This window comes from Paeniglutamicibacter quisquiliarum (genome assembly GCF_019084045.1).
GTDB classification, from domain to species: domain Bacteria; phylum Actinomycetota; class Actinomycetes; order Actinomycetales; family Micrococcaceae; genus Paeniglutamicibacter; species Paeniglutamicibacter quisquiliarum.
Genome location: NZ_JAHRED010000001.1, coordinates 342576 through 398456, shown reverse-complemented (window position 1 = coordinate 398456; position 55881 = coordinate 342576). Strand labels below are relative to the sequence as shown.

55 protein-coding genes (2 of these 55 running past the window's edge) are annotated in these 55881 nt (G+C 67.0%); 35 read left to right on the top strand and 20 right to left on the bottom strand.

What is annotated here, in order from left to right; all coding sequences use genetic code 11:
- The 9 genes from KRR55_RS01765 to rlmN all read right to left on the bottom strand — a co-directional run.
- Positions 1 to 745, bottom strand: partial view of a pyridoxal phosphate-dependent aminotransferase gene (locus KRR55_RS01765; RefSeq protein WP_336245011.1) — the 5' portion only. It extends 461 nt beyond the left edge of the window; 745 of the gene's 1206 nt are visible here — the first part of the coding sequence; it begins with the start codon at positions 743 to 745; its stop codon lies off the left edge, out of view.
- A 113-nt stretch (positions 746 to 858) separates the two neighbouring features.
- On the bottom strand, positions 859 to 1224 hold the full coding sequence (gene trxA, locus KRR55_RS01760; RefSeq protein ID WP_217387318.1) for a thioredoxin: 366 nt from the start codon (positions 1222 to 1224) through the stop codon (positions 859 to 861).
- Between the two features lie 350 nt (positions 1225 to 1574).
- Entirely contained in the window at positions 1575 to 2129 is a 555-nt protein-coding gene (locus KRR55_RS01755; RefSeq protein WP_217387317.1) for a hypothetical protein, read from the bottom strand.
- Entirely contained in the window at positions 2126 to 3313 is a 1188-nt protein-coding gene (locus KRR55_RS01750) for a signal peptidase I (RefSeq protein WP_217387316.1), read from the bottom strand. The genes KRR55_RS01755 and KRR55_RS01750 overlap by 4 nt, the downstream gene beginning before the upstream one ends.
- A 23-nt stretch (positions 3314 to 3336) precedes the next feature.
- Positions 3337 to 3945: a SipW-dependent-type signal peptide-containing protein gene (locus KRR55_RS01745; RefSeq protein WP_217387315.1), complete on the bottom strand. Its 609-nt coding sequence runs from the start codon at positions 3943 to 3945 to the stop codon at positions 3337 to 3339.
- A gap of 9 nt (positions 3946 to 3954) precedes the next feature.
- Positions 3955 to 4560 carry a SipW-dependent-type signal peptide-containing protein gene (locus KRR55_RS01740; RefSeq protein ID WP_217387314.1) on the bottom strand — a complete coding sequence of 202 codons (606 nt, stop codon included), beginning with the start codon at positions 4558 to 4560 and terminating at the stop codon, positions 3955 to 3957.
- A 252-nt stretch (positions 4561 to 4812) separates the two neighbouring features.
- Positions 4813 to 5631, bottom strand: a complete 819-nt coding sequence (locus tag KRR55_RS01735) for an oxygenase MpaB family protein (protein ID WP_217387313.1) — start codon at positions 5629 to 5631, stop codon at positions 4813 to 4815.
- 7 nt (positions 5632 to 5638) lie between these two features.
- Positions 5639 to 6106, bottom strand: a complete 468-nt coding sequence (locus tag KRR55_RS01730; RefSeq protein ID WP_217387312.1) for a carboxymuconolactone decarboxylase family protein — start codon at positions 6104 to 6106, stop codon at positions 5639 to 5641.
- A 53-nt stretch (positions 6107 to 6159) separates the two neighbouring features.
- The gene (gene rlmN, locus KRR55_RS01725; RefSeq protein ID WP_254455797.1) at positions 6160 to 7365 is read right to left on the bottom strand and encodes a dual-specificity RNA methyltransferase RlmN; all 1206 of its coding nucleotides are present in this window, start codon (positions 7363 to 7365) and stop codon (positions 6160 to 6162) included.
- 330 nt (positions 7366 to 7695) lie between these two features.
- On the opposite strand from rlmN, the gene KRR55_RS01720 reads away from it, so the two are divergent.
- Complete coding sequence (locus KRR55_RS01720) at positions 7696 to 8262, top strand: MarR family winged helix-turn-helix transcriptional regulator (protein ID WP_336245010.1); 567 nt, start codon at positions 7696 to 7698, stop codon at positions 8260 to 8262.
- Here KRR55_RS01720 and KRR55_RS01715 read toward each other — a convergent pair.
- Together KRR55_RS01715 and KRR55_RS01710 are read right to left on the bottom strand one after the other, a co-directional pair.
- Entirely contained in the window at positions 8259 to 9731 is a 1473-nt protein-coding gene (locus tag KRR55_RS01715; RefSeq protein WP_217387309.1) for an SDR family oxidoreductase, read from the bottom strand. The genes KRR55_RS01720 and KRR55_RS01715 overlap by 4 nt on opposite strands.
- Positions 9728 to 10546: a tryptophan-rich sensory protein gene (locus KRR55_RS01710; RefSeq protein ID WP_254455738.1), complete on the bottom strand. Its 819-nt coding sequence runs from the start codon at positions 10544 to 10546 to the stop codon at positions 9728 to 9730. Before KRR55_RS01710 ends, KRR55_RS01715 begins: the two co-directional genes overlap by 4 nt.
- Positions 10547 to 10669: 123 nt before the next feature.
- Between KRR55_RS01710 and KRR55_RS01705 the strand changes: the two genes are divergently transcribed.
- Genes KRR55_RS01705 through KRR55_RS01665 form a run of 9 tightly spaced genes read left to right on the top strand, consistent with a single transcriptional unit; the run spans position 10670 to position 19475 of the window.
- Positions 10670 to 11170, top strand: a complete 501-nt coding sequence (locus KRR55_RS01705) for a MarR family winged helix-turn-helix transcriptional regulator (protein ID WP_217387308.1) — start codon at positions 10670 to 10672, stop codon at positions 11168 to 11170.
- 47 nt (positions 11171 to 11217) lie between these two features.
- A complete protein-coding gene (locus tag KRR55_RS01700) occupies positions 11218 to 12285 on the top strand; it encodes a polyprenyl synthetase family protein (RefSeq protein WP_254455737.1) in 1068 nt (355 codons plus the stop codon).
- 3 nt (positions 12286 to 12288) lie between these two features.
- Positions 12289 to 13221, top strand: a complete 933-nt coding sequence (locus KRR55_RS01695; RefSeq protein WP_217387306.1) for a phytoene/squalene synthase family protein — start codon at positions 12289 to 12291, stop codon at positions 13219 to 13221.
- Positions 13218 to 14846, top strand: a complete 1629-nt coding sequence (crtI, locus tag KRR55_RS01690) for a phytoene desaturase family protein (protein WP_217387305.1) — start codon at positions 13218 to 13220, stop codon at positions 14844 to 14846. The genes KRR55_RS01695 and crtI overlap by 4 nt, the downstream gene beginning before the upstream one ends.
- Positions 14843 to 15202, top strand: a complete 360-nt coding sequence (locus KRR55_RS01685) for a lycopene cyclase domain-containing protein (RefSeq protein WP_336245009.1) — start codon at positions 14843 to 14845, stop codon at positions 15200 to 15202. Before crtI ends, KRR55_RS01685 begins: the two co-directional genes overlap by 4 nt.
- On the top strand, positions 15199 to 15555 hold the full coding sequence (locus KRR55_RS01680) for a lycopene cyclase domain-containing protein (protein WP_217387304.1): 357 nt from the start codon (positions 15199 to 15201) through the stop codon (positions 15553 to 15555). Before KRR55_RS01685 ends, KRR55_RS01680 begins: the two co-directional genes overlap by 4 nt.
- Positions 15556 to 15557: 2 nt before the next feature.
- Complete coding sequence (locus KRR55_RS01675) at positions 15558 to 16415, top strand: prenyltransferase (protein ID WP_217387303.1); 858 nt, start codon at positions 15558 to 15560, stop codon at positions 16413 to 16415.
- 42 nt (positions 16416 to 16457) lie between these two features.
- A complete protein-coding gene (locus KRR55_RS01670) occupies positions 16458 to 17870 on the top strand; it encodes a cryptochrome/photolyase family protein (RefSeq protein ID WP_217387302.1) in 1413 nt (470 codons plus the stop codon).
- A 60-nt stretch (positions 17871 to 17930) separates the two neighbouring features.
- Complete coding sequence (locus KRR55_RS01665; protein WP_254455736.1) at positions 17931 to 19475, top strand: FAD-dependent monooxygenase; 1545 nt, start codon at positions 17931 to 17933, stop codon at positions 19473 to 19475.
- Here the strand turns inward: KRR55_RS01665 and KRR55_RS01660 are convergent.
- Positions 19472 to 20620: a hypothetical protein gene (locus KRR55_RS01660; protein WP_217387300.1), complete on the bottom strand. Its 1149-nt coding sequence runs from the start codon at positions 20618 to 20620 to the stop codon at positions 19472 to 19474. The genes KRR55_RS01665 and KRR55_RS01660 overlap by 4 nt on opposite strands.
- A gap of 126 nt (positions 20621 to 20746) precedes the next feature.
- On the opposite strand from KRR55_RS01660, the gene KRR55_RS01655 reads away from it, so the two are divergent.
- From KRR55_RS01655 to KRR55_RS01645, 3 genes are read left to right on the top strand one after another with little or no spacing between them, the layout of a single operon-like run.
- Positions 20747 to 21109 (top strand): hypothetical protein, encoded by a 363-nt coding sequence (locus tag KRR55_RS01655; protein WP_217387299.1) that lies wholly within the window; start codon positions 20747 to 20749, stop codon positions 21107 to 21109.
- A 31-nt stretch (positions 21110 to 21140) separates the two neighbouring features.
- Complete coding sequence (locus KRR55_RS01650) at positions 21141 to 21794, top strand: VWA domain-containing protein (RefSeq protein WP_217387298.1); 654 nt, start codon at positions 21141 to 21143, stop codon at positions 21792 to 21794.
- A gap of 1 nt (position 21795) precedes the next feature.
- Positions 21796 to 22398, top strand: a complete 603-nt coding sequence (locus KRR55_RS01645) for a protein-tyrosine phosphatase family protein (protein ID WP_217387297.1) — start codon at positions 21796 to 21798, stop codon at positions 22396 to 22398.
- A 44-nt stretch (positions 22399 to 22442) separates the two neighbouring features.
- On the opposite strand, the gene KRR55_RS01640 is transcribed toward KRR55_RS01645, so the two are convergent.
- Positions 22443 to 24980, bottom strand: coding sequence for an excinuclease ABC subunit UvrA (locus KRR55_RS01640; protein ID WP_217387296.1), 2538 nt, complete (start codon positions 24978 to 24980; stop codon positions 22443 to 22445).
- Positions 24981 to 25119: 139 nt separating this feature from the next.
- On the opposite strand from KRR55_RS01640, the gene KRR55_RS01635 reads away from it, so the two are divergent.
- From KRR55_RS01635 to KRR55_RS01625, 3 genes are all read left to right on the top strand, one after another.
- Positions 25120 to 25611 (top strand): DUF6328 family protein, encoded by a 492-nt coding sequence (locus KRR55_RS01635; RefSeq protein ID WP_217387295.1) that lies wholly within the window; start codon positions 25120 to 25122, stop codon positions 25609 to 25611.
- A 153-nt stretch (positions 25612 to 25764) separates the two neighbouring features.
- Positions 25765 to 26325, top strand: coding sequence for a Dps family protein (locus KRR55_RS01630; RefSeq protein ID WP_217387294.1), 561 nt, complete (start codon positions 25765 to 25767; stop codon positions 26323 to 26325).
- 168 nt (positions 26326 to 26493) lie between these two features.
- Positions 26494 to 27129, top strand: a complete 636-nt coding sequence (locus KRR55_RS01625; protein WP_217387293.1) for a GNAT family N-acetyltransferase — start codon at positions 26494 to 26496, stop codon at positions 27127 to 27129.
- A gap of 10 nt (positions 27130 to 27139) precedes the next feature.
- On the opposite strand, the gene KRR55_RS01620 is transcribed toward KRR55_RS01625, so the two are convergent.
- From KRR55_RS01620 to KRR55_RS01610, 3 genes are read right to left on the bottom strand one after another with little or no spacing between them, the layout of a single operon-like run.
- Positions 27140 to 27919, bottom strand: a complete 780-nt coding sequence (locus tag KRR55_RS01620) for an IclR family transcriptional regulator domain-containing protein (protein ID WP_217387292.1) — start codon at positions 27917 to 27919, stop codon at positions 27140 to 27142.
- A gap of 26 nt (positions 27920 to 27945) precedes the next feature.
- Positions 27946 to 29787 (bottom strand): bifunctional sugar phosphate isomerase/epimerase/4-hydroxyphenylpyruvate dioxygenase family protein, encoded by a 1842-nt coding sequence (locus tag KRR55_RS01615; protein ID WP_217387291.1) that lies wholly within the window; start codon positions 29785 to 29787, stop codon positions 27946 to 27948.
- On the bottom strand, positions 29787 to 30659 hold the full coding sequence (locus KRR55_RS01610) for a shikimate dehydrogenase (RefSeq protein ID WP_217387290.1): 873 nt from the start codon (positions 30657 to 30659) through the stop codon (positions 29787 to 29789). Before KRR55_RS01610 ends, KRR55_RS01615 begins: the two co-directional genes overlap by 1 nt.
- 166 nt (positions 30660 to 30825) lie before the next feature.
- Between KRR55_RS01610 and KRR55_RS01605 the strand changes: the two genes are divergently transcribed.
- Complete coding sequence (locus tag KRR55_RS01605; RefSeq protein WP_217387289.1) at positions 30826 to 32187, top strand: MFS transporter; 1362 nt, start codon at positions 30826 to 30828, stop codon at positions 32185 to 32187.
- A gap of 212 nt (positions 32188 to 32399) precedes the next feature.
- Here KRR55_RS01605 and KRR55_RS01600 read toward each other — a convergent pair whose 3' ends face one another.
- Positions 32400 to 32933 carry a VOC family protein gene (locus KRR55_RS01600; protein ID WP_217387288.1) on the bottom strand — a complete coding sequence of 178 codons (534 nt, stop codon included), beginning with the start codon at positions 32931 to 32933 and terminating at the stop codon, positions 32400 to 32402.
- Between the two features lie 195 nt (positions 32934 to 33128).
- On the opposite strand from KRR55_RS01600, the gene KRR55_RS01595 reads away from it, so the two are divergent.
- The 13 genes from KRR55_RS01595 (at position 33129) to KRR55_RS01535 (ending at position 47437) form a co-directional block, all read left to right on the top strand.
- The gene (locus KRR55_RS01595; protein ID WP_254455735.1) at positions 33129 to 34361 is read left to right on the top strand and encodes an MFS transporter; all 1233 of its coding nucleotides are present in this window, start codon (positions 33129 to 33131) and stop codon (positions 34359 to 34361) included.
- Positions 34362 to 34640: 279 nt separating this feature from the next.
- The gene (locus tag KRR55_RS01590; RefSeq protein ID WP_217387286.1) at positions 34641 to 35327 is read left to right on the top strand and encodes an HD domain-containing protein; all 687 of its coding nucleotides are present in this window, start codon (positions 34641 to 34643) and stop codon (positions 35325 to 35327) included.
- 100 nt (positions 35328 to 35427) lie between these two features.
- Positions 35428 to 36246, top strand: a complete 819-nt coding sequence (locus tag KRR55_RS01585) for an IclR family transcriptional regulator (RefSeq protein WP_217387285.1) — start codon at positions 35428 to 35430, stop codon at positions 36244 to 36246.
- Between the two features lie 133 nt (positions 36247 to 36379).
- The gene (locus tag KRR55_RS01580) at positions 36380 to 37666 is read left to right on the top strand and encodes a cytochrome P450 (RefSeq protein WP_217387284.1); all 1287 of its coding nucleotides are present in this window, start codon (positions 36380 to 36382) and stop codon (positions 37664 to 37666) included.
- Entirely contained in the window at positions 37663 to 38757 is a 1095-nt protein-coding gene (locus tag KRR55_RS01575; RefSeq protein WP_217387283.1) for a PEP/pyruvate-binding domain-containing protein, read from the top strand. Before KRR55_RS01580 ends, KRR55_RS01575 begins: the two co-directional genes overlap by 4 nt.
- A gap of 75 nt (positions 38758 to 38832) precedes the next feature.
- Positions 38833 to 40698, top strand: coding sequence for a PEP-utilizing enzyme (locus KRR55_RS01570; RefSeq protein WP_217387282.1), 1866 nt, complete (start codon positions 38833 to 38835; stop codon positions 40696 to 40698).
- Between the two features lie 129 nt (positions 40699 to 40827).
- Entirely contained in the window at positions 40828 to 41589 is a 762-nt protein-coding gene (locus KRR55_RS01565) for an SDR family NAD(P)-dependent oxidoreductase (protein WP_217387281.1), read from the top strand.
- An 18-nt stretch (positions 41590 to 41607) separates the two neighbouring features.
- Positions 41608 to 41928, top strand: a complete 321-nt coding sequence (locus KRR55_RS01560) for a 2Fe-2S iron-sulfur cluster-binding protein (RefSeq protein ID WP_217387280.1) — start codon at positions 41608 to 41610, stop codon at positions 41926 to 41928.
- Positions 41929 to 41931: 3 nt separating this feature from the next.
- Entirely contained in the window at positions 41932 to 43230 is a 1299-nt protein-coding gene (locus tag KRR55_RS01555) for an NAD(P)/FAD-dependent oxidoreductase (protein WP_217387279.1), read from the top strand.
- Between the two features lie 48 nt (positions 43231 to 43278).
- Complete coding sequence (locus KRR55_RS01550) at positions 43279 to 43983, top strand: HD domain-containing protein (RefSeq protein ID WP_217387278.1); 705 nt, start codon at positions 43279 to 43281, stop codon at positions 43981 to 43983.
- Positions 43980 to 45497, top strand: coding sequence for an aldehyde dehydrogenase family protein (locus KRR55_RS01545; protein WP_217387277.1), 1518 nt, complete (start codon positions 43980 to 43982; stop codon positions 45495 to 45497). Before KRR55_RS01550 ends, KRR55_RS01545 begins: the two co-directional genes overlap by 4 nt.
- A 311-nt stretch (positions 45498 to 45808) precedes the next feature.
- Positions 45809 to 46225 (top strand): hypothetical protein, encoded by a 417-nt coding sequence (locus KRR55_RS01540; protein WP_217387276.1) that lies wholly within the window; start codon positions 45809 to 45811, stop codon positions 46223 to 46225.
- A 222-nt stretch (positions 46226 to 46447) separates the two neighbouring features.
- Positions 46448 to 47437 carry a VOC family protein gene (locus tag KRR55_RS01535; protein WP_217387275.1) on the top strand — a complete coding sequence of 330 codons (990 nt, stop codon included), beginning with the start codon at positions 46448 to 46450 and terminating at the stop codon, positions 47435 to 47437.
- A 220-nt stretch (positions 47438 to 47657) separates the two neighbouring features.
- Here KRR55_RS01535 and KRR55_RS01530 read toward each other — a convergent pair whose 3' ends face one another.
- Positions 47658 to 47831: a hypothetical protein gene (locus tag KRR55_RS01530; RefSeq protein WP_217387274.1), complete on the bottom strand. Its 174-nt coding sequence runs from the start codon at positions 47829 to 47831 to the stop codon at positions 47658 to 47660.
- Between the two features lie 65 nt (positions 47832 to 47896).
- Positions 47897 to 48844 carry a trypsin-like serine peptidase gene (locus tag KRR55_RS01525; RefSeq protein WP_254455734.1) on the bottom strand — a complete coding sequence of 316 codons (948 nt, stop codon included), beginning with the start codon at positions 48842 to 48844 and terminating at the stop codon, positions 47897 to 47899.
- Between the two features lie 471 nt (positions 48845 to 49315).
- Between KRR55_RS01525 and KRR55_RS01520 the strand changes: the two genes are divergently transcribed.
- The 5 genes from KRR55_RS01520 (at position 49316) to KRR55_RS01500 (ending at position 54295) form a co-directional block, all read left to right on the top strand.
- Positions 49316 to 49825: a very short patch repair endonuclease gene (locus KRR55_RS01520; RefSeq protein WP_217387272.1), complete on the top strand. Its 510-nt coding sequence runs from the start codon at positions 49316 to 49318 to the stop codon at positions 49823 to 49825.
- Positions 49826 to 50170: 345 nt separating this feature from the next.
- Complete coding sequence (locus KRR55_RS01515; protein ID WP_217387271.1) at positions 50171 to 50947, top strand: DeoR/GlpR family DNA-binding transcription regulator; 777 nt, start codon at positions 50171 to 50173, stop codon at positions 50945 to 50947.
- Positions 50944 to 51924, top strand: coding sequence for a 1-phosphofructokinase family hexose kinase (locus tag KRR55_RS01510; protein ID WP_217387270.1), 981 nt, complete (start codon positions 50944 to 50946; stop codon positions 51922 to 51924). Before KRR55_RS01515 ends, KRR55_RS01510 begins: the two co-directional genes overlap by 4 nt.
- Entirely contained in the window at positions 51921 to 53963 is a 2043-nt protein-coding gene (locus tag KRR55_RS01505; protein WP_217387269.1) for a PTS fructose transporter subunit IIABC, read from the top strand. Before KRR55_RS01510 ends, KRR55_RS01505 begins: the two co-directional genes overlap by 4 nt.
- A gap of 56 nt (positions 53964 to 54019) precedes the next feature.
- The gene (locus KRR55_RS01500) at positions 54020 to 54295 is read left to right on the top strand and encodes an HPr family phosphocarrier protein (protein ID WP_217387268.1); all 276 of its coding nucleotides are present in this window, start codon (positions 54020 to 54022) and stop codon (positions 54293 to 54295) included.
- A 191-nt stretch (positions 54296 to 54486) separates the two neighbouring features.
- On the opposite strand, the gene KRR55_RS01495 is transcribed toward KRR55_RS01500, so the two are convergent.
- Positions 54487 to 55881: the 3' portion of a tripartite tricarboxylate transporter permease gene (locus tag KRR55_RS01495; protein ID WP_217387267.1), read on the bottom strand. The gene runs 135 nt beyond the window's last position; the window shows 1395 of its 1530 coding nt (coding positions 136-1530); the start codon falls outside the window, past its right edge; the stop codon is at positions 54487 to 54489.

The following is a 55881-nucleotide window of genomic DNA, read 5'->3' as shown; positions in this document are numbered from 1 at the left end:
TCATGCCCCAGTACTTGGAGAAGCTGGAGATCACCACGGTGTCGGTGTCCAATTCCCAGGCACTGACCGAGCGTCGGGCCTCCGATCCCTGCTCCGGATAGTCGATGCCGTGGTAGATTTCGTCGCTGATCAACCTGACGCCGCGTTCCTTGCACCACCCGGCGAGCTCCGCGAGCTCGCTTCCGGAGACCATCGTGCCGGTGGGGTTCGCCGGCGAGGCCAGCATTAGGCCATCGAGCCGTCCATGTTCCCGCCATGCCGCTTCCAGCAATTGCACGGTGGGTTGGTAGCGCGATTCCTGCCCGGCATCCAGCTCAATCACATCGATGCCCAACGTGCGCAGGATATTGGCATAGGCGGGGTAGCCGGGGCGTGCCAACGCCACCTTGTCTCCGGTGTTGAACGCGGAAAGGAAGGTCAGCATGAAGGCACCGGAGCTGCCGGTGGTGATGGCGACGTTGTCCGCAGAGACACTGATGTTGTACCAACGCTTGTAGTGTCCCGCGATGGCTTCCCGCAGGTCCCGGATGCCCAGTGCCGGCGTGTAGGTCAGCGGCGTTCCCGCCGCATGGATCTCGGCGGCCCGCTTGGACACCGCGGACGGGGCCCCGTCGCCGGGTTCGCCGGCGCACAGCGAAATGACATTGCGTCCCGCTGCCCGTAACTGGGCGACCCGGTCGAGGATGTTCATGACCTCAAACGCCGGAACCTTCGCCCGCTCCGCGACCTTCAATCTGGGCTGCACTTTTCCTCCGGTAACTGGTGCCGATCTGATTCACCCAGCCTGTCACATACCGGAGCGTGGAAGCGCGAAGGCCCCACGCGGTGGGGCCTTCGAATCGCTAGCGTGCAGGGGAATTACGCCTTGACGCCTGCCGCGATATCCTTCTTGATTGCTTCCATGTCCAGTCCCTGGACCTGGCCGATCAAGTCTTCAAGCGCTTCGGCGGGCAGTGCGCCGGGCTGGGAGAAGACCAGGATTCCGTTGCGGAAAGCCATCAACGTCGGGATGGAGGTGATGTTGGCGGCGGCGGCCAGCTGCTGCTCGGCCTCGGTGTCGATCTTGCCGAAGGTGATGTCCGGGTACTTCTCGCTGGCGGCCTCGAACACCGGTGCGAAGTTGCGGCACGGGCCGCACCACGCGGCCCAGAAGTCCACGAACACGGTGCCCGGTTCGGTAATGGTGGATTCAAAATTTGCGGAGTTGAGTACAACGGAAGCCATGCGTGCTTCATCCCTTCGGGAGGTTTGATTTCCGCGGATCACGAGCGGATCCGCAAATAGGTCAACCGCACGGGCAACGGTAATATTCCTAGGTAGTTCGTTCAAAATTCTCCAAGGGAGCCACCACATGTGCAAGAAGATCACCTGCGACAGCTGTGCCAAGCCGACCTGGGCAGGCTGCGGTGAACACATCGAGGATGCCCTCGGCGACGTGGCCGTGGCAGATCGCTGCCACTGCGCCTAAGCCGGACGTCCTGGACACAGGTCGTTTCATTTTCCCCCGGCTGCGTCCTTGATGCCGTGACGCGCCGGCCCGCGGATTACATCGAGATCGCATCAGTCGGCCTCCCTCAGGAGGCGTTGGTGATCACACAGGAGCCCGAACCCACGAGCAGGGGGAAGGTCGCACGGGCGGTCGAAATCTTCGAAGACCAGCCGGAGGCGTGCCCGGCAGATATTCCGACGTGTGCCGTTCCCCCGAGAAGCCCGGCCAGCAAGCCACCCTGGAACGTGCTGGTGTAGGGGCCGGGATCCGCGCCTGTCGTCGAAAGCCCGTTTCCTTCTGACACCTGGGCCAGGTTGGCCACACTGGTTCCCGACCAGTATTGCGCCCCGGCACGGGTGTATCCGACCGATGGATAGTGCCAGGTGAGAATGACCCTGGGTCTGAGACTCAAATTGACCAAAACACTCTCCGCCGTGCAACTGTCGATGACCGGGGCCGGAACCACCAGCGCCGCGAAGCCTGCCGAGGAGTGTTCGGCATCCGTCCAGGCGGCCGTCGTCGCAGCGGGCGGGACCAACGCAACCAGAAGCCCGGCACACATCGCCGCGGCAGCGCCAAGGCGCCTTCGGCTGCGGCGCTGCCTTCGCGTGTTCAAGTCCTGCGGCGCGGCATTTTTCATCGCTTCCACTTCCTTGACACTTTTGCCGCCCCGGCCAGTGCGAGCCCGAGACCAACGGAGGCCACGGCGGCGAACAAGGCCAACAGCGGGTTGGTTCCGGTGGGGGCGAGCGGGCCGGCCGGTCCGGGTGAAACCATGAGGCCATCGCCGGATCCGGCGGCGTGCACCTCTAAGTTGACGGGCCCGCCCGCGGCATCGGGGCGGCCGCCCGCCGGCAGCCAGAGATCGAACAGCAGCCAACGCTGCTCCGCCGAGGAGATGGTCGTCAGCTGCCGCGTGATCCCGTCAACGGCAACCGGAGTCGCGCCCTGCAGCTTGTCGGTGTCCCCGGGGCAGGTCCCCGCGACCCATCGCCGGTCACAGGAGCGGATGGCCGCGTGCAGTCCCAGTCCCGCGTTCCCGCTGCCCAGCCGTTCGATGCTCACTTCGCCCGGCGGCGAGTCCTCGACGGCAACGCCGACCTGCCAATGCACGGGTTCCCCGGGGACCAGATGGGCCATTGCAGCTTTGTCCCCGATCGTGGTCAACCTCAGATGCCCACTGGATACGATCTCCTCCGTGGCGGCCTGGGAGGGGGCTGCCACGGCAAACCCAAGGGCCAGGGGTGCGACGAGGAAGACCAGCGCAGGATGCGTGCCGGTCCCGGGTTGCCCGGGAATGCGAATCTGATCTTCCTCGGCGGCATCATCTTCTTCCCGGGATTCGCGCGGCCAGAACGCCCACGTGACCAACGCCGACGCGCCGAGGGTCAGGAGGGCAAGCACCCATGGACTGGACAGCCACACCACGCCGTAGGCCAGGTTCGGCACGGATCCCATGACGATCCGGACGTCGCTGACGGTGTATGGGGCCGGGTCCGCCGCCTCGTTGGCGTCCCCCTTCATCGTGATGACTCGTTCTGCATCCGACGGACCGTCGCCCACGGAGGTCACGCGGTGCGTGATCGGGAGGGCCGCCAGGCGCTCAACGGTCACGACATCCCCGACCCGGATCTTAGTCGCGGGTATCTCGCGCACCACCGCCAGCGACCCGGCAGGGATCGTCGGGCCCATGGAACCGGTCTTGAACATGATCAGGGAAACGTTGAATACAAAAGCGAGAATGACCAGCAAGACACAGACAAATCCCCCGAACGCCGCCAGGCTCAACATGGCATCGCCCAGGAACCTCCCCGCGCCCCGCATCCGCCTATCCATGTCAGGCCCGGCTACTCGGCCGTCGCGGCGAAGGCCCAGCGTCCGGTGAGGACCGTTCCCTGGGCGGCGTTGGGTGCTGTCGTGGGCAGGGTGACGGCGAAGCAGTAGTTTACGGTGGAGGACCCCTTGGCCCCCAGCGCGATCTTGGCGGCGGACCCCGAGGTCAGCCCGGTACCCGCGGAGACGACGGAGGTGCCCGCCGCGAACGTGGCGGCGTTGCAGGTCGTTCCCGGGACCCCGCTGACGCCATAGCGCAGGTATTCCCCGAGCCCGGTGCCGTTTCCCGGGTCCGCCGCCAATTGCACGGAGCCGGCGACGCTGGAATTCGCGGTTTTCACGGAGTACAGGGCGAACACCGTCGTGCCCGGCACCATGGCGTCCGGTGTCACGCTGAAAACAAGCGGGGCGCCCGGAGCGGTCGGGTGATCGCTGAACTCGGTGCCGTTGGTGCTGCCGACGATCGAGAAGGTGCCGGCCTGAAAGGATCCGGAGGCGTGTTCCTCATCGGTCCACGCGGCAAGCGTGGCCGTGGTGCCGATTCCGAGCACCAGGCCACCGGCCAGGACGGCTCTGAGACGGGTGAAACGCCGCCTGGAAACCGTCGTCTTGGTGTGTCGCATCCGGCGGTTTTAGGAAGTCGAGCTGCCGAGGAATGCCCAGTTTCCGTTGGCCGCGGTGTCTTGGGCGATGGTTGGGCCGGCGGTTACCTGCACGCACAGGAACACGTCGGCGCCGGGGGCGCCGTCCACCGTGCTCTGTGCCAGGGTGAACGTGCTGGCACCGGCGACGGAGTCCATGGCCGTGCCGGACGGGACGATGGTTTGCGAGCCGGTTGCTGTGGGGGTGCATGCCGCGAGCGAGTCGACCTGGACGATCCCGTAGGTGAGTTCGGCCGCTGCGGTGCCCGTGGCGCTGGCCGCATCAACGGAGACCGTGGCGTCGTTGGTGGTGGCCGCGTCCAGGTGCAGCACGAAGGGTGCTGCGGCCGTGTCGGCGGGGCTGAGGTTGTCGAAGCCGGCCGAGAATCCAAGCGGAGCGGCCGCGCCGACGGAGGCATGGTCGCTGAAGGTCGTGCCGTCGGTGCTTCCCTGGATGTTGAAATGTCCGGCGCCGAAGACGCCCTGCGCGAACTCGGAGTCGTTCCATGCGGCAAGCGTTACCGCTGCACCGACGCCCAGCACCAATCCGCCGGCCAGTATCGCCCGGATCTTGCGGTTCTTGTCCTTCTGAGCCATTAGCTCCCCCTTGCTACAAATACCTTGTCGCTGCCGGAACGCTGATGGATCAAGCGCGTGAGACAGTCATACGCGGAGTCTCTTCCTCTTCCACAAGCTAACAGCGCCCGGGAGCCAATACAGTACGGTTGCGGGGGTTTGGCGAAAGGATGGCCAATTGCCGGGCAAGATTGGAAGGATGCCCCTAACGACTAGCCGCAAGCCCCAAGACAAGGCAATACCGGCAGCCAGGTGGCTAACGAATCAGGCCGTTCAGCTACCCAAACGGCGCAAGTAGAAACGCATGGGAAAGTGCCGGATGGCCCGCGGCAGGATGCGCATCGAAATGCGAGCGCAGCGAAACACCAGATCCACTCCCCGTTGTTGACGCGCGCCGAATTCGAAGCCAAACATGGCGCGCACCGGCTCGGGCAGCAGCCCGATGGACATGAGCCGGACCAGAGGCATCGCCGCGCGCATCCACCAGGGAGCATGCTTGGCGGCCAGCAGCTCATGGGCCACCGCGCGAACCGGGCCATCGACCCGCATCTGTCCCAGGGTCCGGGCCCAGTATTCGGCGAAGTCCGCCCGGGTGGCCGGCCAGAGGTGCGCCGGCATGCCCAGCTCGGTACCCAGCTGCGCGTAGTCCCTGTACAGCGCCTCGGCGGTGTCCTCGTCCAGTGGTGGGAACACCGCGCGCTGGATCTGCACGGCGGAGTCGTAGAGTGTGGCCGCGACCCACAATTGCAGCTTCGGGTCGCGCGCGGAGTACGCGGGGTGCGAGCCGTCCTTGGCGGCGGCCGCCTTGACCGGTGCGTGGGCTGCATGGACGATGCCTCGAACCTTGGCCCGCTGTTCGTCGGTTCCGTTGCTCAGGGCGTAGATATAGGTCAAGGTGCCGTTGAGCCGGCCCAACGGGTTGGATGCAAAATTAGAATGCCTGGCCACGCCGTGGCCAACGCCGGGCAACGCGAGCTGCAACAGGATCGCCCGGCCGCCGCCCAGCAGATACACGGCTTCGGGGGCAAAGCGGGAGAGCACGGATTCGGGGTGCGCCTTCGCGCCCCGGATGGTGTTCGTGCCCCTCGCCATGGCGCCGCTACTTCTTGCTCGGGCGCACCGGGTGCTGGGACAGGATGGAAACGCGGTTGAAGGCGTTCATGGCGATGGCAGCCCACTGGACCGCGGAGAACTGCGCGTCATCAAGCACCAGCCGGGAGGCCGCGAGCTCGGCAATCCGGGATTCCGAGTCAGGCAGGGAGGTGGCTGCCTCGGCTACCGACAGGGCGGCCGACTCCAGGTCGTCGAACAGCGAGGTTTCCCGCCAGGTGGAGAGCACCGCCAGGCGCTGGGAGGTCTCGCCGGCCTCGAGCGCCATCCGCGAGTGCATGTCCAGGCAGAACGAGCAGCCGTTGATCTGGGAAATGCGCACGTTGAGCAGTTCGATAAGCCGGGTGCCCAGTCCGGCGGCATCCGCTGCTTCCTTGACCTTGAGCGAAAGGCCGTTCAGGGCCTTCCAGCTGGCGGTGTCGGACTTGTCAAGGAAAAACGGTGCTGCCAACGACATCAAAGAACTCTTCTCATCAATGGCGCATCGCGCCCCAACGTGGTGCTTACAGCCTACTCAGCCGCGGCGAGCTGGCCGCATGCGCCGTCGATTTCCTTGCCGCGGGTGTCGCGCAGCGTGGTGGGCACGCCGGCGGACTCCAGGCGGTCGATGAACTCCGCGGTCACGTCGGGTTCGGAAGCGGTCCAGACCGAGCCCGGGGTCGGGTTCAGCGGGATCGGGTTCACGTGCACCCAGCCGCGGCCACGGGCGTTGAGCTTGCGGGCCAACAGGTCCGCGCGCCAGCCGTGGTCGTTCATGTCCTTGATCAGCGCGTACTCAATGGAAACGCGGCGACCGGTCTTCACGTAGTAGTTGAACGCGGCATCCAGTGCCTCGTCGACCTTCCAGCGCGAGTTCACCGGGATCATCTCGTCGCGCAGCTCGTCGTCCGGCGCGTGCAGCGAGAGCGCGAAGGTGACGGGCACGCCCTCCTCGGAGAGCTTGTTGATGGCAGGGACCAGGCCCACGGTGGAGACCGTGATGCCGCGGGCGCTCATGCCGAGGCCCTCGGGGGCCTCGGCGACCATGCGGTGCACGGCGTTCATGACGCGCTTGTAGTTGGCCAGCGGTTCGCCCATGCCCATGAAGACGATGTTGCCCACGCGCTCTTCCGGGTGCTTCTGGCCGCCCAGTCCGCCCTCGGCAATCACGCGGTTGGCCTGGACGATCTGGTCCAGGATCTCGGCGGTGGACATGTTGCGGGTCAGGCCGGCCTGGCCGGTGGCGCAGAACGGGCAGTTCATGCCGCAGCCGCACTGCGAGGAGATGCACAGGGTGATGCGGTTGCTGTAGCGCATCAGCACCGACTCGACCAGCGAGCCGTCGAAGAGACGCCAGAGGAACTTGATGGTTTTGCCGTCATCGGTGGCCAGTCGCTTCACCTCGGTGAGCAGCTTCGGGAACATGACCTCGGCGATCTCGGCGCGGCGGTCCTTGGGCAGGTCGCTCATCAGCTCGGGATCGGTGGTGTAGTGCTGGAAGTAGTGCACCGAGAGCTGCTTGGCGCGGAAGCCGGGCAGGCCCATCTCCTTGAGCTTGGCGGCGCGCTCGGCCAGCGTGAGGTCGGCCAGGTGCACCGGGGGCTGGCTGACGCGGGCCTTGGCGGTGAACTGGAGCTGCGGGCGGCCGTCCTCGCCCATGGCCTGCTTCCACCCCTCGGCGGTGGGGCGCACCTGTGGACGGCCCTCGGCCTTGGCACGGGATTCGGAGATGCGCATTTGCTGGGCACCCTGGGCCGCGGCCTGGGCGGCGCGGCGGGCCGCGGCGTCCTCTGCGGCGGGCGCAGTAGTGGCAGGCACGGTCACTGGGGTTTTTTCGGGGGAAGTCATCCATTCCATTCTCCCATGCATGTCCAGAGTGTGGGCGGTGAGATTGGGCACCCCCCCGGGGCCGCCGCGCGGGTCTCCGGGCTAACAGGGGGCGACTAAGACGGCCAGGCAAAGCATCCCGGTCGCAGAACCCGGCCGATACCGGCCGTGGCCTGACCGGGTCGTATCATGGGGACGTCGAACTTATCAGCCTGCGCAAGGGAAAGGGAGTGGATTCCAGTGGACCGCGAGGAACTTCCCACGATCTTCAACCTTGCCTCGAGCGATCCCCGCAGCGAATTGATCGACAGGTCGCAGCTCAGCGAGGAAACGCTGCTGCAGATCGATCGGATCATGTCCGAAATGGGTCGGCTGCGGGCCGTTGAGCGCAAGATCTCCCGCGCCTCGCAAAGCTACATGCACCTGAACGAGACCGACATGCGGGCTATCAGATTCCTGATCTCCGCCAAGAACACCGACACCGCGGTGACCCCGGGAATGCTGGCCAAGCACCTGGGCATCACCACCGCTTCGGTGACCAAGATGGTGGACAGGCTGGAGAAGGCGGGCCACGTGGTGCGCGCGGCACACCCCACCGACCGCCGATCCCTGTGCATCACCGTGACCCCCGAGACGCATCTTGCCGCCCGCCAGCAGGTCGGTCGGCACCACGCCGCGCGCTTCGGCGCGGCCGCGCGGCTGAGCTCCGCCGAACGCGAGGTGGTCATCCGGTTCCTCGCCGAAACGGCCATGGACCTCGAGGACAGCATCGGATCGGTCGGCGAGCGCAAGCCCTCCGAAGACTAGGCCTCGTCCTTGGCCTCGAGCCCCTCGGCGGCAGTGGTGATGCGACGGGCCATGGAGGAGAAAATCACCCCGTGGAAGGGCAGGATCGCCAGCCAGTACAGCCGGCCCGCCAAGCCCTCGGGGAAGAACACCGCACGCTGCCTGTAATGACTCCCCGATTCGGTCGGTTCCACCGAGAGCTCCAGCCATGCCCGCCCGGGGACCCGCATTTCCGCGCGCAGGCGCAGCAGGCGATCCGGCACCAGCTCTTCCACGCGCCACCAGTCCACCGCGTCCCCCAACGCGAGGGAGGTGCGGTTGCGCCGACCGCGGCGCAGGCCCACTCCCCCGGCGAGCTTGTCCAGGATCCCGCGCAGCGCCCACGCGCCGGGCAGCGAGTAGTAGCCGGTTTCCCCGCCGAGTGACGCGATGACCCGGAACAACGCAGCGGGACTCGCGCTGGTTTCCCGCTCCCGGACATCGGTGAAGACGGTGTGCCCGGCCCATTGCGGATCCGAGGGCAGCGGCTCGGCGGGAGCTTCCAGGGCGTGGGCGGTCGTCCACGTGGTTTCCACGGTGTCGTCGCGCATCTTGGCCAGCGCCAGCTCGACGGAGCGCCGGTATCCGGTCAGCCCCTCGGCGGGGCGGTCGATGACCGCATCGATGTCGCGGTTTCGCATCACGCAGTCGTGCTGCAGGGACTCGACCAGCGGAATGGCCAGCGAGCGCGGGATCGGGGTGACAAGGTTGACCCATTGGGCCGCCAGCCACGGGGTCAGCACCGGCAGCGCCAGGATGACCGGGCGGCGGATGCCCGCGGCATCGGCGTACAGGCGCATCATATCCCCGTAGCTGTGCGCCTCCGGCCCGCCGATGTCGTAGGTGCCGGACACCTCCGGCGGCAGGCCCGCGCATGCACCCAGGTAGTGCAGGGCATCGCGCACGGCGATGGGCTGGACCCGGTTCAGCACCCATCGCGGGGCGGGCATCACCGGAAGCACGTCGGTGAGGTGGCGGACCATCTCGAAGCTTGCGGACCCGGAGCCGATGATCAGCCCGGCCTGCAACGTAATGGTGGGAATGCCGCTGGATTCCAGAATCCGCCCGACCTTGACCCGAGAGGCCAGGTGGCGACTCAGCTCGCCCTCGGGATGCAGTCCCGAGAGATAGACCAGACGCCCGAGGCCTGCGGCCCTGGCCGCTTCCACGATGGTGTTGGCACAGCGTTCCTCGACGGGGGCAAAATTGCTGGTGCCGCCCATCGAGTGGACCAGGTAGTAGAGGACCGCGGCTCCCTCGCACAATTGGGCAGCGGCCTGCGGATCGGTCAGGTCCCCCTCCACGATCTGTACCCGCGACCCCCAGGGAACATCGCGCAGGGCGTTGCTGCGGCGGGTGAGCACCCGCACGCTGTGGCCCTGTTCCAGCAGCAGCGGAACCAGTCTCCCGCCGATGTAGCCGGTGGCCCCGGTGACGGCAATGACGCTCATCTCGCCACCCCCGTCGCGGCCGGTGCGTCCCCGCGAACCCGTCGCCTTGCGGCGGACACGAGGGCGAAGAGCAGCAGGGCCCCGGCCGCGCAATAGGCGGCGGCCGCGACGGTGCCGGATTCCAGTCCGCCGTCGCTGCGTCCCACGCCGATCCAGGCAATGCCCCACACCATGGCCAGGGCGGCCGCGATGCGGCCCCCGGAATACGCCACCGTCAGGGCTCCGATGAGGGCAGCGACCCCCACCAGGACACAGGCCAGCGCAACGGTCCAGGTCGCCCCGGCACCCACGCCGAGCTCGGAGAGCCAGGCGGCGATGTTGGCTACTGTTGCCACACTGACCCAGCCCAGATACGGGCCGAAGGTCAACGCCATGATCCAGCGCTCGGTGCGCTTCTCGATCCGCGGCTTCATCAGCACAAAGATCCTGGCCAACACCGCCAGCAGAAGCAGCATCACCACGACGCTGGCGCCGAGCCAGCCGAGCTGCACCACGCCGATCCACAGCGCGTTGAGGATCGCGGAGCCGGCTGCCCACGGTCGGATGCGTCGCTGCGTGGCACTGCGGGCCGCCCCGGGTGTCAGCTGCCAGAGAGCGTAGATAACCAACCCGATGTAGACCACGCTCCAGATCGAGAACGCTCCGGTGCCCGGGGCCAGCAGCGTCGAATCGGCCCCGAGGCGTCCGTCGGCGGCCTCGGCAATCGGGGTGCCTCCCAGCGCGCCGCTTCCGATGAAGGCGCCGGCGATGGCAGCAAATACCGCCGCTGCGCACATGATCCGGCTCGTTGCGGACGCCGGTGGTGTCGATTGCATGGGATGGGTCTCCTTTGCTGTGGGGGAAATATGCACGGAATTCATCAGCCCTACTCGACAAACCCTATCTTGTTAACACATGATGTATCTAGCTAAGCTAGTAATCAACCATTCGAGGGATTTATGATCCAAGTTCACGCGGGCGAGACGTCGGGCCCACACGCGGCCTCCGCACTGCTGCACTCGGTGCTCAGGAGAAACGATGCCCTGGAACATGCCCTGTGCCGCCACTTGGGAATCAACGAGACCGATTTCCAAGCCCTCCAGCACCTGATGCTTGATCATCCGATGACTCCCGGTGACCTGGCCGCGAATTTGAACATCTCCAGCGCCGCCACCACCACCCTGATCGACCGGATGAGCGGGCGCGGGTTCGTGATCCGCTCGGCCCACCCCACCGACCGGCGCAGCCTGCTGCTGCATCCCAGCCCCGAGGCCGTGACCCGAACGATGACGGCCCTGCGGCCACTGTTCGCCGATGCGGAACTGGGCATCCTAGGGCTCGATCCCGAAGGACAACTCGCGGTGGTGCGCTATCTGGAACACATCCTCGCCGCCATGCAATCCCGGATCGACGCCCTCACTCCTCCCATCGCCACCAAGAAACGGAACGAACGATCATGAGCCTGCCCAGCCAAATTCCCGCGCAGACTTGCAGACCACGAGCTGCCATGGGATCCGACGCGCTCCAGCAGCGGGTCAGATGCCACCTGGCCGCAGTCATCCAGGAGCACCGGGATGCTGCAGGCGAGTATTCGAAGGCCACCCAAACGCTCTGGTCCCGCATCGAGCTGGCGCTGGAGGGCGGCAAGCTCACCCGACCACGGCTGGTCTTGCTGGGCTACCAGGCTTTCGCGTCTCCCGCCGCGGACGGAACCGAGTCCGGGGATGGCCTAGAACGCGTCATCCAGTTGGGCTCCGCCTTCGAATTGCTCCACTGCTCGTTGCTGATGCACGACGATGTCATTGACCGCGATTTCACCCGCCGCGGGCGCCCCACCCTCTCGGCCCTGTACCGCGACGATGCGCTGGACCGGGGCAAGTCCGCGCAGGACGCCGAGCATGCCGGACACGCGGCGGCGATCATCGCCGGCGACCTGCTGCTGGCGGCCGCGATCAGGCTCGCCCGGCGCGCCGCGGATTCACTGCCGGCGGCCGAGGCCATCGAAAATTCCTTCCACCAGGCCATCCACCATGCCGGTGCCGGGGAGCTCGAGGACCTGCTTTTCTCCCTGGACCCTGTTCCGGCCCAGGTGCACGAGGTGCTGCGGATGGAAAAGCTCAAGACCGCCGCCTACTCCTTCTCGGTGCCGCTGCACACCGGGGCGCTTCTGGCCGGTGCCGATGCCGCCGGGGCCTCGGCCCTGGCCAACATCGGCAGCCAGCTGGGCGTCGCCTACCAGCTCATCGACGACATCCTGGGGACCTTCGGGGACCCTGAGCAGACCGGGAAGTCCATCGAATCGGACCTGCGTGAAGGCAAAAGCACCATCCTCACGGCAATGGCCGCGGCAACTCCCGGATTCACTGACGACCTGCAGCTTTTCCGGGACCGGGACGCGGACGTTCCGGCCATGCGCTTGGCCCTGGAATCCACCGGTGCCGAGCGCTTCGCCCGGCAACTGGCGCAGGACCTGTGCACCGGCGCCACCTCGGCCTCGCGCACGCTCAACCTGCCCGCCCGCGTCAGCTCCGAGCTCGAGGGCTTCGCCGACCTGATCCTGAACCGGGGTGCCTAGGACATGAACGCGCACACCATAACCGGAACCGGCGGGCCCACCGCCCTGCAACGCTATTCGGCCACGGCCAGCAGCAGCGCCCGGGTGGTCATCACCCGGTATTCCACCTCGTTCTCGCTGGCCTGCCGCCTGCTGGGCAGCCCGGCCCGCGAACACATCTCCAACATCTACGCCCTGGTACGCCTGGCCGACGAGGTCGTCGACGGGGTCGCCCGCGAGGCGGGCCTCGAGGTCCGGGAGGTCGCCGCGGCCCTGGAACAACTCGAGGCCGAAACCGAGGCGGCGCTGGCCAGCGGCTACAGCACGAACATGATCGTGCACGCCTTCGCCTGCACCGCCCGTTCCCAGGGCATCGACACCGAGCTGACCCGCCCGTTCTTCGCCTCAATGCGCAGCGACCTGCAGGTCGCCAGCCACGACGCGGCCACCCTGAAGGGCTACATCTACGGATCGGCGGAAGTCGTGGGACTCATGTGCCTGCGGGTGTTCCGCTCCATGCCCGACGCCCCGGCCGGGCACGAGGCGGAAACCGAGGCCGCCGCCCGGCACCTGGGAGCGGCATTCCAGAAGGTCAATTTCCTGCGCGACCTGGCCGCCGACACCTCGGAGCTGGGCCGCAGCTACTTCCCGGGGCTGGATCCACTGGCTTTCTCCGACGAACACAAAAACGCCCTCGTGCGGGAGATCCGTGCGGACCTTCACGCAGCCGCGCTGGGCGTCCCGCACCTTGCCCCACGCGCCGCCCGCGCCGTGGCAATGGCCCACGGGCTGTTCAGCGAGCTGAACCACCGGCTCGAACGCACCCCCGCCGCCGAGCTGATGACCCGGCGGATCTCGGTGCCGCCCGGACGCAAGACCCTGATCGCGCTGCGCACCGTCCTGGGCGGGCGCCCCGCGATTGCCACCACCGCCCCGGCGACCAAAGGACAACCATGAAAAATGCATCCCTGCCGGGCCAACGCCGGGTCGCTGTCATCGGCGGAGGATTCTCCGGATTGGCCACCGCCGGCCTGCTTGCCGCCTCCGGGCACCGGGTCACCCTGCTGGAAAAGCAGCACGAGCTCGGCGGCCGCGCCGGGCGGTTTCGGCGCGGAGGATTCAGCTTCGACACCGGCCCTTCCTGGTACCTGATGCCCGAGGTCATTGAACATTGGTTCGAGCTCATGGGAACCTCCACGGACCGCGAGCTGGACTTGGTGGACCTGCCGACCGGCTACCGCACCTGGTTCCAGGGCGACTACACCCCACTGGACATGCCATCCGGGTCCGGGGCCCGGGAAGCCTTTGAATCCCTGCAGCCCGGTGCCGGCGCCGCCTTGGACAGCTACCTGGAAAAGGCCGCCGAGAGCCACGACCTGGCCCTGGAGCATTTCCTCTACGCCGATCTCTCCTCCGCCTCTTCCTTGCTTGATCCCCGGCTGCTGCCGCTGCTGCCCAAGCTCGCGCCGCTGCTGGCCGGATCCTTGGACTCCTTCGTGGCCAAGCGCTTCAGTGATCCGCGGCTGCGCCAGATCCTGGGTTATCCCGCGGTGTTCCTGGGCTCGAGCCCCAAGCGCACCCCGGCGCTCTACCACCTGATGAGCCACCTGGACCTGACCCAGGGGGTGAAGTACCCGATGGGCGGCTTCGCGCAGCTGGTCGATGCCATGGCCTCGCTCTGCATCGATGCCGGGGTGCAGATCATCACCGGGGCCGAGGTCACCGGAATCGAGGTCTCCGGCACCGGCGCGAACGCCCGTGCCCGGGGCGTGCGCTGGATCCAGAAGGGCACGGAACGGCATCTGGAGGCGGAGACCGTGGTGGGAGCCGCGGACCTGCACCACCTGGAGACCGAGCTGCTCCCGGCGAAACTTCGTTCCTCCTCCGAGGCCAGTTGGAGGCGGCGCGATCCGGGGCCCAGCGCCGTGCTGCTTTGCCTGGGAATCGCCGGCAAGCTACCGGAGCTCAGCCACCATAATCTGCTGTTCACTTCCGATTGGGACGACAACTTCGGGCGCATCCACCGCGGGGAGGACCTCGCGGAGGAAACCAGCCTGTATGTCTGCATGCCCAGCGCGACCGATCCCTCCGTGGCGCCGGCGGACCACGAGAACCTGTTCATCTTGGTTCCCGCCCCCGCTCTGCCCGCGTGGGGCACCGGCGGCCCGGACGGCACCGGATCGCATCAGGTGGAGGCCGTGGCGGATGCCGCGCTCGACCAGTTGGCCGCCTGGGTCGGGATCGAGGACCTGCGCGAGCGCGTCGTGGTGCGCCAGAGCTTTGGCCCCGGCGACTTCGCGCAGAACGTCAATGCCTGGCAGGGAGGAGCCCTGGGGCTGGCCCACACGCTGGGGCAGTCGGCCTTTTTCCGCCCCTCGAACCACAGCTCGAAGGTCAGCGGGCTGCACTATGCGGGCAGCTCGGTGCGTCCGGGCATCGGCATCCCCATGTGTCTGATCAGTGCCGAAATCATTGCCAAGAAAATCAACGGGATCACCGACAAGGGACCCATCGGCCCCGGCCACCCGGCGTGGGCTGGGCCGGCCCCGCGCACCGCATCGGCCCGGGAGGCACACCAGTGACCTACCTGCTGATCCTGCTGACGCTGATCGCCTGCATGGCCGCCCTGGATGCCAGGTACCGGCTGTTCGTTTTCGCCCGGCCCCTGCCCGCCGCACTGGCACTGGCCGGCGGCACCGCGATGTTCCTGCTGTGGGACGTGATCGCCATCGACCTGGGAATCTTCCTGCACCGCGAGTCCGCCCTGATGACAGGGGTGATGCTCGGTCCCCAACTGCCGCTGGAAGAGGCCTTCTTCCTGTTCTTCCTCTGCTACAACGCGATGGTCCTGTTCACCGGTGCCCTGGCCCTGCGGGCACGGCGCGCCGTGGCGGCCCGCCCCACCACGCCCGCGGCGACCCTGGAGGAACGACCATGAGCTTCGCCCACCTGTCCCTGTATTTCATGCTTGGCTCCCTGGCGCTCTTCGCCGTGGCACTGCGCGTGCGCCGTGTGAGGCTGCGCGACATCGCCCCGGCGGCCGGGCTCACCCTGGCGGTGCTGCTGGTGCTGACCGCGGTGTTCGACAACGTGATGATCGGCTCCGGCCTCTTCGACTACAACAACCAGGCCCTGCTGGGCATCCGCGTGGGCCTGGCCCCGCTGGAGGACTTCAGCTACCCGTTCTGCGCGGCGCTTGTCGTCCCGGCCCTGTGGTGGCTGGCCGGGGGCGCTCCCGCCGGCGGCACGCCGGAGCCCGGTACGCTGCCCGGCACCGGAAGGGAATGCTAGCGATGCTGCGCGAACTGACGGTGACCTCCAGGCCCGTCTCCTGGGTCAACACCGCCTACCCCTTTGCCGCCGCCTACCTGCTGGCCGCCGGGCAGATCGACTGGATCGCGGTGGTGGGAACGCTCTTCTTCCTCATCCCGTACAACCTGGCCATGTACGGCATCAACGACGTCTTCGACCACGAATCTGACCTGCTGAACCCGCGCAAGGGCGGGGCGGAGGGTGCGGTGGTGGACCGCAGCCGGCACCGCGGAATCCTGGTGGCCTGCGCGGTGGCCTGCGTGCCGTTCCTGGCGGTGCTGGGAATCGTTGGTTCCTGGCGGTCGAACTTGGTGCTGCTGCTCTCGATGGCGGCGCTCCTCGCCTACAGTGCCCCGGGACTGCGCTTCAAGGAGCGTCCCTTCCTTGATTCCTTGACCTCCAGCACGCACTTCGTCTCCCCCGCGCTCTACGGCCTGGTGCTGGCCGGGGCGCACTTCGACTACGCCTTGGTGGCGATCCTGGTGGCCTTCTTCCTCTGGGGCATGGCCTCGCATGCCTTTGGCGCCGTGCAGGACATAGTGCCCGACCGCGCCGCATCCCTGGGCTCCATCGGCACTGTGCTGGGGGCCAGGTGGACGGTCCGCTTCGCCGCGGCCGCCTATCTCGGAGCCGGCGCTCTGCTGCTGACCACCGACTGGCCCGGTCCGCTGGCCGCGTTGCTGGCGCTGCCCTACCTGGCCAACGTGCTGCCGTACGCGCGGCTGCGGGACGAGGACTCCGCCGCGGCCAACGCCGGGTGGCGGCGCTTCCTCTGGCTGAACTACGCCACCGGTTTCATCGTCACCATGCTGCTGATCTGGCATGTCCTGGGCCGCTAGACCGGCCCTTGCTCCTACCCCGAAAGCGTGAAAGGCCGGACCATGAAAGAACCATCCTCCCTGATGTGGTTTCGCGACGACTTGCGCGTCGCCGACAACCCGGCACTCTCCGCGGCCATGGCCGCGGGGCCGGCCGTTGCCCTGTTCATCCTCGACGAGCAGTCCCCCGGGATCCGGCCGCTGGGCGGCGCGGCCAAGTGGTGGCTACACCACGGGCTGAACGAACTGCGCGATTCCCTGGCGGGTCTCGGAGTGCCGCTGCTGCTCTACCGTGGGGCCGCGACGAACATCCTCCCGGGGCTGCTGGCCACCGGTTCCTTCAACGCGCTGCACTTCAACCGCCGCTACGGCGGGCCCGAACGCGCGGTGGACACCGCAGCCAAGGCGTTGGCGGCCGCCGCGGGAATCGATGTCCACAGCCATGCCGGCACCCTGCTGCACGAGCCATGGACCGTGGCAACGCAAGGCGGCACGAACTTCAAGGTGTTCACGCCGTTCCACAACGCGCTGCAGGCCCTGCCGCTGCGCCGGGCGCTGCCCCGGCCCCACGCACAACACGCCCCGGCGATCTCCCTGCCCGCGGAGGAGCTTGCCGCGTGGGACCTGCTGCCGGTACATCCGGACTGGTCGCACGGGCTGGCGGCCACCTGGGTCCCCGGCGAGGCAGCTGCCCGCGAACGCCTCGGCACGGTGCTGGAGGACATCGCCGGGGACTACGCAGAGACCCGCGACAGGCCCGACACCGACGGCACCTCGCGGCTGTCGGCCGCCCTGCGCTGGGGACACCTGAGTCCGGTCGAGGTCTGGGAGGCACTGGCTTCCACCCTGGCCGAACACCCCGAACGGGCGGCGGGGGCGCGGGCCATGATGCGGCAACTGGCGTGGCGCGACTTCTGCTGGAACCTGCTCTACCACCACCCGGAGCTGCCCACGGCGAACCTGCGTGCGGAATTCGACGCGTTCGAGTGGGCCTGGCCGCCCACCGGTGAGGCAAGCGGAGGGCAGGACGCGGAGATCGTGCGCCATCTCGAGGCCTGGCGCACCGGGATGACGGGCTTCGGCCTGGTGGACGCCGGCATGCGGCAGCTGTGGGAGACCGGGTGGATGCACAACCGGGTCCGCATGGTCACAGCGAGCTTCCTGGTCAAGAACCTGGGCATCCACTGGCGGGTGGGCGAGGAATGGTTCTGGGACACGCTGGTGGACGCGGACGCCGCCTCCAACCCGGCCAATTGGCAGTGGGTCGCCGGGTGCGGCGCCGACGCCTCCCCGTTCTTCAGGGTCTTCAACCCGCTGCTGCAGGCGCGGAAGTTCGATCCGCGCGGCTCCTACATTGCAGGCTTCGCCCCGCTGTCCCCCGGCGGGCCGATTGTGGACCTCATGGCCTCGCGCGCCGACGCGCTGGCCGCCCACGCGCGCATGAAGGAAGGCATGCGCCCGGACCCGATGTGGTGATTGCCCGCCACGGCGCCGGCACCAGTGCTTTGCCCGGCCTTGGGGCGTAGCGTGGGTTTCATGGACGCGACGCTATTGCACACAGACGTTTTGGTCATCGGCGCCGGGCCCACGGGCCTGATGGCCGGGGCATGGCTGGAGAAGTTCGGAATCGACTCGAAGGTCGTGGACCTGAAATCCGGGCCGACCCGCGAATCGCGCGCCTTGGCGCTGCAGGCGCGCAGCATGGAGATCTACCGCCAGCTGGGGCTTGCCGACGAGGTCAAGGCACGCGCGGTGCCCACCGGGGAGATGCGCCCGGGGATCGGCGCCCGTAGCTTCAAGAGCATCAAGCTCAACCGGCTCGGCTACGCCCAGACGCACTATGCGGGGCTGACCATGCTCGAGCAAAGCGCCAACGAGGAGCTTTTGGCCGAATACCTCCGCAAGGCGGGCAACCCGGTGCTGTGGGAACACGGCTACGAATCCTTCGCCGACACCGGGGACCGGACGCTCGTGAAGTGCACCGGGCCGCAGGGGCCCGTGCACATCTCGGCGCGCTACGTGATCGCCGCGGACGGCGCCTCCTCCCCCATCCGCGAGGCCCTGGGCATTGCCTTCGAGGGGAAAACGGACGACGAGGTCTTCTACGTGCTCGACGCCCGGGGCGTCACCGGCATGGGCTCGGGAATCAACCTGCGCTTTTCGGATGAGAACTTCATGCTCGGCTTCCCGATGGGCAAGGACGAAAACGGGGGCGAGCGCCGCCGGCTGCTGGGCATCCTGCACGAGCCGCAGCACCCCGCCTCGAACAAACCCGACATCGACGAGGGCCGCGCGCGGGCCAGCCTGCGCAGCGAATTCGGCGTCAGGTACCAGGAGGCCAGCTGGTTCACCACCTACCGGGTGCACCACCGGGTTGCGCAGCACTTCGCCCGCGGCCGGGTCTTCCTGGCCGGGGACGCCGCCCACATCCACTCCCCGGTCGGCGCCCAGGGCATGAACACCGGGCTGCAGGATGCGCACAACCTGGTATGCAAGCTGGCCGACGTCTTTTCCGGGCGCATGCCCGAGACCTACCTCCAGCGCTACGAACTCGAGCGCCGCCCGGTGGCGCTGCGCCTGGTGGCCACCACGGACCGGCTCTTCGGACTAGCCACCTCCCGGTCCCCGCTGGCCCGCACGGTGCGCACGCGCGTGCTGCCGGTCCTCTGGCCCGCCGCGGTGCGCCTGGTGGGCAGGATCCCTGCCGGCCGCCGCTTCTTCGGTTACCTCTCGCAGATCCGCGTCCACTACTGGATGGATGACAGCGCGATGGACCGCGCGACCCTGGCCACCGGCTTTGCCCGGACCCGGCGCCGCGGGAAGGTGCTGGGACGCCGGCTGCCGTGGGTTCCCAACCGCACCGGCGAGCACGCGGACAACTTCGAGGTGCTCAACGACGCCTGCTGGCAGGTGCACATCTATGGCCCGGCGGGCCGGGACCGCGGGGAGCAGCTGGCCGCCGAGTACGAGGTGCCGCTGCATGAATTTGCCGCGGCTCCCAAGCGCCGTCTACCCGACGGGTCGGTGGTGCTGGTGCGCCCGGACATGTTCGTGGCCCACTTCGAGCAGGTACACGCCTAGGCCCGGCCGTTGACGGCGAGCACCTCGGCCAGCTCCTTGCGCTTGACGGCGAGCGCCGCGTCGGTGGTGCGGATGAACACGCTCAACCAGCCAAAGACGATGCCCACCACCGCCAGCTCGAAGGCCGTGAGGTTGTAGTAGGCCAGCGGCTGCCAGAGCAGCGCGGCGCCCACCAGCCCCAGGAAGCAGGCGAAGGAGAGCAGGTGGAAGACCCAGGGGAATCCCGGCAGCCAGAGCGCGGCGCCCAGCAGCAGCACCACGATGAACAGGGCGGCGATGCGCACGATGGCCGAGTGCACGGGCGCCGAGACGTTGAACGGGATCAGCCCGATGCCGATCACGCACGCCCCCAGGCCCAGTAGGCAGGTGCGCACCACGGCCGGGCGCGGGCGGATGAATCGGGGCAGCGGCCTGCCCTGGGCGATCGCCAGCTTGTCGTGGATGCGCGCCATCCGGATCACGTCGCGCACGATGAAGGCCGTCAGCGTGCTGAGCACCAGCCCGGAGACGACCAGGGTCACGTTGAACGTCCAAAAGGACATCAGCCCGGAGTCGCGGGTGCCCAGGGCGGAGAACATGGAACGCCACCAGAAGGGATTTTCCGCGGCCAGCATGCTGATGAACACGCCGGTGGTCATGAACGCGGCCAGCAGCGTTGAGAGGCTTTGCGCCGTGACCCGTGCCGAGGACAGCAGGGCCACGTAGCCGGCGATCCCGGCGGTGATGCCGATCATGAGGCTGCCAGCAAACCTGTCCACCGTCAGCCCCAGAAATGCATCCTGGACGATCCGGAAGGTGACAAGCGCGGCCATGGCGGAGATTGCCGCGTGGATGATCACCAGGGCCCCGGCGTTGATGACCTGCCGGTAGAGCGGAAAGTCGAGCAGCCAGCCCTGGGTCTTGCTCAGCACCCTCAGGTAGCCGATGATGCTTCCGGCCGAGGCGGTCAGCGCCGCCAGGATTGAGGAGAGGACGCCCACCGAACGGTAGCCGGCCAGATCCGGGCGGTAGTCGGCGAAGGCGACAAGCCCGACGAGGACGCCCAGGACCGTTCCGCCAAAGCCGAGCCAGAGCGCCCAGCTCTCGCCGCGGAACTGCAGGTCGGCCGTCTCCCTGCGCCTTTGGGGGCCACGTTCAATATCCACACCGACGATTCTTTCATTTTTCGGCTGCCCACCTGTAGGCCCTTGGTCCCCGCCATTTCCGGGAATGGGCAAAAATGTTTGATTCGCACTATTGACACATGCTCATAAACTGCGCATGATGAGTTTATGAACAAGAAGAAGCGTACCCCGATCGACGAAGCCCGCCAGCTCCTGGGGGATGTCCCCTCCGACCCGCTGGCGGCCGTCGAACGATTGGGAGAGGTCCGCGAATTGATCGATGCCGCGTTGAACGAGGAGATGGCCAAGGCCGCCCTCGAGGGCGCATCGATCCGTTCGGTGGCCGTCCGCGCCGGGCTCTCGCCCAACGCGGTCCCCCCGCGGCTGGCCCGCACCTCGCAGCTCTCCAGCTACACGGACGCGGGCGGCAAGGTGTCAAGCTCCTCCATCGAGCGGGCCCGCTACGACTCGGAAACCGGGCGCCCCGCGCCCACCGAGCCCATGACCTTCAAACCCCGGCGCTCCACCTAGAACTCGCGCCACTTCCCGAAAGGACTTGATCATGTCCAACAAAGACACCGCCCTGCTCGTCTTCCTGCTTGACCGCTCCGGCTCCATGTTCGACATCAAGCACGACATCGAGGGCGGCCTGAACGCCTACATTGCCAAGCAGAAGGCCGAGCCCGGCAGCGCCACGGCCTCGCTTTACCTGTTCGACGACCGCTTCGAGGCCGCCTACCGGAACACGCCGCTGGCCGAGGTTCCCCACTTCAATCTCGAGCCCCGCGGCACGACCGCACTATATGACGCCATCGGCCGGACCATCACCGATGTCCGCTTGCAGATCGCGAAACTGCCCGCTGACAAGCGCCCCGGAACGGTCCACTTCAACATCGCCTCCGACGGGCTCGAGAATGCATCGACGAAGTACACCCGCAGGGCCATCCGCGAGTTGATCCAGACCCAGGAAAAGGTCGACAAGTGGGTGATCTCCTACATGGGATGTGACCAGGACGCCGTCGAGGTCGGAGCGAGCCTGGGGATTTCCCCCGACCGCGCGCTGACCTATACCCGGGAAACCGCCGCGGAAGCCATGGACACCTACAGCCTGATGACCACTTCGGTCCGCGGAGCCACCCGCCGCGGCGCGGACTGGGACGAGGTCCTGGCCGAGTCCGTCTTCACCGAGCGCCAGCGCAGGGACACGGGCAAGTGACATGCGCGCCAACCTGAACTGGGTCACCAACGACCTGGCCGTGGGCGGGGACCTGGATGGCAACGACAGCGTCATGGTCGCCCAGGTGCTCGAGATCATCGACCTCGGCATCACCCACGTGGTGGACCTGCGCATCGAGGATGACGACACCCAGATCTGGGAAGCCGCCCAAATCTCGTACCTCTCGGTCGGCACCACCGACGCCGCCGGCCACGTCGTGGCACCGGAGGTCTTCGACAAGGGGGTCCGCTTCGCCCGCCTCGCGGTGCGCAACGGAGGAAAGGTGCTGGCCCACTGCCACATGGGCATCAACCGCGGCCCGTCCATGGGGTTCGCGATCCTGCTGGACCGCGGCCACTCCCCCATCGAGGCATTCGACATGATCCGCGCCGCCCGCCCGCAGGCCTTCATCGCCTACGCGCAAGACGCGCTCGCGGCGCACGTGGCCCGGCAGCTGCGCAAGGGTGGCCGCCCGGCCGACCCCCGGCGGCAGGCGCGGGCACTGCAGAAGCACATCGATGAGGTCCTCACGCCCAGCACCGTGGGGCGCATCCGCCACGTGATGCGCCAGAACCACCGGCGAGACCTGGGCTTCTCCGCCTGAGCCCCCGCGGCCAACCGGCGAGCGCGCGGTGCGGCGCTCGCCGCTCACGGCGCGTTCGACGCCGCCATGCCCAGGCGCTTGGCCAGGTAGGGCGCGGTCCGGGAGCCCGGATGCACCGCCAGCTGTGCCGGGGTCCCCGTCGCGACGATCTTCCCTCCGGCGTTTCCGCCCTCCGGGCCCAGGTCAATGACCCAGTCGGCGGCTGCCACAACGTCCATGTGGTGTTCGACCACGACCACGGTGTTCTCCTCCTCGACCAGCCGGTGCAGCTGGCCCAGCAGCAATTGCACGTCCGCCGGGTGCAGTCCGGTCGTGGGCTCGTCCAGCAGGTAGAGCGTGTGCCCGCGCCGGGCGCGCTGCAGCTCGGTGGCCAGCTTGATGCGCTGGGCCTCGCCCCCGGAGAGTTCGGGGGCCGGCTGGCCCAGGGACAGGTAGCCCAGTCCCACGTCGCGCAGCGTCTGCAGCGACCGGGCGGCGGCGGGGATCCCGGCCAGGAATTCCGCGGCGGCATCCACGTCCAGGGCAAGGACCTCGGCGATGTTCCTGCCCTCGTAGGTGACCTCAAGGGTCTCGGTGTTGTAGCGCGAGCCGTGGCACACCGGGCAGGGCCCATAGCTGCCGGGCAGGAAAAGCAGTTCGACTTCCAGGTAGCCCTCGCCCAGGCAGTTCTCGCAGCGCCCGCCGGCAACGTTGAAGGAAAAGCGTCCGGCCCCGTAGCCGCGCTGCCTGGCCAGCGGCGTGTCGGCAAAGGCCTTGCGCACGGCGTCGAAGAGGCCCGTATAGGTGGCAAGGTTCGAGCGCGGGGTGCGGCCGATGGGTTTCTGGTCCATCGCCACGATCCTGTCGATCCGCCCGGCTCCGCGCACTTCGCGCACCGTTGCCCTGAAGTCGGAGGTTTCCGGCTCGAGGTCCCCGGGCTCCGGGGCACCGACCGCTCCGTGGGGGCCGCTGCCGCGCAGCACATCCGACAACCCGTGCGCCAATGCCTGGCTGACCAGCGAGGACTTGCCGGATCCGGAAACCCCGGTGACGGCGCTGAGCACGCCCAGCGGGAAGCGCGCGTCAAGATCTGCCAGGTTGTGCAGTGAAATCCCGTCCAGTTCCAGCCAGTGCCCGGCCGTGCGCGGCGTCCGCGCCGGTTCGGCACCGGTGTCCGGCCCCAGGAAACGCCGGGTCACCGATGCCTCCACCTGCGACAGTCCGGCCACCGGGCCGCTGTAGAGCACGCGGCCGCCCCCTGCACCCGCGCCGGGACCCACGTCAACGATCCAGTCGGCCCGGGAAACCACTTCCATGTTGTGTTCCACCACGAAGACGGAGTTCCCGCCGGCCTTCAATGCCTCGAGCACCTCCAGCAGCGGCCGGGTGTCGGCCGGGTGCAGGCCCGCGGACGGCTCGTCAAGCACGTAGATGACCCCGAAGAGGCCCGAGCGCAGCTGCGTGGCGATGCGCAGGCGCTGCATTTCCCCGGGCGACAGCGTCGGGGTCCCGCGGTCCAGGCTCAGGTAGCCCAGGCCCAGGCTGGTCAGCACCTCGATGCGCCCCAACAGGTCGGCGGCGATCGAGGCAGCGACCTCGAGGGCGGGCTCCCCGCCGGGACCCGGCCGGTTCCCGGCGACCGGACGCAGCACGGCGGCCAGCGCATCGAGCGGGGTCGCGTTGAAGGCCGCGATATCCAGCCCGGCGAATCCCACGGCCAGGGCCTCGGGGCGGAAGCCGGTGCCCGAGCAGGCCGGGCAGGGACCGGTTTCCATGAACTGCAGGGCCTTGGCGCGCATCGATTCGGACTTGGAATCCGCCACGGTGTGCAGCACATAGCGCCGGGCGCTCCAGAAACGGCCCTTGTAGGGCTTTGCCACCCTGTCGCGCTGCGGCACCACCTCCACCACGGGCTGTTCATCGGTGAACAACAGCCAGTCGCGCACCGTGCGGGGCAGGTCCTTGAAGGGCACGTCCACGTCATAACCCAGGTGGGTGGTGATGTCGCGCAGGTTCTTGCCCTGCCAGGCGCCGGGCCAGGCGGCGATGGCGCCCTCGCGGATGCTCAGGGACGGGTCCGGAACCAGGGAGCCCTCGGTGACGGTGTGGGCAACGCCCAGCCCGTGGCATTCGGGGCACGCTCCCACCGCGGTGTTCGGCGAGAAGGAATCCGAGTCCAGGCGCGGGGCATGCTCCGGGTAGTCCCCGGCCCGGGAGTACAGCATCCGCACCGAGTTCGACAGTGTGGTCAGCGTGCCCACGGTGGATCGGGAACTGGCGGTTCCGCGGCGCTGCTGCAGGGCCACGGCCGGGGGCAGGCCGGAGATGAATTCGACCCTCGGCGTGTGGCCCTGGGCGATGAGCCGGCGCGCATAGGGTGCCACGGATTCAAGAAACCGTCGCTGTGCCTCGGCGAAGATCGTGCCAAAGGCCAGCGAGGATTTCCCGGAGCCGGACACCCCGGTGAAGGCCACGATGGCGTCGCGCGGGATGCGCACCTCGACGTCCTGCAGGTTGTTCTCGTTGGCGCCGCGCACGTGGACGAAACCGTCGTGCGTGCTTGGTGCCGGGGTGTACTCGGTGTCCTGCCCATTGCTGTTCACCTTCCCCACCCTAGGGCCGGCACCCGCCCGATCTCCAGCCGTGCCACGGTTTCGGGGCTGAACCTGTCGTGTTGCCCTCTCCTGCCGCGATGCGTCGCATAATGTTTTTCACAAACCGTCCCCCGCAGAGGAGTTCGCCATGGCCAAGCACACCGACACCGCCAATCAGTCCGAGGACAGCGACGAGGAGCTGCACCGCAAATGGAATGAGTTGCTTCAGGAGATGCGCGTGATGCAGACCGGTGCGCAGATCCTCGCGGCCTTCCTGGTGGTCCTGCCCTTCCAATCCCGCTTCGACACCCTGGAGGTGCCCGATGAGAGGTTCTATTTGGTGTTGCTGGTCGCCTCGGCCCTGGTGATCCTCCTGCTGGTCACCCCCGTGGCCGTGCACCGCCATTTCTTCGGCCAGCAGCTGAAGGCCACCACCGTCCACCTGGGCCACATCATTTCCCGGCTTGTGGTCGTGGGCGTGGGGGTGCTGGTGGCCGGGTGCGTCTGGTTTGTCGTCCAGGTCCTGCATGGCTGGCAAGCGGGCCTGCTCGTGGGCGGAATCCTGATGGCTGCCGCGCTCTTCCTGTTGCTCGTCCTGCCGCGGGTCGTTACCCCGCGCTCGAAGCTCCCGGCGGAATGAACGACAGCGACGCAGGAATTAACCCACCATTGTTTTCTATTCGCGAAATCCCCGGGCGTTTCGCTCCGGGTGCGTGATACGTTCCTAAGTACCGCTACATCACATGGATATCCACGGAAGACTGCCCAGCAGTCAGTTATCGAGGAGGCATCAATGGCAGCAAAGACATCGAGCAACGCAGGATTCACGGTTCCGGGAATGAGCCTGGCCAATGGCCACAAGGTCGCGGGCGCCCTGCAGATGCGGATCCACGCATTCAACGACCTGCAGCTAACCCTCAAGCACGCGCACTGGAATGTGGTGGGACGCGACTTCATCGGCGTCCACGAAATGCTTGACCCGCAGATCGAGTTGGTCCGGGCCATGATCGACGCCCTGGCCGAACGCATGGCCACCATGGGCGTGGCCCCCAACGGCTTGCCCGGTGCCCTGGTTGCGGCACGCAGCTGGGACGACTACGAGATCGGCCGGGCCAGCACCACCGAGCACCTTGCCGCCCTTGACCTGGTCTACACCGGGGTCATCACCTCGATGCGCAAGACCATCGAGGAGGTCGGCAAGCTGGACCCGATCACCGAGGACATCCTCATCGGCCAGACCGGCGAACTGGAGCAGTTCCAGTGGTTCATGCGCTCGCACCTGGAAAACAGCGAGGGCGAGTTGTCCAACGCTGAGGCCCGCACCGAGAAGGGCGCGGCCAAGAAGGCCAAGTAGCCCGGAGGGCACGACCTGGGCAAGGGGATGGAAGGGCACGACCTTCCATCCCCTTTTCCGTGTCCGGCCCCTGACCTTGACCCGGGATTGCGACGCTGGCAGTCTCGAAAGCAGGGAGCCGGCCGAACCGCGGCAGGCCCATGCCACCAATCGCGGGAGAGCGCGCAGATGGAAACTCACCAGGACTCCACGAAGACCGCGGACCTGCGCGTGGTGCCCGCAAACCAGGCCAGCAGCGAGGACCTGGAGAAGATCTTTGGCACCCGCGGCGATCCCGGGCATTGCCGCTGCCAGTGGTTCCAGAATCCCGGCAAGGCCTTCGGCGCGCTCACCGACGAAGAACGGGCCGAGCGGCTGCGCGCCCAGACGGCATGCGGAAAACCGCGGGCCGCCCAAACGAGCGGGCTGGTCGGCTACCTCGACGAGGAGCCGGTCGGCTGGTGCGCCATCGAGCCGCGCACCGCCTACCCGCGGCTGCTCGCCTCGAAGGTCCCCTGGGCAGGGCGCGAGGAGGACAAGGAGGACCCCGACATCTGGGCCGCGGTCTGCTTCGTCACGCGCACCGGGTACCGGCGCCTGGGCGTCGGCCGGGCCATGGCCGCCGCGGCGGTGGACTTCGCCCGCGGGCGCGGGGCCCGCGCCGTGGAGGGCTATCCGATGCTCCTGCCCGAGGGCAGGAAGCCCATGTGGGGCGAGATGTTCGTGGGCAGCCGGTCGATCTTCGAGGAGGCCGGATTCGGCGAGGTCAGCCACCCGACCCCGCGCCGGCTGGTGATGCGCATCGACTTCACGGAATCGCCCTAGGGCCGGGGAATCAGTTTCCCGCCGCGGTGCGCCCGCCGAAGTCGTCGGCGATGTCCTGGGCGACCCGGCGCATCAGCGGCACCATCTCATCGGTGATAGAGGTCGAGCCGATGCGTCCTGGCTGCACCGAGACGTTCAGCGCACCGAGCAGCTGCGCGCCCCGATAGACGGGAACCGCCAGCCCGCGCAGCCCCTCGTCCAGTTCCTGGGCGACCAGCGACCAGCCCTGGGCGCGCACGGTGTCGAGCTCCGCGCGCAGCTCGTCGATGCTCGCCACGGTCTTGGCGGTGTAGTGGGTGAGCCTGGCGTTGGAGAGGAACTCCTCGCGCGCCGCCGCCGGCAGCTCGGCGACCAGCACCCTGCCCATGGAGGTGGCCCAGGCCGGGAGCCGGTTGCCGATTGACACGTTCATCGAATGCATGCGCGGCGCGGAGACGCGTTCCACGTACAGGATGTCCTGGTCATCGAGCACGCACAGCGCCGTGGTCTCCGAGAGCTCGGCGGCCAGGGCCTGCAGGTGAGGGCGGGCCACCTGGGGCAGGGTCAGCCCGGAAAGGTAGGAGGCGCCGATGTCCAGCACCCGCGGGGTCTGCCGGAAGGCGTTCCCGTCGGCCTCCAGGTACCCCAGGTCCACCAGGGTGAGCAGGAAGCGGCGGGCCGCGGCACGCGAGACGGAAATGGCCTCGGCCACCTGGGTCACCGTCAGCAGCGGGTGCGCGGCGTCGAAGGCCAGCAACACCGCCAGCGTCTTCTCCGCAGACTTCACATAGTAGTCAGGCTGCTCGGCCATGGCTCACCACTTCCCCTTGTTCTTCCCTAGTACGCCATCAGGCGGTTGCGCTCGAATTGCGCGGCCAGCCGCACCGGTGCGTTCGGTGCCCCGTAGCCGTCGTAGCCGCCGCGGCGCTCAACGACCTCCAGGAACATCGAGCCCACGGTTTCGGTGTAGAAATGCAGGAACTCGCCGTGCTCGTCCCGGTCGTAGAGCAGGTTCAGTTCCTGCAATTGCGCCAGGGTTTCCCCGTCGAGGCCGAAGCGTGCCGCCAGGTCCTCATAATAGTTGTTCGGCACGGCCAAAAACTCCATGCCGGCGGCCACCGCGCGGCGGGCCAGGGAGATGATGTCATCGGTGTGCACCGCAATGTGCTCGGGATAGCGCGGGGCGCTCTCGCGGGTGTCCTCCAACCCGTGCGGCACGATGTTCAGCGCCAGGCGCACGGCGCCGTCCTCGGTGCGCAGCACCTGGGAACGGACCAGGCCCATGGGGCTGGGCACCTCGGTGCCCGGGCGGGCGGTGAGGTCGAGGGTGGAGGTGTAGAAGAGGACCGATTCGTCGAAGGCCTGCCAGGGCTGGGCCAGGTTGATGTGGTCGATCCCGGTGATGCCCCCGGGATCTGCGGGCTTGGTCCCGTCGCCGAACTCGGCGGCCCAGGCGGGCTCGTCGGCGGTGGTCCCGAAGAACACCTCGGTGGCGTCGGGCGCGGTGAAGCCGTGCAGCGGCTGCTCGCCCACGGTGTGGTGGCGCGGGACGGCCGGGGCCTTCAGCGCGGTGGCGCGCTTGGTGCCCAGGGCCGCGTCGGGCACCTGGATGCCGAAGCCGGAGACCTCCGCGGTGATGCCGCGGCTGCGCTGGGTGTTGATGATGAACCGTGCGTCCCCGGCGCTCCAGAGCGTGACCGGCTTGCGGCGGTGCTGGCCGCGGAAGGTGAAGCCCAGCTGGGCCAGCATCCCGGCGACGACCTCCGGGTCCTCGGTGCGGATCTCCGCGTAGTCGAAGCCGGTGGGCTCCTGCGCCCCGGGCAGCGCGGCCAGGCCCAGCGGGTAGCCGGCGGCACCGGATCCCAGGTGGGCCGCGGTCCGGTCCTGCAGCCAGATCAGCGAGCGCATCCCGTCCACCGCGGTGCGCTCCACGTTGGACTGGCGGAAGACGTCGTTGAAGATCTCCAGCGAGACGATCCCGTCGTAGCCCGAGCGCACCAGGTGGCCCATGAAGGCATCGAGCTCGAAGCCGCCCTCGCCGGGGAACACCCGGTAGTGGCGGGACCAGGACAGCACGTCCATGGACAGCACCGGGGCGTCGGCCAGCTGCACGAAGAAGATCTTCTGGGCCGGGATGTCCGCGATGCCCGCCGGGTCGTCCCCGCGCGAGAGGATGTGGAAGGAGTCAAGGCAGAGACCCACGTTGGGGTGGTCCACCATTTCCACGATGCGCCAGGAGTGCGCGTAGGTGTTCACGTACTTGCCCCAGGCCAGCGCCTCGTAGGCGATCTTCACCCCGTGTTCGGCGGCGAGTTCGGCCAGGGCGCGGATCTGCGTGGCGAAGAGTTCGTCGTCGTCAATGGTTGCGGTGCCCACGTTGGAGCACAGCAGCATGGTGTCGATGCCCAGGCGGTTCATCAGCCGGAACTTGGCCGCGGCCCGGGCGAGGTTCGCGGCCAGCGTCTGCGCGTCCACGCCCTCGAAGTCGCGGAAGGGCTGGAAGAGATCCAGGGTCAGGCCCAGGCGGTCGGCCAGGGCACGGACCTCCTCGGGGGACATCGGCGAGACGGTGAGGTCCTGTTCGAAGATCTCGATGCCGTCGAAGCCGGCCTTGGCGCAGGCGAGCATCTTCTGCTCGAGCGTGCCGGAGATGCAGACGGTGGCGATGGAGGTGCGCATTAGAGTCCCGCCTCCAGCATCGCAAGCAGGTGGTTGCGCATCCGGGCGGTGTCGGGGGTGGTGCCGGTGATGATGGAAAAGGCATCGACTGCCTGACCCACGGCCATGTGCCCGCCGTCCAGGGTACGGCAGCCCAGGGCGCGGGCCGCGCGGATCAGTTCGGTGTCCACCGGGCGGTAGACCACGTCGGCCACCCAGTGTTCGGGCGTGAGCCCGCCGACGTCGAGGGGCACCCCCGGGTGGTGGTGCATGCCCACGGGGCTGGCATTGAGCACACCGTCCACGCGCCCCAGCAGCGCCGGGACCTGGTCGGGGGTGCAGGCCAGGATGGTGCGGTCCGGGAATTGCATGGCCAGCGTCGCCGCGCGCTCGGCGGCGCGGGCCGCCTCGGGATCCACCAGCAGCAGTTCCCTGGTCCCGGAGTCCAGCAGCGCGTAGGCGACCGCGGAGCCGGCTCCTCCAACACCCAGCTGCAGCACGGTGTCCAGCCTCGCCCCGGGCAGGCCGTTGGCCAGGGCCCAGGAGAAGCCCGAGGCGTCGGTGTTGTAGCCGTGGAACCTGCCGTCGCGGATGGCGACGGTGTTGACCGCGCCGATGGCGCGGGCCTCGTCGCTGATCTCATCCAGGTGTTCGAGCACCAGTTGCTTGCAGGGGTGGGTGATGTTGAAGGCGTTGAATCCCAGCATGGCGCCTGCCCGCAACAGGTCGCCCACCTCGTTGGCGTCCTTGCCGATCCCGGCCAGGTCGATCGGGCGGTAGAGGTAGCGCAATCCGTGGGCGTCCGCCTCGGTCTCGTGCATCGGCGGGGTCAGCGATGGCATGACCCCGTCCCCGATCAGGCCTACAAGGTACGACTGCGTGGTGGTGCTCATGAGTGTTCCAGTCCTTGAGATTTTTCGCGGGAGGATTGTCTTGGGTGTGATTTAGCTCTACTCTAATGGTTGTACGCAATTCGTACAACTGTACGCTATGCGCACAACGATCTCGCAGACACGTTGAGCTCCCCCTCAATTTTCCCGTCACACCTAGGAGTGCCCGATGCCAAACACGACCCAACCACCGGCGCAGGACGCGCCCGGCACCGGGGGCAGGACGCCGGTCAAGGCCGCCTTGGCCAGCTTCATGGGCAGCGCCGTGGAATACTACGACTTCTTCATCTTCGGCTCCGCGGCCGCGCTGATCTTCCCGCACGTGTTCTTCCCCGACGCCGGCGCCAATGCCGCTGTCATGTCCCTGGCGACTTTCGGCTTCGCCTATGTCGCCCGCCCCATCGGCGCGGTCATCCTGGGCCACTTCGGGGACCGGATCGGGCGGCAAAAGGTCCTGATGTTCACCCTGGTGCTGATGGGCGCGGCGACCTTCATGATCGGCTGCCTGCCCACCTTCGACCAGGTCGGCTGGCTGGCCCCGGCACTGCTGGTGCTCGCTCGCCTGCTGCAGGGACTCTCCGCCGCCGGAGAGCAGGCCGGCGCCTCCTCGCTGACTCTGGAACACGCGCCCGATGACCGCCGCTCCTTCTTCACCTCCTGGACGCTCACCGGCACCCAGGGCGGGCAGATCCTCGCCGCGCTGATCTTCATTCCCGTGGTGGCCATGCCCGACGAATTCAAGTTCGGCATCGGCTGGCGCATTCCATTCTGGCTCTCGGCCGTGGTCGTCATCGTCACCTTCTTCATCCGCCGCTCGCTGCACGAGACCCCGGAATTCGAGGAAGCCAAGAAGAACAACGAGATCGCCAAGCTGCCCCTGGGCGTGCTGATCCGCTTCCACTGGCGCGACGTGCTGCGCGTGGTCTTCTGCGCCTTCATCGCCGCGGTGTCAACCGTCTACGGCACGCTGGCCATCTCCTACGGCAAGTCGATCGGCAACATGGACGAGTCAGTCACGCTGTGGCTGGTGGTTGCCGGCAACATCGGCGCGCTGTTCACCCAGCCGTTCTTCGGCAAGCTGGCGGACAAGATCGGCCGCAAGCCGGTGTTCATCTACGGCGCCCTGGCCTCGGCGGCGTTCATGCCGTTCTACCTGCGCTCGATGGAAACCGGCAACACCCTGTTGCAGTTCGCGCTCTCGCTGCTGGTCTTCTCCTGCGCGTACGCGGCGGCCAACGCCGTCTGGCCTTCCTTCTACGCGGAGATGTTCTCCTCCCAGGTCCGCTTCTCCGGCCTGGCCATCGGCACCCAGCTCGGCTTCCTGATGGCTGGCTTCGCCCCGTCCATCGTCGCGGCCCTGGGCGGCCTGGAGCCCGGCGGCTGGGTGGTCATCAGCCTCTTCACCGTTGCCATCGCGCTGATCGCCTCGGTCTCCGCGCTGACGGCCAAGGAAACGTACAAGGTGCCCACGCACCTCTTGGGTCGCACCGCGCACAAGGTGGAGAACGCCTCCGGCGCCCACGTGCAGTAGCGCCCCGCACGCCCCGCACGCCCCGCACCCGTACCCCGGCCACTCCCCGCAACGGGAGGCACCGGGGCACGAGTGCGTCCGGCCCATGCGCCGGGCCATGAAAGTCAGGCGCATTTCACCCGGGATTTCGCCACCGTCACCGGGATGAACCTTGGCGCTTACGTGCGGCAGGTCCATGCCGGCCGCTCCATCGGCTGACGCGGAAATTACCTCTATTCCGTGCCCGTGGCGTTGAACGATTCAAGCCAGGTGGCGACCCGGCGTTCGGATTCCTCCCGGGACAGGTCCTCCACCCGCGTCATGACGTTCCAGCGCCGTCCGAATGGATCGGCCAGGGTGGCAAAGCGGTCCCCGGAGACGAAGTTCGCGGGCTGTTCCACCGCGGTGGCGCCGCGCTCCACTGCCCGGGCAAAGACCGCATCGACATCCTCGACGTACAGGCCGATGGAATTGTTGGTGTGCTGTGCATCGGCCGCGACCAGCCCGTAGCCCGGCTGCGGGTCCGAGAGCTGCAGGAAGCCATTGCCGAAATCGAGTTCCGCATGGGCGATGGTGCCGCTGCCATCCTCCCGCGGGGCGCCGGGCATCACCGAGAGCACCGTGGCACCGAAGACGTCGCGGTAGAACTCGATGGCCTCGTGTGCCGGGTCAACCACGATGAACGGAGTCAGTGCCGTGTAACCGTGCGGCACCCCGTTGGTCGTGTGTTTGCCGGTTGCTGCCGTGGTGCCTGGTTCCGGGGACATGATCGAATACCCTTCGCTGGTCTGGATTCCTGCTTGCCATTCCATCGGACGCCGGACGGGTGGTCAAGGTCTTGGAGGAAACCGGGGGCCGCGGGCAGTCCCGCATCCGGTCGCGGACGACACATCTTCGTGTTCCGGATCACCGACATGGAAGAATCCGATCAACTGCCCAACGAAGGACCTCTTCCATTGACCATGACCCAACCCAGCCTCCGACGCACCGCCAGCGGCAATGCCGCCTGGATTGTGGTGGTGGTTGCGGGCATCACCGCTGCGCTTCATATCTGGAAGCTTCCCGCGGCCCTTCCCCTGATCCAGGAGGACCTGGGTCTGTCCCTGCTGGCCGCCGGGGTGTTGCTGGGTGTGGTGCAGGTGGCCGGCATGGTCGGCGGCCTGGCGGTGTCGCTGCTGGCCGAGGTCATCGGCGAGCGCCGGACCCTGATCCTGGGGTTGCTCTTCCTCAGCGCCGGTTCGGTCTTTGGCGCCTTGTCGATCGGCGCGAACACCTTGTTGGCTTCCCGGGCGATTGAGGGCGTCGGGTTCATTGTGGCCACCGTGGTGGGGCCCGGGTTGATCCGCCGCCATGCACCGTTTCGCCGTGTCAACCTGGCCGTCGGCTGCTGGAGCGCCTACCAGGGCACCGCGACCTTCGTGGGTTTGATCGCCAGTGCCTTCTTCCTGCAGGTTGGCACCTGGCAGCTGTGGTGGTGGGTCATGGCGGCCGTCAGCCTGGCGCCGATCCCGCTGGTGCTGCGCCTGGTGCCGAGGGACCAACCCGCCGGCGCCGGAGGGGCCAAGGCCGCGGCCGGGCGCATCGGCATCACCGCCCGATCGCCCAAGGTGTGGCTCGCAGGGGTTGTCTTCGGTTGCTACACGGTCCAGTGGATGGCGGTGGTGGGTTTCCTGCCCACGCTATACGGGGAAAGCGGCCTGAGCGGCACCCATGCAGGGGTCTTGTCGGCCATCGTCGGCGGGCTCAACGGGGTCGGCGCCATCATCACCGGCATACTGCTCCAGCGTGGCGCCCCGGCCCGCGCCCTGTTGTTTGTTTCCTTCGTGTTGATGGCGGCAGCGAGCCTGCTGACCTTCGCCATTGACTGGTCGCCGGTTCCCGGCGGCCTGGCCTGGCAGGTCGCCTGCGTCGGGTTCTTCTCCTTCTCCGGAGCCATGATCCCGGCAACCATGACGCGCATGGCGGTGGACCTGGCCCCCGAGGGAGGTTCGGCCCCGGCTGCCATGGGATTGATGCAGCAGATCTACAACGTCGGCAATTTCACCGGCCCGATGATCGTGGCCTGGCTGGCCATGGGCACCGGCGGATGGTCCTCCACCTGGTGGATGACCGGTGCCTTCGCGGTCCTGGGCATCATCCTGTCCGCGGTCTTGGTCGGCCGGCGCGGCAGCATGCATTTCTCCCATACCCAGTAGGCACGCGCGCAGATAATCACATGAAACGCGATGCCGTTGTCCATGAAATGTCCAGAATCATTCCCTAGAGTCGTATCTACCTCTTGGAGGTGCGAGTGATGAGAGCACCGGTCGGAAGAATCCCCCATAATCTTCCGGCCGGTGCTCAACCATTTAATCCAGCAATGCCGGCGGGCAAAGCACATCATGGCCCGATCCCGGCCGGTTGTTGCCGGAGAGGTTTCCACTGCCCGGAAACCACCCCTTGGGTTTGCTGTGCGTTGGTGCAAGCATGTGCCCATGGTTAAAATTCACCCCCAGGCCAACCACTTTGGGCTCGACAGCTCGGAGCACATTCCGCCGCCGCTGCCCGATCTCTTTGAGACCCATCCGTTGCTGGGCGAAATCTGGGGCCGGGCACGGGATCTGCTGGCGGTGCGCGACAACGACGCACATACCCTCTATTCCCTTTCCCTGGCCGCCGCCCTCCTCCATCAGCGCCCTCAGGCCGATCCCGGAGTGGTGTTGCCCGCGATGATGCTGCACGACATCGGCTGGTCGCAGGTGGAGCCCGGGCTCGTCCTCGCCGCCATCGCCCCCGGCGGCGGACGACCGGAGCTGGTGTTGCAGCACGAAAAGGAGGGCGCGCGACTGGCAACCGAGATCCTGGATTCCCTCCGCGTGGATACGGTGGTGATCAAACAGGTCGCCGCTATCATCGATGGGCATGACTCCCGCTCCCATGCGCTAAACCCCGACGACGAAATCGTCAAGGACGCCGACAAGTTGTGGCGGCTGACCCCGCACGGACTGGACACCGTCATGGACTGGTTCGGGTTGCACCGCGGCCAGGCCCTACGCCTGTGTGCCTCGCGGGTGCTGGGCAGGCTTTTCACTCCCGAGGCAATCACCATGGCAAACGGACTCATCGCCCTGGAGCAGGCCAACCTCTGGCCGCGGAGCCGGGAACTTCACGCGGTGCACTAAGGGCTCTATGTCTCCGTCTCCGCCGGCCGCTTCCGCGGGTCCTCGCCTACACTCAAAGGTGCGAGCAAAATAGACGCGGCAGATGGAAAGGACACCGTAGATGGCAGGTGGAAACCGAGTGCCCGGAAGCACCGTGACTTCCAAGGTCCTTGCCATCATGGAAGTGTTTGAAACATCGCGCCGGGCACTGAGCCTGACCGAAATCGCCGAGGCCTCGGGCGTGCCGCTGAGCACCACCCATCGGCTGGTGGGCGAGCTGGTCGAGTGGGGCATGCTCAGCCGCGGACCCAACGGAGGGGTCCAGCTTGGCTTGCGGTTGTGGGCCATCGCCCAGAATGCGGGGCGCCAATTGCGCGACACCGCCCGCCCCTTCGTCCAGGACATGTTCTCCCTGACCGGGGAAACCAGCCAGCTTGCCGTACGGGACGGCAACATGGCCCTGTACATCGACCGGGTCTACGGTTCCAAGCGGGTTCCGCGCGCGTCACGTGTCGGCGGCCGATTGCCCTTGCATGCCACCGCGGTGGGCAAGGTGATCCTCGCGTATTCCGAGGACTGGGTCGCCGACGCCTACCTCAACCGCCCGCTAGCCACCGTCACCGGCCACACCCACGTCAACCCGACCAGACTGCGGGCCGAGCTCGCCCAGGTTCGGGAACAGGGCTACGCCACGACCCAGGAGGAGGTCATCATCGGCTCGTGCTCCATTGCCGTGCCGGTCTTCCACACCGGCCGCCTGGGCTGCTCGATCGGACTCGTGGTCCCCTCCGCCAACGCCGGCACCATGACCCGGCACCTGCCCGTGCTCAGGGGCATTTCCCAGCGCATCGAGGCGGCCACGGCACATATTCCGCTGGAAACCCTGCTGGGCAGCGTCACCGGAAGCGCCCCGCGACCTCCCGCCGAACCCCAGCCCTGAACTAGTTTCCACTGAGTGGGAAACGTTCAGCACCCCTGGCGTGTGTCATGGGTAACACTTGAGGCAATGAATGTTGCGCAGCCCACAATCGGTCAGCGCAACCCCGATCTTCTTTCCTCAAGGAGTCCGTTCCATGTCCAGCAGCAATGTTGCAGCCGGGGTTTGCCCCATGGGGCACGGCGCCACGGCACCGGCCGACCACCACGGTTTTGAACCGTTCACCATGGAAGACCCGTTTCCCTCCTACACGAACCTCCGCAACGAACAACCCGTGATGTTCGATGACCGTGTCGGGCTCTACGTGGTCACCCGCTACGACGACGTCAAGGCCGTCTTTGAGGACTGGGAAACCTTCTCCTCGGAAAACGCCCAGGCCCCGGTGCGCAAGCGCGGCCCGCAGGCCACCAAAATCATGAACGACGGCGGCTTCACCACCTACTCCGGGCTCTCGGCCCGCCGCCCGCCGGAGCACACGCGTATCCGGGCCATCGCCCAGAAAGCCTTCACCCCGCGCCGCTTCAAGGCCCTGGAACCCTCCATCCGCGCCAACGTCATCGAATCGATCGAGGTCATGCTTGCCCGCGATGCGGGCACCGGCGACATCGTCAAGGACCTGGCCTACGCCATCCCGACCATCACCATCCTCACCCTCATCGGCGCCGATGTCTCCCAGGTCGACACCTACAAGCGCTGGAGCGATTCGCGGGCCGCCATGACCTGGGGCGACCTGAGCGACGAGGAGCAAATCCCGCACGCCCACAACCTCGTGGAGTACTGGGCCGAGTGCATGCGCCTCGTGGCCCACGCCCACGAGCACGGCGGGGACAACCTCACCGCCGACCTGGTCAAGGCCCAGTCCGAGGGCGCGGAAATCACCGACCACGAGATCGCCTCACTGCTCTACTCCCTGCTTTTCGCCGGCCACGAAACCACCACCACGCTGATCTCCAATTGCGTGCGCGTGCTTCTGGCCCACCGCGAGGCCTGGGAGCAAGTGGTCCAAAATCCCAAGGCCATCCCCGCTGCCATCGACGAGGTCCTGCGCTACGCCGGCTCCATCGTCGGCTGGCGCCGCAAGGCCCTGAAGGACACCGAGGTCGCCGGCGTCAAGATCCCCGAAGGCGCCGAGCTGTTGTTGTTAATGGGTGCGGCCAACCGCGACGAAGGCCGCTTCGAGGACCCCGAAGCCTTCGACATCACCCGGACCAACGCCCGCGAACACCTCTCCTTCGGCTTCGGCATCCACTATTGCCTGGGCAACATGCTCGCCAAGCTGCAGGCCAAGATCGCCCTGGAGGAACTGACCGCCAGGATCCCGGGCCTTGAGCTGATCGACGGCGAGGGCATCGAGTTCCGCAAGAACCTGTCCTTCCGCGTCCCCGAATACGTCAACGTGAGCTGGAAGGAATCCCAGGCATGAGCAACAACGACTTCATCGAATTCTTCGACGGCGGTGCCGAACCGAAGCTGGAAAACCTCGGCGGCAAGGGCGCCTCGCTCATCACCATGACGGCAGCAGGCATGCCGGTGCCTCCCGGATTCGTCGTCACCACCGCGGCGTTCGACGCCTTCATGGAAGGCGGCATCACCGCCGAAATCAACGCCCTGCTGGCCGGCGTCGACCCGGAGGACGTGAGCGCGGTGGACGCCGCCAGCGCCACGATCCGCTCCATGATCACCCAGCGCCCGGTGCCCACCGCCCTGCGCCAAGTCACCCAGGACGCCTACGCCACCTTGCAGGCGAACTTCGCCGCGGAGGTGCCGCTGGCGGTGCGTTCCTCGGCCACCGCCGAGGACCTGCCCGATGCCTCCTTCGCCGGGCAGCAGGACACCTACCTCTGGCTCAACGGCTACGCTGCGGTCACCGAGCACATCCGTGCCTGCTGGGCCTCGCTCTACACCTCTAGGGCCATCCTGTATCGGCTGAAAAACAACATCCCCGACGAGGGACTGTCCATGGCGGTCGTCGTGCAGAAGATGGTCAACTCCGCCGCAGCCGGCGTGGCAATGACCCTGGACCCCACCAACGGGGACCGCTCCAAGATCACCATCGACGCCTCCTACGGGGTCGGCGAAATGGTCGTCTCGGGCACGGTCACACCCGACAACATCCAGCTGGACAAAGTCACCCTGGCCATCATCACCGAGCACATCGGGGCCAAGCACGCCGAACTCATTCCCGACCCGGCCACCAACTCCCTGGTGGAGGTCGAGGTCAGCGAAGAGCGCCGCGCGGTGCGCTGCCTCTCGGATGCGGACCTGGCCCTGGTGGCGCAGCTGGCCAAGCGCGCCGAGAAGCACTACGGCTGCCCGCAGGACATCGAGTGGGCGCTGGATGCGGATCTGCCCGAAGGCGAGAACCTGCTCCTGCTCCAGTCCCGCCCGGAGACCGTGCACTCGTCCAAGTCCACGGTGAAGCCGACCGGCGGCGGCTATGCCGCCTCCCTCGGGGTGGGTTCGGGCTTCAATTTCTCCTCGATCACGTCCTCGCTGATGAACACCGCTTCCTAGCGTTGCTCCACCCACCACCGTTCGCCGCTTTTCCCCCAACTCCGCAGCAGCATCTTTTGAAAGGCATCCACCACCATGAGCATGAAATCCTTTCCCAAGCCTTCCGATCTCCAGGTTCCCCCGGGCGCCGAGGGCTGGGAGGAGCTCTACCCGTACTACCTGGTCTTCCAGGACGCACTGAAGGCCGAGGAAGACGAGAAGTTCTGGTTCTGCGATTCCCAGCACTGGCCCACCGTCTTCAAGCCGTTCGAGACCATCGGCGGGGAATTCGCCGTCAAGTGCCTGGGCCAGTACAACGCCCGACACCTGATGATCCCCAACGCCAACGGCATCGACTTCCGCATCCACCTCGGCTACCTCTACATGTCCCCGCTTCCGGTGCCCAGCGAGCAGATCGCCGCCCGCGTCCCTGACTTCGAGGCCCGCATCGGCCACTACTTCGCCAATTGGGAAGAGCTGCTGAAGGCCTGGCACGTCAAGGTCAAGGGCACCATCAGCGAGATGGAAACCCTCAGCTTCGAGGCCCTGCCCGAGCAGGTTCCGATGGCGGACATCCTTTCCGGCAAGGCCAAGGACGGCTCGGAGGTGCTGCTGGAGAACTACGACCGGCTGATCCAGCTCTGCTACCAGAACTGGCAGTACCACTTCGAGTTCCTGAACCTGGGCTACATCGCCTACCTGGACTTCTTCAACTTCTGCAAGGAGGTCTTCCCCAACATCCCCGACCAGTCGATCGCCACCATGGTCCAGGGCGTGGACATGGAACTGTTCAAGCCCGACGACGAACTGAAGGAACTCGCGGCACTGGCCGTGGAACTGGACCTGTCCGGCGCGTTCTCCAACACCGACGACCCGGCGGCCACGCTGGCCGCGATCGCGGACTCCCCCGCCGGCGAGCGCTGGCTGGCTCGCTGGGAGGAGGCCAAGGACCCGTGGTTCAACTTCACCATCGGCAACGGCTTCTACGGGCACGACAAGTACTGGATCGAACACCAGGAGATCCCGCTCGGCTTCATCGCCGACTACATCCACCGCCTGCAGGGCGGGGCGAACATCCTGCGCCCCACCGACAAGCTGATCGCCGAGAAGGACCGCATCGTCGAGGAGTACCGGGACCTGCTGGATCCGGAAATCCGCGAGGTCTTCGACGCCAAGCGCACCCTTGCCGCCACCGCCTACCCGTACGTGGAAAACCACAACTTCTACATCGAGCACTGGACCATGGGCGTGTTCTGGCGCAAGGTGCGCGAACTGTCCCGCATGCTGCATGCCCAGGGCCTCTGGAACGAACCCGAGGACATGCTCTACCTCGGCCGCAACGAGGTCCGCGACGTGCTCTTCGACCTGGTCACTTCCTGGGGCATCGGCGCCGGCGACCCGATCGGCAACGTGGTGTGGCCACAGGAGATCGAGCGCCGCCGCGGCATCGTCGACGCACTGAAGACCGCCCGGCCGGCCCCGGCGCTGAACACCCCGCCCTCGGCCATCACCGAGCCGTTCACCCGGATGCTCTGGGGCATCACCACCGAACAGGTCCAGCAGTGGCTGGGCGGGGACGAGGATTCCGAGTCGGGCGTGCTCAAGGGCATGGCCGCCTCCCCCGGCCTGGTCGAGGGCGTGGCCCGCGTGGTCATGCATGCGGACGACCTCTCGGACGTGCAGGCCGGCGAGATCCTGGTCGCCCCGATCACCGCCCCGAGCTGGGGCCCGATCTTCGGCAAGATCAAGGCCACGGTCACCGACATCGGCGGGATGATGAGCCACGCTGCCATCGTCTGCCGCGAGTACGGCCTGCCGGCCGTCACCGGAACCGGCAGCGCCTCCACCACCATCCGCACCGGCCAGATGCTGCGCGTGGACGGAACCAAGGGCACCGTCGAAATCCTCGAGGAGGCGCCCGTGGTCACCGGCCCCGGGGCGCACTCCCACGCACACGTCTAGGACCGCTTCCCCCCATAGCGGTTCCGGACATCCAAAGGTGGGCGGGGCACCCCAAGGCCCCGCCCACCGCCTACCCCCGATTCCCCACCCCACAGCATTCGCCCCAGTGAAAGGCCCCCGGTACAGACAATGAGCACCGAAGCACACACCCCGCCGGGCACGGTGTTGGTCACCGGCGCCGCCGGAGGCCTCGGCCGGGCCTTCGCCCTCGGATTCGCACGGCGCGGCTATGCGGTCGCCGCGGCGGACATCGATCCTGCCGGAACCGCCGAGACAGCAGAAATGGTCCGGGCCGCCGGCGGCCGGGCCGAGGCCTTCACCGTCGATGTCACCAGCCCCGCCTCCACCGACGCGCTCGCGGCAAAGGTTGCCGGCTTCGCCGGCGGCCAGGTCCAGGTGCTCATCAACAATGCAGCCATCTACGCCACCGTCACCCGCTCGCCCTTCGAGGACATCGACTTCGAGGAATGGGACCGGGTCATGGCGGTGAACCTCAAGGGTCCCTGGATGATGGCCCGGGCGCTGAGCCCGCACCTGGGAGCCGGCTCGCGCATCATCAACCTGGCCTCGGCCACCGTCTACTCCGGTTCCGAGCAGTGGGCCCACTACGTGGCATCCAAGGGCGGGGTCATCGCCCTGAGCCGGGTCATGGCCAAGGAACTGGGCCGGCGCGAAATCACCGTCAACACCATCGCCCCGGGCTTCACCCTTACGGAGGCCAGTTATGGGCTGATGGACAACGCCGAAAACTACGGGGTAGACCGCGGTGCGCTCAAGCGGGCAAGCCAGCCCGAAGACATCGTGGGGGCTGCGCTCTTCCTCGCCGGTCCCGATTCCTCCTTCATCACCGGTCAGACGCTCGTCGTCGACGGTGGCCGCCAGTTCATCTAGAAAGGTCGATTGAACCTCATGCCTACAGTCCACTTCACCGATGCAGCCGGTGCCACCACCACCATCAACGCCAACACCGGCGACTCGGTCATGGAGACCGCGGTGCGCAACGGCGTCACCGCCATCGTCGCCGAATGCGGCGGTTCGCTCTCCTGCGCCACCTGCCACGTCTTCGTTGCCGAAACCGACCTGCCGAGCCTGGAACCCATGGGCGAGATGGAGGACGAGATGCTCTACGGCACCGCCGTTGACCGCGAGGACAACTCCCGGCTCTCCTGCCAGATACGGCTCTGCGAGGACCAGGAACTCCACGTCACCACCCCCGAAACGCAGGTCTAGGACATGGACACCGCCACCGTTCCCTCCCGTGCCGGGGCCGACGCACCGGAGGCGGGAACCGCCACCGGCCTGCTGATCATCGGCGCTTCGCAGTCCGGGGTGCAGCTGGCCATCTCGCTGCGCGCCCTGGGCTACACCGAGCACATCACGCTGCTGGGCGACGAGGACCACCGCCCCTACCAGCGCCCGGCCCTGTCCAAGGAATTCCTGCAGGACAAGGTCGGTTCCGAATCCCTGATCTTCCGCACCAACGACTACTGGATCGAACACAACATCACCCTGATCAAGGGCGAGCGGATCGAGTCCGTGGACTCAAACACCGACGGCAGCGGAATCGCCCGCGGCACCTCCGGCACGACCTACCCCTATCAGCGTCTGGCCTTGACGGTCGGCGCCCGACCGCGGCACCTCGAGGCCCCCGGCGCCGAGCTGGACGGGGTGGTCTACCTGCGCAATGCGGACGACGCGCTGCGGCTGAAGGAACTTGCCCCCGCCACCACCGACGTGGTCGTGGTCGGCGGCGGGTTCATCGGCCTGGAGGCCGCCAGCTCGCTGGCCGCCATGGGCAAGCGCGTCACCGTCCTGGAATACGGGCAGCGCCTCGTGGGCCGGGCCGTGGGCACCGAAACCAGCGAGTACTTCCTCACCGAACACCGCAAGCGCGGCCTGGACATCCGCATCGGGGCGCGCATCGAGCAGATCCTCGACGACGGCGACCGCACCGTGGGCGGGGTACGACTCGAAGACGGGTCCGAGCTCACGGCCCAGATCGTCCTGGTCGGCATCGGGGTCATCCCCAACACCGAGCTCGGCGAGGCCCTGGGACTGGAAATCAACAACGGCATCGTCGTGGACGCCGGGGCGCTCGCCTCCGACGGCACCACCATCGTCGTCGGCGACGTGGCCAACATGCCCAACCCCGTTCCCGGCGCACCGGCCGGTGAGCGCATCCGCCTCGAGTCGGTGAACAACGCCATTGAGCACGCCAAGGTCGCCGCCTACTCGCTCATGGGACGCAGCGAGGAATACGCCGGCATCCCGTGGTTCTGGTCCAACCAGGCCGACATGAAACTGCAGATCGCCGGGCTGTCCACCGGCTTCGAATCCACTGTCATCCGCCGCGACCCCGACAAGGGGAAGTTCACCGTCCTCTACTACCGCGGCGGGCGCATCATTGCCGCCGACGCCGTCAACGCCCCGCTGGATTTCATGGCCGTCAAGCAGGCCCTGGCCGCCGGCAAGTCCATCGACCCGGAACGGGCCGCCGATCCGGCCACCATGCTCAAGTCCCTCATCGCCTAGCCGCCCTCCCCCACCTACTCTGCCCTGATGCAAGGAGCCGCACGCGCCATGAACACCCTGACCGACACCGATCCCGGCGCCGCCTTCGCCGCTGCCTATCCGCAACGTCCCATTCCCGCTCCCGGGAAGGTGGACACCAGCCCGATTTGCCTCACCCCGGGGATCGAGGCGGACCTGCTCCCGCTCTGGGCCGCGGTGGTTCCCGAGTCCCGTGCCCGCGGCAACGACATCCACCTGCCAATTTCCCTGGCCTTCGCCCGCCGCCTGTGCGACGCCTACCCGGAAGCGAACCGCGAGCTGGTGCTCGTGGCCACCCTGTTGCACGACACCGGGTGGGCGCACGTGGATGAAACCAAGATCATCTCCGAGGGCTTCCGCGGCGACTGGCGCAAGGCCGGCATCCGCTTTGAGCACGAACGCCTGGGCTGTGACGTGGCCCGCCGCGTGCTGCCCCCGCTGGGCTACGAGCCCGGGTTCATCGAGGCGGTCTGCGCCATCATCGACGGGCACGACACCCGCCCGGTGGCACACTCCCTGGAGGACGCGCTGATGCGTGACGCCGACCGGCTCTGGCGTTTCGACCACGCTGGCATCGCGCTGGCCGCCGGCTGGTTCTCGCAGAACCCGGCCGTGTACACGGACCGGCTGGAGACCGAGATCATCCCCGAGCTCATCACCCACGCCGCGGTGGACATGGCAACCACCGACCTGGACCGCTCCCGCGCCCTGTTGCAGACGGCGGTGCTGCGATGAGCACGCAACAGCAACACCTCCAGCATCAGCCAGGCGCCGCTGCCGCGCGCGCGGCCCTGGCCCTGCCCTACCGCTACGTTGACACCCATTTCATTGACGGCCAGTGGGTTGCCTCAACGGGTAGCGCCCGAAACGACGTCACCGACCCGGCCACCGGGTTGGTGTGGGGTTCGGTCGCCGACGGCACCACCGAGGACCTTGAGAAGGCGGTGGACGCGGCGCGAACTGCCTTCGACTCGGGCCCCTGGCCGCGGCTGTCGCCCTCCCAGCGGGCGGCCGTGCTGCTGCGCGTTGCCGATCAGATCGAGGCGCGCTCCACCGAGCTTTCGCTGACCAACACGTTGGAAAATGGCTCGCCGGTCTCCGAGACCAAGGGCGCGGCGGCAAATGCCGCCAGCATCTTCCGATACTTTGCCTCGCTGGCCCCGCTGCTGGAATCCGAGGACGTCCGTCCCTTCCCCAACGGCCTGGGCGAGTCCCTGGTGCGCCGGGACCCTGTGGGCGTTTGCGGGTTGATTGCCCCGTGGAACTTCCCGATCAACCTGATGGTCATCAAGCTGGCGCCCGCGCTGCTGGCCGGGTGCACCGTGGTGATGAAGCCGGCCTCCCCCACGCCGTTGTCCTTCAGGATCATCATGGATGGGTTGGCTGCCGCCGGTGTTCCGGCAGGCGTGGCCAATCTGGTCACCGGGTCCGGCCGCCTGGGAGACGCGCTGGTGCGTCATCCCAAGATCAACAAGGTCGCCTTTACCGGCTCCACGCCGGTGGGCCGCAAGATCGCCGCGGCCTGCGGTGAGCTGCTGCGCCCGGTCACCCTCGAATTGGGAGGCAAGTCCAGCGCGTTGGTGCTGCCGGATGCGGATCTGGGCGCCATGGGCGACACTCTCATTCGTTCCTGCATGCGCAACACCGGGCAGACCTGCTACATTTCCACGCGCATCCTGGCCCCTTCCCAACGCTACGACGAGGTCGTGGACCTGGTCACGTCCACCATTGCCGCCGCACCCCAGGGTGACCCGCTGGATCCGGCCACGGTGTTTGGCCCGTCAGCAACCGCCAGCCAGTACCGGACCGTGCTCGAGTACATCGAGTCGGGTCGCGCCGAAGGAGCCCGCGCCACCACCGGCGGCAGCAAGGCCCGGCTGGGCGGGGACCTGGACGCCGGATATTTTGTCGCCCCCACCGTGTTTGCAGACGTGTTGCCCGGGATGCGGATTTCCCGCGAGGAAATCTTCGGACCGGTGGTTTCGATCCTGCGCTACAACGGAATCGATGAAGGCATTGCACTGGCGAACAACACCGAGTTCGGTTTGGGCGGCATCGTCTTTGGCGCCGACACCGTGGCCGCGCAGACCGCGGCAGAGCGCATGGACACCGGAAGCGTCGGCATCAACTTCTTCGCGTCCAACCATGCCGCGCCCTTCGGCGGCCGCAATGACTCGGGGCTGGGCACCGAATACGGTCCCGAGGGCCTGGCAGCCTATTTGAGCTACAAGTCGATTCACCGCCGCTGAGGACGGCAAGCCGCGGGGCGTGTCAAGAATTCGTGTACCCGGCGACAATGCATTGACTGACAACGTTCTTCACACCCAACGTCATGGCCAGGCACATCGGATCCATAGGGTCGGACCATAGAGTCATAACTACCTCATGAAGGTGCGAGTGATGCGAGCACCGGCTGGATCAACGATTCATTCCCCCGAATCTTCCGGCCGGTGCTCAAACCTTTAACGGCGACGTCGCCGTTGGGACAACGCCCTGTCGATGCCGATTCTCCGCGGCCGCATAACGAATTCCCTCCGGTCGACTTACCCTTACTCTCCAAATGCGGGTGCTCAGCTTCAGGGTCAACAGCGAGATCATGGCCATCGGAGCATCTGCACTCATCCTTGGGGTTGCAGCAATTGCCGCAGCGGTGGCGCTGGAAAGTGCGTGGCTCTTCTTCGCCGCCAGCGCCATCGGCGGAATCGACTTCGGTGCGGGGTTTCAGGGTGGACTTCTCTCGGTGCTCGAATTGCTCCCGCCCCTTCAACGCGGCGGTACACTCTCGTCGCTCTATCAGGTCACCTATATGGCGTTCGGTGTGCCGACGCTGGTCGCCGGACTGCTCATTCCCACGCTCGGCCTGCAGAACCTCGTCAACGGGTATGCGGCATTGGCCATAGTCCTCTCACTGGTGGCGCTCGCACTCCTGCTTCGATCGCGCACCAAGCGCATCCGCCGGGCCGCCGCCACGACCTGATCGCGAAACCGGGTTCCGCCCCGGTCGGACGCGGAATCGGGGCACGGGATCAGCCGAAGGTTTCCGGATCGGCCGCCCCTCTTCGGAAGCCCCGCCCCGTGGCGCATAGCGTCGCCGTTTAAGCGTCCAGGACGCCGGGCCAACCACGACTTCACCCCCATGGGCTAGAATTTAGTTGAAGCGTCAACTTCAATTCTTTTCGACAACGACGGGGACCTCTTCATGGGCAACACCTCAACGCGCCGCGCCGACCGCATTCGACCCACGCGGTGGGTGATCGCTGCGATTCTGGCGGCCCTTGCATTCGTGCTCGCGGCCTGCGGAACAACCGCCGCGGCCGAAGACGGTCCCTCGCCCAGCGCACTGGGCCCCGGACTGCGGATGGGTCCCGTCGAATTGGTGACGTCCGACCTCGACGGGCTCCACCGCTTCTACACCGAAGGAGTGGGCCTCACCACCATCAGCAGCGACGAGGATGACGTTGTCCTGGGCACCGAGGACACCGAGCTCTTCCGCCTGATCGCGGCCGATTCCCCCGATGCTGCGCCGGATGACTACACCCAGGCCGGGCTCTACCACTCCGCATTCCTTTTCCCGGACGAGGCCGAGCTGGCCGCTTCCGTGCTGCGCACCGCGAAACAGGCGCCTGCCTCGTTCCAAGGTTCCAGCGACCACAAGGTGAGCAAGGCCTTCTACTTCGCCGACCCCGAGGGAAACGGCGTCGAGCTCTATGTCGATACTCCCGAGAACACTTGGGAATGGAACGACGGACTCGTCACGATGGGTTCGGCGGCGCTGGAGCCGAATGCCTTCATCGCCGAGCACCTTGGAAACCGTGCTCCCGCTGCCCGCGCCACGACTGTGTCGATGGGGCATGTGCACCTGCGCGGCGGCGACCTGCGGCAGGCCGAGGAATTCTACGAAGACGGGCTCGGATTCGCCGTGACGGCCCGTTCGGAAGGCGCCATCTTCCTGGCGGCCAATGGGTACCACCACCACCTTGCCGTCAACACCTGGTCCTCATCCGGAGCGGGCAAACGCCCGGAAAGCCTCGGCCTGCGCGTCGTCTCTCTCCAGGTGGCCGATGATGCCGAACTGGACGCCATCGCCGCCCGTCTTACCGCGAACCAGATCCCGCACGAGCTCGGCAACCTGTCTCTGGCCACCAACGACCCCTGGGGCAGCCGAATCATCGTGCGAGTTGAGGACTGACCCGGCGTGTGAACAGCTCGCGCTGACTTCTCACACCCAACACCATGGCCCGACACAAGAGATTCATAGGCTCGAACCATAGAGTCGGTATTACCTCATGTAGGTGCGAGTGATGCGAGCACCGGTTGGAAACACGATTTGTCCCCCGAATCTTCCGGCCGGTGCTCAAACCTTTAACGACGGATTTCATGCATCTGCACGTGCGGATCCACCAACCAGGTCAATCCTCGTCGTTCAATTTTTCCGGATCCGGCAATTCGATTTCCCGGGGCACAGCAGTTTTTCGTCGTTCCTCCGTGAAATATGCCAATTGCTCTTCAGGCGTCGCATTCAGTTTGGAGACGGAAGGTTCAATGCCCTGCGATTCGTTTTTCGTGTTATCGCTGGATTCCATGTTGCACGTCCTCAAACGACGGTGGGTGGAATGCCATCATGGCATTCCACCCACCGTTTGGACTACTAGTTTTGTGCGCTCTGGTATGCCTGCTCGATGACCGAGCCCCAGTATGGGCCGAACATCGTATTGCGGATTCCTCCGTAGCCGAAGCTGTTCACGGAGTTCTGGAACCCATCCGATCCACCCAGGAACCATGGCCCGCCGGAAGAACCGCCGGTCATGTTGCACGGAATTCCCTGCGACTGCGTCTGCCCGTACGGATCGTCGCTCGCGGCTCCACTGCATGACTGCAGGGTCTCCCCGTCAAATGGCCGTGCGGCCGGATAGCCAAAGGCGGTGTAGGTCAGTCCCCTGGCCTGGTTGAAGGCGACGCCGGAGGCACCGACTTGGTCTGCCAGGCTCACGCCGCTCTGGTCCGAGACCACTGCGAAGGCCGTGTCGTAGGTGATGTCCCCGCCTTGCGTCCATTGCGTCGGAGCGACAAGCTCAGTTGCCGCGAAAGACCCGTAGGGAGCGCTACCGTTTTCATAGGCAGGAACAAAGACCCAACGCGTTGCGAATGCGCCCGGACCCTCGTTGACACAGTGGCCCGCGGTCGAGACGGTCGCCTCGTTTGCGGCGACAACGGCGTTTCCGGAACATACGTAGTTCGCTCCACCCAAGGTGAAGAACACCTTGCCTATGTGTGACACGGGTGTCTCGGCCACGTTCTTGACCGGTTTGCTTGCAGTCGTTTTTGCCTTGCTTGCGCTTCGCCCGGCGATCTTGGTTGATTCACCGATATCAAGCAGGGCGTTCGACGCCGATTTGCCGCGGGTAAGGCTATCGGCGGGCTTGGCGTCCTTCATTCGCTGGGGTGTCCAGTAGTTCATTGCCGCTTCGGCCTGAGTCGAAGAGATCTTCTTCATGTCGACCGAATCGGTTTCGGACAGCGGGGCAGAGGTTGCCGTGGATGCTGTTCCACCGATCAGGGCGCCCGCGAGAAGAAGCGCGGCTACCGTCCTGCTCATGGATCGGCCCTTGGGATTCTGACTTACGTACGATGCTTGCACGTTTTTTCCTGTCCGGTGGCGTCATTGCCACCTTCAAAAGTGTGTGCCGAGGCACTGGAGGAGAACAGTCAAACACATGCTTCAAACAGCGCCTAGAGACTTTTGGCTAACATTTTCGAGGCCGAATATTCTGGACCCCAAAAATTTATGAAAGGAAACCGAACCCAAAATTCGAGGAATACCCACGAGTAGGTTAGCTGTCGAAATTGACAGCTTTTGTCCAAAACCATGCGTCTTCGGGCTGGCGCAACAGAATGTAGGGCATGTCCGGGTTCCTGTTTGGCCAAAGTTGCGAATCCACAACGGCCAAGGAGACCGTCCTTGGAATGTGAAGGAAAACGGCGGCAACGATGGCGGCGGCAGCAAGAAAAAAATTTCCGCTGACGCCTGATCGTGCCCTTTCAGGAGCAGCGGGTGCACAATCAAGACATGGACAGCATGTCCGAACAAGCGCGCTCGCAACTCATGGGCAAGATCCGCGGAAAGGATACGAAGCCCGAGCTATCCGTGCGAAAGCTGCTCCACGCAGCCGGATACCGCTACCGGCTACACGGCCGCATTCCACGTGGAACACTCGAGAAGCTGAAGCGAGAGAATCCCGAGACACCGCTGCGCGGCGGCAGGCTCCCCGGCGCCCCGGACATCGTCTTTCCCGCGCGTCGCCAGGTCGTGTTTGTCAACGGATGCTTCTGGCACCTGCACGATTGCCCCGCCGGGCAGCACGCGCCTGCGACCAACGCGCAGTTCTGGGCGGACAAGCGCAGCCGCACCCACGAACGGGACCAGCAAAACACTGCGGCCCTGCGAGCGCTGGGTTGGGAGACGATCGTGTTGTGGGAGTGCGAGCTGCGCGACCCGAAGTCCACGCTTGAAGCCCTCATCAATTTCCTGGGCCCTCCATCATCGGCCGGAGGGCCGCTGATCGATAGGGGGATGTAACGGCTTGGCCCCGATACCCGCGAATATCGTCGAGGGATTGCTCCACGACATGCATGTCGTTTGGCACCGTCGTTGCGACCCGGCGCGGAGCGCACCGCGAAGACGGATTTGATACCTAGCACGTGGAATCTCGCACCGTTCAGGGCAACCTTGCCGCACGAGATTATCGCCCCTAGGCACCGGGGTCGCTCCCGCGCTCCGATCGCCCGCTTGGCTACGAAGCGCAGACAAAGACAGGCAATACCAATTCTTCCCCGGCAATCCACTTGACGTTGCCACACAAACGGGCATAAAGTCATTCAAACACAGATTCATGTGTGGCACGTCACTGGATGCGAGGAAGCAATGTTTGCCGAAGAGCGGCACCGCCTGATCACCGAGAAGATCGCCGGAAACGGGAAGGTCACCGTCGCCGAGCTTTCGGCACGCTTCGAGATCACCCGAGAGACCGTGCGACGGGATTTGGCCCAGCTCGAGTCCGAGGGCACGCTGCGCCGGGTCCACGGCGGCGCGGTTTCCACGCTTGCCGCCAGCACGCGGGAGGAAAGCCACAGCGAGCGGACCACCATCCACGCGGACGCCAAGGGCCGCATTGCCCGGGCGGCGCACCTGCTGCTGCCAGGCGACGGCGTCTCGGTCATGCTGGACGCGGGAACCAGCACCGAGATCCTGGCCGGGCTGATCGCCCAGAACCCCGCCAACAGCCCCTCCTTGGTGATCACCCACGCGCTTCCGATCGCCGCCCGCATCGCGGCCAACCCGCAGATCCCCCTGGAACTCATCGGGGGCCGGGTGCGCGGGCTGACCAGCGCCGCCACCGGAGCCGGAACCGTCGAGCAGTTCTCCCGTCTCAGCGCCGACATTGCGTTCATCGGCACCAACGCCCTGCACTCGAACTTCGGACTGAGCACCCCTGATCCCATGGAAGCCACGGTCAAGACCGCCATGGTCTCCAGCGCCCAACGCGTCATCGTGCTCGCCGACTCCTCCAAATTCGAAAGGCTCACCCTCGTGCAATTCGCGAAGCTCGATGCGATCGACACCTTGGTCACCGATGCCGCCCCGACCGGAGAGTTGGCTGCGGCCCTGGAGGCCGCCGACGTGGAGGTGGTGCTGGCATGATCGTCACCCTGACCATGAATCCGGCGCTGGACACGACCATCGAGCTCGGTGCCCCGCTGGCCCACGGCGGTGTCCAACGCTCCCTGGGCAGCCACACCCAGGCCGCCGGCAAGGGCGTGAACGTCTCACGCGCCGTTGCATCCGCGGGCGTCAAGACCCTCGCGGTGCTGCCCGGAGCGGAAACAGATCCGCTGTTGCGCCGGCTGGTCGCCGATGACCTGGAGCACCGCTCGGTGCACATCGGCGCGCTGCTGCGCACCAACATCACGCTCACCGATCCGGACGGCACCACCACCAAAATCAACGAACAGGGCCCGGTGCTGAACACCGCGGTGCTCGCGGAGATCGTGCGCGTGGTCGTGGACGCCTCCCGCTCCGCCTCGTGGCTGGTGCTGGCAGGTTCGCTGCCGCCGGGCGCGGCACCCGGTTTCTACGCGGAATTGGTCGCCACGGTCCGCGAGGCCCTGGGCGAGGCAGCCCCGAAGATCGCCGTCGACACCTCCGAGGCACCGCTTCGGGCGTTGTTCGCCGAGCATGTGCAACAGCTCCCGGACCTCATCAAGCCCAATGCCGAGGAACTGGCCGAGCTTGCCGGCCAGGGATCGGGCGAGGACTTCGAGGATTCGCCCGCGGCCACCGCCGCGGCGGCCCGGGCGCTGCTGGACCGGGGGGTCGGCACCGTGCTGGCCACCCTGGGCGCCAACGGCGCGGTGCTGGTCAACGCCGACGGCGCCTGGCACGCCACGCACACCCCGATCACCCCGCGCTCCACCGTTGGCGCGGGAGATTCGGCCCTGGCCGGATACCTGCTGGCAGATGAAGCAGGAGAAACCGCCCCCGGGCGGCTGGCCCGCGCCGTGGCCTACGGCTCGGCCGCGGCATCCCTTCCGGGCTCCGCCATCCCCACCCCCATCCAACTGGCTCCCGACGCCGTGAGCGTCGAAGAGCTGACCCTGATCCCAAGGACGATGTCATGATCGAACTCATTAATCGCGGTCTTGTCAGCCTCGACGCCAATCTGGGCGCCAGCACCACCGAGGTCATCGAGCACCTGGTCGCGCTGGTCGCCGCCGAGGGCCGCACCTCGGACTCCTACGCACTGGCGGCCGACGCCAAGACCCGCGAGGCCAAGACCGCCACCGGTGTGCCCGGCGGCATCGCGATCCCGCATTGCCGTTCCGCCGCGGTGCTCGAGCCAACCCTCGCCATGGCCCGGCTGGCCCCCGCAGTGGACTTCGGCGCCAAGGACGGCCCGGCCGACCTGGTCTTCTTCATCGCCGCCCCGGAAGGCGCCGACCAGACGCACCTGAAGCTGCTCTCCAAGCTGGCCCGCGCGCTGGTCAAGAAGCCCTTCACCGCTGCCTTGCGCGCCGCCACCAGCGAAGACGAAATCGTGGAGCTGGTTTCCGCAGTGCTCTCCGATGACCCGGCGGTCGCCGCTGCGGCCGTTGCCTCGAGCGCACCCGCGGCACCAGCTGCTGCTCCGGCCGCCGAGGCAGCCGCCCCGGAACGCAAGCCCCGGATCGTCGCGGTCACCGCCTGCCCCACCGGCATCGCCCACACCTATATGGCAGCCGATTCCCTGGCCCAGACCGCCGAGGAACTCGGCGTCGAGTTCGCCGTGGAAACCCAAGGCTCCTCGGGTTCCACCCCGCTGTCCAAGTCCATCATTGACGCGGCCGACGCCGTGATCTTCGCGGTGGACGTGGACGTCCGCGACCGTTCCCGCTTCGCCGGCAAGCCGCTGATCCAGGTCCCGGTCAAGCGCGGCATCGACGAGCCGGCCAAACTCATCAACGATGCCATCGCCGCTTCGAAGGACCCGAAGGCCCGCCGCGTCCCGGCCGGCACGGGCGCCGAGGAGACGAGCGAGTCCACGTCCAAGGAATCCTTCGGCCGTGGGCTCAAGCGCGCCCTGCTCACCGGCGTGTCCTACATGATCCCGTTCGTCGCCGGCGGCGGCCTGCTCATGGCGCTCGGCTTCCTGCTCGGCGGCTACGCGATCACCGAGGTCGCCGACACCTACCTGGCCGAAAACACGCTCTTCAACCTCCCCGATGCCGGCCTGGCGGCCTACCTGGGCGCCGCGGCATTCAAGATCGGCAACCTGTCGATGGCCTTCCTGGTCCCGGCGCTGGCGGGCTACATCGCCTACGCCTACGCCGACCGACCGGGCATCGCCCCGGGCTTCACCGCCGGTGCCGTCGCCGTGTTCATGGACGCAGGCTTCCTCGGCGGCATCGTCGGCGGCGTGCTCGCCGGCCTGGCGGCCCGCTGGATCACCTCGTGGAAGGTCCCGCGCTGGCTGCGCGGGCTGATGCCGGTGGTCATCGTGCCGCTGCTGGGCTCGATCATCGCCTCCGGCCTGATGTTCCTGCTGCTGGGCGGACCCATCGCCAAGCTGACCGAGGCACTGAACACTTGGCTCTCGGGCATGACCGGGACCGCCGCCGTGGCACTGGGCCTGATCCTGGGACTCATGATGGCCGTGGACCTGGGCGGTCCGGTGAACAAGGTCGCCTACTCCTTCGCCGTTGCCGGCCTGGGCGCCGCATCCATCGCCGAGAACCCCGCCCCGCTGATGATCATGGCGGCCGTCATGGCCGCCGGCATGGTGCCTCCGCTGGCCATGGCCCTGGCCACCGTCATTTCGCCGAAGCTCTTCACCGGTGCCGAACGCGAGAACGGCAAGGCCGCCTGGCTGCTGGGCGCATCCTTCATCTCCGAGGGCGCGATCCCGTTCGCCGCCTCGGACCCGCTGCGCGTCATCCCGGCCTCCATGGTCGGCGGCGGCATCACCGGCGCCATGATCATGGGCTTCCACGTCCTGTCCCAGGCACCGCACGGCGGCATCTTCGTCTTCTTCGCCATGAACAACACCTGGCCGATGTTCCTGGTGTCCACGATCGTCGGAACGCTGGTTTCGGCCATCCTGGTGATCGTGCTGAAGAAGTTCGTCCGCAAGGCCGCACCGCAGGCGGTTGCCGTCGAAGAGGCAGCCCCCGTCGCGGCCTAAACACCCCCGCCCGTCCCGGATCAACGACTGAACCAAACACCACCAAGGAGAACCCCATGGCAGAACGTATTGCAACCATCGCCAGCCGCGTCGGCCTGCACGCCCGTCCGGCAGCCATCTTCGCCGAGGCCGCCGGCAACGAAGACCTCGAGGTCACCATCGCCCGCGAGGGCGAGCCTGCCGATGAAGCGATGGACGCCTCGAGCATCCTCTCGCTGATGGGCCTGGGTGCCGAGCACGGCACCAAGGTCGTGCTGCGCGCCGACGGCGAAGGCGCCGAATCGGTGCTCGAGACCCTGGCCGCGATCCTGGAAACGGACCACGACGCCTAGGGATCGTTGCTCCCTATACATAGAACGTCCCGGCGGGGGCTTCATCTCGAAGCCCCCACCGGGACGTTTCTCTGTATGGAGGTCCGCTCGGGACCGCGCCCACCGATGCGCAACACTCGGGTGACGGGCGGGTGCGGCGTATCCCTGGTCCGGCCCTGGGTTACGGCCGGGTTGCGAGGTTGGTCGGCGTTTTAGGGCTGTAACGTCGGCACGTTCTTGCCGACATTCGCAGCCTTGCGGCGGCGCACCAGCTGGCGCAACGGCGGAAGCGTCACGGCCAACACCGCGATGACCAGCAGCACCACGGCGATCGGGCTGGTGAAGATGGCGCCCCAGCCGTCAGTCAGCAACGCCCGGCGCAGGTTCGATTCGGCCAACGGGCCAAGGATCAGCCCCAGCACCGCCGGGCCCGGGGGGAACCCGAAGCGCAGCATGAACAGACCCACCATGCCGAAGATCAGCATCATGAAGACATCGAACACCGAGTTGTTGATCGAGTAGGTGCCGACCATGCAGAACACCAGGATGACGACCCACAGGAAGTGGTCCGGCAGCTCGAGCAGCTTGATGACGCCCTTCATGCGCAGCAGGCTCAGGATCAGCGTGAGCACCGTGGCGATCAGCAGGATGGTCACCAGGGAGGCGATCAAATCCGGGTGGCTGTTGAACAGGCCGGGCCCGGGCTGGATGCCCCAGATCATCATCGAGCCGATCATCACGGCCATCACCGAGTCCCCAGGCACGCCCAGGGCCATGGTGGTGGTGATCGATCCGCCCAGCGTCGCGGTCGACGAGGTGTCCCCCGCTGTCAGGCCCTCGAGCGAGCCCTTGCCGAACTCGTGGTTCTTCTTCGAGGCCTTGCGGGCGTTGTCCCAGCCAATGATCCCGGCGATGTCTCCGCCCACGGCGGGAACCAGGCCGATCACCGAACCGGTGGCGGCACCGATGGCTGTTGGCTTGGCCAGACGCTTGAGCAGCTTGCTGTCGGGCATCCACTGGCCCATCTGGCTGATGGGTTTGATGCCCTTGCCCTTGCGGTGGGTGAGGATCTGGTTGATGACCTCGGCCAGGCCGAAGAAGCCGATGATCACCGGGATGAACGGGATTCCGCCGTTGAGCTCCAGGATGCCCATGGTGAAGCGCTGGTCCCCGGTAATGGGGTCGCGTCCGACGGTGGCCAGGAACAACCCGAACGCACCGGCGGCCAGGCCCTTGAAGATCCGTCCCGAGGACACGCCGACCATCATGGTCAGGCCGAAGACCACCAGGGCAAACATCTCAGCCGGACCGAATTGCATGGCGAAGGCTGAAAGCGGGACGGCGGCGACCGCAAGGATCACGATGCCGCAGATCATGCCGACCGCCGAGCCCAGCGCCGAGGTGGTCAGCGCCAGGCCGGCCTTGCCTTGTCGGGCCAGCGGATAGCCGTCGAAGGTGGTGGCGATCGAGGCCGGCGTGCCAGGGGTGTTGATCAGGATCGCGGGGATCCTGTCCCCGAACTGCGCCGCGACGTAGATGGTCAGGAGCATGGCCAGGCCCTGGGTGGGTTCCATGGTGAGGGTGAACCCGGAGGCCAGGGCCACGGC

Bases quoted from the DNA above. Each gene is read 5' to 3' on its own strand.
- trxA (WP_217387318.1), bottom strand. From the start codon at position 1,224: ATGGCTTCCGTTGTACTCAACTCCGCAAATTTTGAATCCACCATTACC.
- KRR55_RS01755 (WP_217387317.1), bottom strand. From the start codon at position 2,129: ATGAAAAATGCCGCGCCGCAGGACTTGAACACGCGAAGGCAGCGCCGC.
- KRR55_RS01750 (WP_217387316.1), bottom strand. From the start codon at position 3,313: ATGCGGGGCGCGGGGAGGTTCCTGGGCGATGCCATGTTGAGCCTGGCG.
- KRR55_RS01745 (WP_217387315.1), bottom strand. From the start codon at position 3,945: ATGCGACACACCAAGACGACGGTTTCCAGGCGGCGTTTCACCCGTCTC.
- KRR55_RS01740 (WP_217387314.1), bottom strand. From the start codon at position 4,560: ATGGCTCAGAAGGACAAGAACCGCAAGATCCGGGCGATACTGGCCGGC.
- KRR55_RS01735 (WP_217387313.1), bottom strand. From the start codon at position 5,631: ATGGCGAGGGGCACGAACACCATCCGGGGCGCGAAGGCGCACCCCGAA.
- KRR55_RS01730 (WP_217387312.1), bottom strand. From the start codon at position 6,106: ATGTCGTTGGCAGCACCGTTTTTCCTTGACAAGTCCGACACCGCCAGC.
- rlmN (WP_254455797.1), bottom strand. From the start codon at position 7,365: ATGCGCATCTCCGAATCCCGTGCCAAGGCCGAGGGCCGTCCACAGGTG.
- KRR55_RS01715 (WP_217387309.1), bottom strand. From the start codon at position 9,731: ATGAGCGTCATTGCCGTCACCGGGGCCACCGGCTACATCGGCGGGAGA.
- KRR55_RS01710 (WP_254455738.1), bottom strand. From the start codon at position 10,546: ATGCAATCGACACCACCGGCGTCCGCAACGAGCCGGATCATGTGCGCA.
- KRR55_RS01705 (WP_217387308.1), top strand. From the start codon at position 10,670: ATGATCCAAGTTCACGCGGGCGAGACGTCGGGCCCACACGCGGCCTCC.
- KRR55_RS01700 (WP_254455737.1), top strand. From the start codon at position 11,218: ATGGGATCCGACGCGCTCCAGCAGCGGGTCAGATGCCACCTGGCCGCA.
- KRR55_RS01695 (WP_217387306.1), top strand. From the start codon at position 12,289: ATGAACGCGCACACCATAACCGGAACCGGCGGGCCCACCGCCCTGCAA.
- crtI (WP_217387305.1), top strand. From the start codon at position 13,218: ATGAAAAATGCATCCCTGCCGGGCCAACGCCGGGTCGCTGTCATCGGC.
- KRR55_RS01680 (WP_217387304.1), top strand. From the start codon at position 15,199: ATGAGCTTCGCCCACCTGTCCCTGTATTTCATGCTTGGCTCCCTGGCG.
- KRR55_RS01675 (WP_217387303.1), top strand. From the start codon at position 15,558: ATGCTGCGCGAACTGACGGTGACCTCCAGGCCCGTCTCCTGGGTCAAC.
- KRR55_RS01670 (WP_217387302.1), top strand. From the start codon at position 16,458: ATGAAAGAACCATCCTCCCTGATGTGGTTTCGCGACGACTTGCGCGTC.
- KRR55_RS01665 (WP_254455736.1), top strand. From the start codon at position 17,931: ATGGACGCGACGCTATTGCACACAGACGTTTTGGTCATCGGCGCCGGG.
- KRR55_RS01655 (WP_217387299.1), top strand. From the start codon at position 20,747: ATGAACAAGAAGAAGCGTACCCCGATCGACGAAGCCCGCCAGCTCCTG.
- KRR55_RS01650 (WP_217387298.1), top strand. From the start codon at position 21,141: ATGTCCAACAAAGACACCGCCCTGCTCGTCTTCCTGCTTGACCGCTCC.
- KRR55_RS01645 (WP_217387297.1), top strand. From the start codon at position 21,796: ATGCGCGCCAACCTGAACTGGGTCACCAACGACCTGGCCGTGGGCGGG.
- KRR55_RS01635 (WP_217387295.1), top strand. From the start codon at position 25,120: ATGGCCAAGCACACCGACACCGCCAATCAGTCCGAGGACAGCGACGAG.
- KRR55_RS01630 (WP_217387294.1), top strand. From the start codon at position 25,765: ATGGCAGCAAAGACATCGAGCAACGCAGGATTCACGGTTCCGGGAATG.
- KRR55_RS01625 (WP_217387293.1), top strand. From the start codon at position 26,494: ATGGAAACTCACCAGGACTCCACGAAGACCGCGGACCTGCGCGTGGTG.
- KRR55_RS01620 (WP_217387292.1), bottom strand. From the start codon at position 27,919: ATGGCCGAGCAGCCTGACTACTATGTGAAGTCTGCGGAGAAGACGCTG.
- KRR55_RS01615 (WP_217387291.1), bottom strand. From the start codon at position 29,787: ATGCGCACCTCCATCGCCACCGTCTGCATCTCCGGCACGCTCGAGCAG.
- KRR55_RS01610 (WP_217387290.1), bottom strand. From the start codon at position 30,659: ATGAGCACCACCACGCAGTCGTACCTTGTAGGCCTGATCGGGGACGGG.
- KRR55_RS01605 (WP_217387289.1), top strand. From the start codon at position 30,826: ATGCCAAACACGACCCAACCACCGGCGCAGGACGCGCCCGGCACCGGG.
- KRR55_RS01600 (WP_217387288.1), bottom strand. From the start codon at position 32,933: ATGTCCCCGGAACCAGGCACCACGGCAGCAACCGGCAAACACACGACC.
- KRR55_RS01595 (WP_254455735.1), top strand. From the start codon at position 33,129: ATGACCCAACCCAGCCTCCGACGCACCGCCAGCGGCAATGCCGCCTGG.
- KRR55_RS01590 (WP_217387286.1), top strand. From the start codon at position 34,641: ATGGTTAAAATTCACCCCCAGGCCAACCACTTTGGGCTCGACAGCTCG.
- KRR55_RS01585 (WP_217387285.1), top strand. From the start codon at position 35,428: ATGGCAGGTGGAAACCGAGTGCCCGGAAGCACCGTGACTTCCAAGGTC.
- KRR55_RS01580 (WP_217387284.1), top strand. From the start codon at position 36,380: ATGTCCAGCAGCAATGTTGCAGCCGGGGTTTGCCCCATGGGGCACGGC.
- KRR55_RS01575 (WP_217387283.1), top strand. From the start codon at position 37,663: ATGAGCAACAACGACTTCATCGAATTCTTCGACGGCGGTGCCGAACCG.
- KRR55_RS01570 (WP_217387282.1), top strand. From the start codon at position 38,833: ATGAGCATGAAATCCTTTCCCAAGCCTTCCGATCTCCAGGTTCCCCCG.
- KRR55_RS01565 (WP_217387281.1), top strand. From the start codon at position 40,828: ATGAGCACCGAAGCACACACCCCGCCGGGCACGGTGTTGGTCACCGGC.
- KRR55_RS01560 (WP_217387280.1), top strand. From the start codon at position 41,608: ATGCCTACAGTCCACTTCACCGATGCAGCCGGTGCCACCACCACCATC.
- KRR55_RS01555 (WP_217387279.1), top strand. From the start codon at position 41,932: ATGGACACCGCCACCGTTCCCTCCCGTGCCGGGGCCGACGCACCGGAG.
- KRR55_RS01550 (WP_217387278.1), top strand. From the start codon at position 43,279: ATGAACACCCTGACCGACACCGATCCCGGCGCCGCCTTCGCCGCTGCC.
- KRR55_RS01545 (WP_217387277.1), top strand. From the start codon at position 43,980: ATGAGCACGCAACAGCAACACCTCCAGCATCAGCCAGGCGCCGCTGCC.
- KRR55_RS01540 (WP_217387276.1), top strand. From the start codon at position 45,809: ATGCGGGTGCTCAGCTTCAGGGTCAACAGCGAGATCATGGCCATCGGA.
- KRR55_RS01535 (WP_217387275.1), top strand. From the start codon at position 46,448: ATGGGCAACACCTCAACGCGCCGCGCCGACCGCATTCGACCCACGCGG.
- KRR55_RS01530 (WP_217387274.1), bottom strand. From the start codon at position 47,831: ATGGAATCCAGCGATAACACGAAAAACGAATCGCAGGGCATTGAACCT.
- KRR55_RS01525 (WP_254455734.1), bottom strand. From the start codon at position 48,844: ATGAGCAGGACGGTAGCCGCGCTTCTTCTCGCGGGCGCCCTGATCGGT.
- KRR55_RS01520 (WP_217387272.1), top strand. From the start codon at position 49,316: ATGGACAGCATGTCCGAACAAGCGCGCTCGCAACTCATGGGCAAGATC.
- KRR55_RS01515 (WP_217387271.1), top strand. From the start codon at position 50,171: ATGTTTGCCGAAGAGCGGCACCGCCTGATCACCGAGAAGATCGCCGGA.
- KRR55_RS01510 (WP_217387270.1), top strand. From the start codon at position 50,944: ATGATCGTCACCCTGACCATGAATCCGGCGCTGGACACGACCATCGAG.
- KRR55_RS01505 (WP_217387269.1), top strand. From the start codon at position 51,921: ATGATCGAACTCATTAATCGCGGTCTTGTCAGCCTCGACGCCAATCTG.
- KRR55_RS01500 (WP_217387268.1), top strand. From the start codon at position 54,020: ATGGCAGAACGTATTGCAACCATCGCCAGCCGCGTCGGCCTGCACGCC.